We start from the raw sequence: 57535 nt of genomic DNA, 5'->3' as shown, positions 1-57535 counted from the left end.
CGGGTTCGACAGGGTCACGACCGCGAGCGGCGCCCCCAGACCCCCTCGGTACGCCGTCTGGGAGAGCAGCAGCCCGCCCACGGCGAACGTGGCGACCAGCAGGGCCACCCCGACGACCTCCACGTCGAGGAGGGACCCCGAGTGGTCCGTCGCGGCGACCGTGACGGTCTGGGTGAGTGCGGAGGCGACACCCGAGGCCATGCCGGAGGCACCGGCGTGGCGCAGTCCGGGCCTGGCACCGGGCCGGGAGAGCAGACCGACCAGGGCGACGGTCGCGCCTGCCACGGCGACCGCCTCCGGCAGACTCAGCACGTCGTCCGGGACGGGCCCGGACGCGACGATCAGGATCGCGGCGAGACCCGCCAGCGTGAGCGCGGTACCCCGCCACTCCGCCCCTGTTACCCGGCGTCCGGCCACCCGCGCGCCCAGCGGCACCGCGGCCACGAGCGTGAGCGCGCCCAGCGGCTGCACCACCGTGAGGGGGCCGTACTTGAGGGCGACGACGTGCAGCAGCGCGGCGCCCGCGTTCAGCGCGACCGAACTCCACCAGGCGCCGCTGGCGAGCATCCGCCGTACGCCGGAGTCGGTGCTGCGCGCGGCGAGCCGCTCCTGGGCCACGGCAGCGGCCGCGTACGCGACGGCGGAGACCAGGGAGAGGGCGACGGCGACGAGGGTGGCGTTCATCGTCCCGCTCCGGCCAGGACGGGCTCCTCGGCCGCGACGAGGGCCCCGGAGCGCTGCCCGGCGGTGGTGGCCGTGCGCTGCGGAAGCTGGATCACGGCGAGGACGGCGGCCAGCAGGACACCGGCGACGATCGCGTCGAGCCAGTAGTGGTTCGCGGTGCCGACGATCACCACCAGGGTCACCAGCGGGTGCAGCAGCCACAGGCGGCGCAGGCGGGAGCGGGTGGCGGCGATCAGGCCGACCGCGACCATCAGCGCCCAGCCGAAGTGCAGTGATGGCATCGCCGCGAACTGATTCGCCAGCGAGTCGGTCGCCGGCGTCGCCGAGTAGACCGTCGGCCCGTACACCTGTCCGGTGTCGATGAGGTGCGCGCCGTCCAGCATCCGCGGCGGGGCCAGCGGGAACGCGAGGTGCAGCAGCAGCGCGGCGGCGGTGAGCGCGGCGAGGACCCGGCGGGCCCAGACGTAGTGCCCGGGGCGCCGCAGGTACAGCCAGACCAGGAAGGCCGCGGTGGCGGGGAAGTGGACGGTCGCGTAGTAGACGTTCGCGACGTGGACGAGGTCGCCGTGCAGCAGCGCGGACTGCACGGAGCCCTCGCCCGGCAGTCCCAGGGCGCGCTCCCAGTCCCATACGTCGTGGGCGTTGCGGAAGGCCTCGGCGGTGTGCCCGTTGGCCAGCAGCCGACCGAACTTGTAGACGAGGAAGAGCCCTGCGACGAGCAGGAACTCACGGACGAGGGGCGGCCGTGGTATCGCGGCGGCCGGCTCTTCCGCAGGCGCGGTGCGGCATTCCATCCCCGGCCCTTTCACTGACGGCGCTGGTGGCGCTGATTCCCTTGGAGGCACAGACGATCGATACGACGTCGTACCGATACGAGCTGGTACCGATACGGGAGTGTACCGATACGCCGCTGTACCGAAACGAGTGGGTATCGATACGGCACTGTACCGATACGAAGGCGTTCCGGTACAGTGGCGTTTCGACAGGCCTTTCGGCATGGGGACGACCGAAGGAGACACGAGTCATGACGTCGCAGGCAGCGGACGGGCCGGAGACGGCCGTCGCCTCGCGCCGCTCCAAGCTCACGCCCGAGCGCGAGCAGGAGCTCTTCGACGCTGTGCTCGAACAGATCCGGGAGTGCGGTTACGACTCGGTGACCATGGAGGGCGTCGCCGCCAGCACCCGCTGCAGCAAGTCGACGCTCTACCGGCAGTGGCGGACGAAACCGCAGTTCGTGGCGGCCGCGCTGCGCGCGCGCCGCAGTGTCCGCTTCGCGGGCATCGACACCGGCACCCTCGCCGGGGACCTTCGTGAGGTGGCCCGGCACGCCGGGGAGGGCTACGTTCTGGAGGGACGGCTGTTGCAAGCCCTCGGCCATGCGGTCGTGCAGGACGAGGAGCTGAAGGCGGCTCTGCGCGACGCGCTGGTGGAGCCGGAGATCGACGCGCTCCGGGCGATGATCGCCCGCGGGGTGGCACGAGGCGAGGTCCCGGCCGACCACCCGGCGCTGGAGTTCGTCCCGGCGCAGATCTTCGGCGTCCTGCGGGCCCGGCCGGTGCTGGAGGGCCGGGACGCGGACGAGACGTACATCATCAAGTTCATGGAGGCGGCCGTGCTCCCGACGCTCGGCCTCGTGTAGGGCTCAGGCCGCCGTCCGTGAACCGACCGGACGACGACCTGATCGCGCCGCACCGTGGGGACGGGGGCGGCGCGTATCCCCGGCCGGGTGGGGTTCCTCTGGAGCGGAGAGGAATCCCACCCGGCCGACTGTTTTCCGCCGGGGCGGGGCTGAGGCCGGTGGCTCACACGTCCTGGCCGCTGCCCCCGCTGATCGACGCCTTCTTGATGCCGTTGGTGATCTCGTCGATGACCGACTGCTCGGGTGCCTTGTCGCTCACGTCGATGCCGAAGCGGACGACGACGAGCCGTGAGGAGTCGGCGGGGGAGGGGAAGACGAGCGACTCGACATAGCCGTCGTCACCCTTGCCCGTGATCACCTTCCAGCGGACGTAGTAGCCCTTCTCGCCGGCCACGGTCACCGCCTTCGAGGCCAGCTCCTCGTGCGAGGTGATCTTGCCGTAGCCCTCGGTGCCGTAGGCGTCCTCGGCGGCCTGGGCGATGTCCTCCTTGGCGGCCGCCTCGGCCGTCGTGGCCTTCAGCTTCAACAGCTCGGCGGGGGTCGAGTAGGCGCCGCCGCGCGTGCACGTCTTCGTCGGGTCGGCCGGGCAGTCGTACGACGCCTCGGTCGTCACCTGCGCGCCGACCTGCAACGGTGAGGTGACCCAGCCCTCGGGCACGGGGATGCTGATGCCGCTGGTCGTGTCGGTGGCGTACCCCTCCTCCTGCGGCGGCTGCCCCGACCCGCCCGGCGCCGGCGTCTGACCACCGGAACCGCCGGAGCCACCGGGCCCGCCTTGGCCGCCGTTGCCGCCTGGTCCTCCCTGGCCGCCGTCGTCGCCCCGCCCGCCGTTCTGTCCACCGCGTCCCTGGGACGTCGTACTGCCTTCGCTACCACCGTCGTTGCTGGTCAGCGCGTACACGCCCACGCCGATGCTGGCCAGCACCGCGGCGGCCACGGCCACGGCTATCCCGGTGCGCAGGCCGCGCCTGGGGGTGGGAGCCGGGGCCGGGTAGCCGGGGTACCCGGGGTGGCCCCCGGGCCCCTGCGGGTAGGGTCCGGTGCCTGGCGGGTAGGCCGGCGGACCGAACCCCGCGGCCGAGCCGACGGGGCGGATCTGGTCCGTCCACGCCTTGCCGTCCCACCAGCGCTCGGTGGCGGGCGCGTCACTTGTCTGGCCGGGGTCGGGGTACCAGCCGGGAGGAGTCACCTGCGTCATGGGGCAACCGTATGAGGCCGGAGTGAAAACCGGATGAGAGGGGCGGATATTCACGCGCGCCCGCCGCAGTTCCGGGGGCGTTCGGGGGTCGCCCGAAGGTGTTCGGAGGTCCGGACGCCCGGCTGTCCGGCCAACCGGTGGGCTGTCCAAGGGCTGTCGTCCGGCGGCCCGGCGGCCCGGCAGTCCGGTGGCCCGGTAGCCCCGGCTGTGCGGTCGTTCAGGCGGCTCAGTCTGTCTCGACGACGAGTCGCGTCGGCCGTCGAGGAGTGTGGGGCGGAGCAGAGCGTCCCCGCGCCCGCCCGTGGCCGGACATGGTGTCGCCGCCCGGGCGGGGGAAGCCGTGGCGGCCCGGTGTCACCGACCCCAGCACGCTCGGGTGGCGGGCCCCCGTGCTCGGCGGCGCGGTGCCCGGCACTCCGTGGACGGTCAGGAAGCCCAGCACGGCGAAGGCGTACGCCTCCTTCGCGTCCGCCGGGAGCCCCCACTCGTCCGACACCCGCAGCGGTACACCCGCCAGCTCGACGCCCAACATCCGCATCAGCGTCGGATTGCGTGTGCCTCCCCCCGACGCGATCACCTCCGTGGCCCCCACCGCGCGGGTCGCGTCGGCCACCGTCCGGGCGCTGAGCCGGGTGAGGGTGGCCGCGACGTCCGCCGGGGACAGCTCCGCGAACCCGGTCAGCGCGGCGCGCAGATAACCGGCGTGGAAGAGCTCCTTGCCCGTCGTCTTCGGCGCGGGCAGCGCGTAGTACGGCTCGCCGAGCAGGCGTCGCAGCAGCGGCTGGTGGACGGTGCCGCGAGCGGCCAGGGCACCGTCCACGTCGTACGGGAGCCGCCCGCCCGTGGAGTCCCGCACGGCCGCGTCGAGCAACGCGTTCGCGGGCCCGGTGTCGAAGGCGGTGCCGTCGGGCGCGGTCAGGTTGGCGATGCCGCCGAGGTTCAGGGCGACCGGGGTGCCGGGGCGGCCACGCAGCCACAGCTGGTCGACCATGCTCACCAGGGGCGCGCCCTGGCCGCCGGCGGCGATGTCCCGGGCCCGGAAGTCGGCGACCACGGGCAGCCCTGTCGCTTCGGCGATCCACGCGGGTTGCCCGAGCTGCAGCGTGCCGAGCACGGTGGTCCCGGGCACCGCCCCCGCCCCCGCCCTGCGCGCGAGAGTGCCCCTCTCGCGCGCGCCCTCCCCGCATCGCGCGACCCAGTGGTAGACCGTCTGCCCGTGGGAGGCGATCAACTCGGCCTTTGTGTCGCAGAGTTGCCGGTCGGCCTCGACCGCCACGGCCGCGAACGCCTGTCCGATGCGGGTGTCCAGCCGGCACACCTCGCCCACGGTGGTGGCGGCCGGCGGCAGCGCCCGCGCCAACGCGCCGTGGAGATCGTCGTCGTACGCCTGACTGATCCGCCCCAGCGGCCTGAGGGTGAGCGTGTCGCCGTCGAGGTCGAGGTCCGCCGCCGCGGCGTCGACGGCGTCGTACGACGTCCCGGACATCAGTCCGATCACCCGCATGGCCACTCAACTCCCTTGTCCGGCAGTCGGCTTACGGAACGTCAGCAGCGCGACCGCGCTCACCGCGCAGGTCGCCGCCGCGTAGTACGCCGGGATGTCCACGCTGCCCGTCCGTTTGATCGTCTCCGTGATGATGAGGCCCGCGCAGCCCGAGAACACCGCATTGGACAGGGCGTAGGCGAGTCCCAGTCCGGTGTAGCGCACGCTCGTCGGGAACATCTCGGAGAGCATGGCCGGACCGGGCCCCGCCATCAGCCCGACGACCGCGCCCGCCGCGCAGACGGCGAGCCCCTTCGCCACGGTCGAAGTACCGGGGGCCTGGAGGAGGTTGAGCAGCGGCAGCGCCAGCACGGTCACCGACAGGGCGCCCGTGAGCATGACGGGCCGCCGGCCCACCCGGTCGCTGAGCCGGCCGGCCGGGAGGATCGTGGCCGCGAAGCCGAGATTGGCGAGCACAGTGGCCAGCAGCGCCTGCCGGAAGGTGGCATCCAGACTGTTCTGGAGGTAGGAGGGCAGCACGACCAGGAAGGTGTAACCGGCCGCCGCCCAGCTCATGACGCGACCGGCACCGAGCGCGATGGCCCGGGCGGTCTCGCGGACCGGCGGCCGGACCGGCGCCGTTCCCTCCTCGTTCTCCCGCCGGAAGGCCGGCGTCTCGTCCAGCCGCAACCGCAGCCACAGCGCGCCGAGGCCGAGCGGCAGGGTGGCCAGGAACGGCAGCCGCCATCCCCACGACTCCAGTGCCGCGGGGGAGAGGACGGTGGCGAGGAACGCGGCGGCCCCCGCCCCGCCGAGCAGCCCCAGTGCCACCGTGAACGACTGCCACGCCCCGTACAGTCCCCTCCTGCCGGCCGGCGCGGACTCCGTCAGCACCGACACCGCGCCGCCGAACTCCCCGCCCGCCGACAGCCCTTGGAGCACCCGGAGCAGCGTCAGCAGCCAGGGCGCGGCCGCGCCGACGGTGTCGTACGTGGGGAGCGCGCCGATCAGCGTCGTCGCGACCGTCATCAGGACGATCACCAGCACCAGCACCGGACGGCGGCCGACACGGTCACCGAGCCTGCCGAACAGGGCGGCGCCCACCGGCCGGAAGAAGAACGCCAGCGCGAACGAGGCGTACGTCCGCACGAGCGCCTCGGCCTCGCCGCCGCCCTCCGGTGTGAAGAAGCGCGCGGCGATGATCGTCGCGAAGTACCCGTACACCCCGAACTCGTACCACTCGATGAAGTTCCCCACGGCCCCCGCGAACAGGGCCCTGCGAGACCCCCCGGCCCGCACGGAACGGGGCCCCGGGCCGGGGGCGGGCGCTGTCATGCCGTCTCCTTCGCGGAGTGGGAACGGCCCGCCACCGAAAACCGCAAAATCGGCCGTCGAGCACGGGAAGTTGACTGTCCATCACCTTCAACGCGCGAGGTGGGCGGCTGGATGCGTCGCCACCCGGCCGCCCGATGTCACCCGACATGGCCATAGGTACCCCGACCGGCCTCCACTTCGGCTGCCAGAGGGCTACGCTCAATGACCTGTGCATCGTTGCGGACGACACGGGGAGGTAACGGAATGACGGAGGCTCGGCCCGACGGGGCAGCCTCGGCTTCCCTGTGGGAGCGCGACGCGGAGATCACCGCCGTCACGGAGGCGATCGACGAACTGTGCGTCGACAAGGCGTCCCCCGGCAGTGTGCTGGTCTTCACCGGTGAGGCGGGCGTCGGCAAGACCGCTCTCCTCACCGAGGCCCGCCGGATCGCCGAGGAGCGCGGCTGCCACGTCTGGTACGCACGCGGCGGCGAGACCGTCACCTCCGTTCCCTTCCACGTCGTACGGCAGTTGCTGCAGCCCGGACTGATGGGCCTGATGGAGGAGGAGACGCGCGAGTATCTGGGCGACTGGTACGACATCGCCGGACCCGCCCTCGGGCTGGCCGAGCCGGGCGAGGGCCAGGCGGACCCGCAGGGCGTGTGCGCGGGCCTCGTCGCCGCCGTGAACCGCCTCGTGCGCCGCGCCTGGCCGCTCGTCCTGCTGATCGACGACGTCCACTGGGCCGATCAGGAGACGTTGCACTGGCTGTCCACCCTGGCCGACCGTCTGACCGAGATGTGCGTCCTGGTCGTGGTGGCCCGCCGGCCCGGCGAGGCCACCGGCGAGCGCGCTCGCCACCTCAGCCGGATCGCCGCCAAGGCACGCCCCGTCACCACACTCCAGGCGCTCACCCCGAAGGCCACCGCGGGGCTCACCCGCGCCACGCTCGGCCGGCACGCCGACGACCCCTTCTGCCGGGAGGTGTGGGCGGTCACCGGTGGCAACGCGTACAACACCGTCGAACTGCTCGCCAAGGTGAAGGACTGCGGACTGGATCCGGTCGAGGACTCAGCCGGCGAACTGCGCGCCCTGAACCGCTCGGCGCGCGGCACCGGCCTCGTCGCCCGCCTGGAGGAACTGGGGGTCGAGGCCACACGGTTCGCGTGGGCCGCGGCCATCCTCCACACCGGGATCACCGTCGACATCGTGGCCCGTCTCGCCAGCCTGTCCCGGGCCTCGGCCGCGCAGTGCGCCGAGTTGCTGACCGCGGCCCGCATCCTCACCGCGCCGGATCCGGCCAACCGTCAGGCGAACGCCGGGGAGTTGGAGTTCGTCCACCCGCTGATCGCCACCGCCGTCTACGACTCGATCCCCGCGGGCATCCGCACCGCGTTCCACGGAGTCGCCGCGACGGCCGTCACCGAGTCCGGGCGCGGCGCCGCCGCGGCCTCCCGCCACCTCATCGAGGTGCATCCGGACGGCGAGGCCGAGCTGGTCGAGCAGTTGCGTGCCGCGGCGGCGGAACATCTGGCCGTGGGAGCCCCCGAGGCCGCCCGCCGCTGTCTGGAGCGCGCCCTGAAGGAGCCGCCGCAGCCGGACGTCCGGGTCCGCGTGCTCTACGAACTGGGCTGCGCCACCCTCCTGACCTCGCCCTCCACCACGATCGAATACCTCCGCTCGGCACTTGCCGCGCCGGGCCTCGACAGCGCCGAGCGCGTGGACGCGGTCTTCCGCCTCTCCCAGGTGCTGCTCCACAACGACCAGTTGCACGAGGCCGTCCGTACGCTGGACGCGGAGATCGGCCGGCTGGACCCCGGACCCTCCCGGATGCGGCTGCAGGCCGCGCGCTACATGTGGGAAGGCGTCCACGCCGGCGAGGAACTCCCACCGACCCATTCCCAGGAACTCGCCGACCTCGCGGCGACCTGCACAGGCCGGGACAACTCCGAACGCGCGCTGCTCATCCTCCGGGGCTTCGACGCGATGACACGGGGCGAGAACGCCGAGGAGGTGGTCGAGTTCTGCGACCGAGCCCTCGTCAACGGCCGCCTCGCGCCCGGACTCGGCTGGACCGACACCGAGTGGGGCATCGAACTGCTCCTGATGCTGGCCACCGCGTACGCCTACGCGGACCGCCTCGACCGGGCCGAGAGCCTGTACACCGAAGCCCTGCGCACCTACGAGTCCGCCGGCTGGAGCGGAGGCCACCTCGCGCTGGCCCACGCCTACGTCGGGCTCGGCCACCGCATGCGGGGCCGGCTCAGGGACGCCGAGGCCGCGCTGCGCCAGTCGCTCGTGCTCGCCGAGGGAGTCGGCCGCGGACTGCCCCTGTACTGGACCACGACCGCCAACCTCGTCGACACGCTGCTCGTGCGCGGCCACGTCGAGGAGGCCTGGGCGGTCGCCGAGCAGTACAACTTCGCGCCGCCGTACCCGTCCACCATCGTGCTGCCCGAACCGCGCTCCGTACGAGGGCGGCTGCTGCTCGCCATGGGGCGCACCAAGGAGGGCATCAACGAACTGGAGGCCGCCGAGAAGGCGACGGCGGCCCGGGGCCACCGCAACCCCGTCTCCGCCACCTGGGGCAGTGCCCTCGCACGGGCCCTCGCCACCGAGGACCCGCGCCGTGCCGCCGAACTCGCCGCGAGCGTCCGCCGCCGTGCCGAACGCTTCGGTACGGCCACCGCCATCGGCGAGGCCCTGCGCGTCGAGGCGTCCCTCGCCACCGGCCGCACGGCCGTCTCGCTCTACGCCCAGGCGGTCACGTACCTGGCGGCCTCGCCCTCCGCGTACGAGCACGCCGCGGCCCGCGTCGAGTACGGCACCGCCGGCCGCTCGGTCTCCGAACTCAACCGGGGGCTGACGCTCGCCGAGTCCTGCGGTGCCGACGGACTGGCCAGGCAGGCACGGGAGGAACTCGCCCGGCTCGGGTAGGGAGTGGGGGCCGGGGCCACGCCGGGCGTCCGCGATCGGGCGCCGCGATACGAGGTCCCGTCCGCGGTCGGGCGTCTCGACGCGAAGTCCCGTCCGAGGCCCGGTCAGTCCTGCCCCTCCTCCTCCGCCAACACTCGCTGCGCCGCCGCGAACGCCGAGTTCGCCGCCGGGACGCCGCAGTAGACCGCCGACTGGAGGAGGACGGCGGCGATGTCCTCCGGGGTGAGGCCGTTTCGGCGGGCCGCGCGGATGTGCATGGACAGTTCGTCGTAGTGGCCGTGGGCGATCAGCGCGGTGAGTGTGATCATGCTGCGTTCGCGGCGCGACAGCGTCGGATCGGTCCAGATCTCGCCCCACGCGTAGCGGGAGATGAAGTCCTGGAACCGGGCCGTGAACGGGGTCTGCCGGGACTGGGCGCGGTCCACGTGCGCATCGCCGAGCACCTGGCGCCGCACCTCCATCCCGCGCCGCGCGTACCCGTCGAAGTGCCCGCGCAGCGCGGCCAGTACGGCCTCCGGCCGCTCCGCCGGGGCGAGATGCGACGCCCCCGCGATCTCGGTGAGCGTCGCCCCGGGCACCGCGTCCGCGATCTCCCGCAGATGCGCGGGCGGCGTCGCCGGATCCTGTCGGCCGGCGACGAGGAGTGTGGGCGCGGTGATCCCGGCCAGCTCCTCGCGGATGTCGAACGCGGCGAGCGCGTCGCAGCACGCGGCATAGGCCTCCGGATCGGCCCGGCGGTGGTCCTCCACCAGCTCCGGCACGGTGAACCCGGGCGTGAACCACCGCGAGTCGGCCGTCTCCGCGAGCCCGGCCAGCCCCTGCCGCCCCTCCCGGCGCACCAGCTCCGCCCGCTCCCGCCACGGCTTGGCACCGTTGAAGTGGGCCGAGGAACAGAGCACGGCCAGGGAGGAGACCCGCTCCGGGTGGTGCGCCGCCAGCCACAGACCGACCGCACCGCCCAGGGAGACCCCCGCGTACGCGAACCGTTCGACACCCAGCGCGTCCGCCAGGCCCAGCACCAGGGCACCCAGGTCGGCCACCGTCGCCCCCGGCCCGATCAGCCCGGCGGAGGAGTCGCCGTGCCCCGGCAGGTCCCAGCGGACCACCCGGTGCGTGATCGACAGCTCGGGCGCCACCTTGTCCCAGAGCCGGGTGGACGTGCCGAGGGAGGGGCCGAGCAGCAGGGGAGGGGCGGAAGTCGGGCCTTCCGCACGGTGGTCGAGCAGCTTGTCGGTCAACGTCGCTCCAGTGCACGGTCGGTGAGGGATCCGGCGGAGCCGGTGTAACGGGTGGGATCCGTGAGGTCCGTGAGGTCGAGGTCCTTCAACTCCGGCTCCTCGGCGAGGAGTTCACCCAGCGAGCGCCCCTCCGCGTAGACGCGCTCGGCGGTCCGGGTCAGCAGTTCCTTGGCGCGGGCCCTGCCCAGCACCGGGGCCAGCGCGGCGGCCAGCCGCTCCGAGACGATCAGCCCGTGGGTGAGGTCCAGGTGCCGGCGCATCGCGCCGGGGTCCACCCGGAGCCCCTGCGTGAGCTCCACCGCGTCCCGGGCGGCGCCTCCGACCAGCCGGAGCAGCTCGCGCAACGGCTCCCACTCCGCGTGCCACGCCCCGGCCGGCCGCTCGTCCTCGGCCGCCAGCGCCCCGTACAGCGTCGCCGCCAGGTGGGGCGCCCGCCGGGCCGCCGCCGCGATGAGCGTCGACCGTACCGGGTTCGCCTTGTGCGGCATCGCCGACGAACCGCCCCCGCTGCCCTCGGCGACCTCCGCGATCTCGGTACGGGCCAGGGTGAGCACGTCCACCGCGAGCTTGCCCAGGGCGCCGGCGGTGAACGCCAGAGCTCCGGCCAGGTCCGCGATCGGGGTGCGCAGGGTGTGCCAGGGCAACTCGGGTGCGTGGAGGCCGAGTTCACGGGCGTAGGCGGCGGTCAGGGCCTGGGTGTCGGCCGCCCCGAAGACCGTGAACGCCGCCAAGGTACCTGCCGCGCCCCCGAGTTGGGCCGGCAGTGTCGCCCGTACGACGGCGAGCCGGTCCCGGGCGTCCAGGAGCAGCGAGCGCCAGCCGGCCGCCTTCAGACCGAAGGTGGTGGGCACGGCGTGCTGGGTGAGGGTGCGGCCCGGCATCGCCGTGTCCCGGTGCGCGGCGGCGAGCGCGGCCAGCGCGGACTCCGTACGGCCGAGGTCGGCCAGGACCAGGTCGAGGGTGCGCGCGGCGACCAGCATCGTCGCCGTGTCCATGATGTCCTGGCTGGTGGCACCCCGGTGCACGTACGGACCGTACTCGGGGCCGACCGCCTCGGTGAGGTCCGCCACCAGTGGGATCACCGGGTTGCCGCCGCCGCGCGCGCGTTCCGCGAGGGAGCGGACGTCCGGGGTCGCGGCGTCCGCCGCCGAGGTCACCGCGGGCCCGGCCGCGGCGGGGACCAGCCCCAGCGTGGCCTGGGCGCGGGTCAGCGCGGCCTCGGCGTCGAGCAGCGCCCGCAGATGGGCGGTGTCGCTCGTCGCGGCCGCGGCCGGGGAACCGGCCCACCCGGGGGAGAGCAGACCGGTGTCGGCGTCAGCAGAAGTCACTGGAACTCCAGGAAGACCGTTTCGCCTTCGCCCTGAAGGCGGATGTCGAAACGGTAGGTGCCGTTGCCCCGGTCCTCGGCGATCAGCGTGCCCCGGCGCGCCTCGTCCACACGGGACAGCAGCGGGTCCGCGGCCAGTGCGGCGTCGTCGCCCGGCAGGTAGATCCGGGTGAACAGGTGGACCAGCAGGCCCCGGGCGAAGACGCACACGCTGAGGTAGGGCGCGTTCCGCCCGCGCGCGCCGGGCCGCAGCGTACGCGCGGTCCAGTGACCGCTCGCGTCGGCCTGGACGCGGCCCCAGCCGGTGAACTCCACACCGTTGCGGCCCAGGAAGCCACCGCTCGCGGCGTCGCGGCGCATGGACCCGTCGACGCGGGGGACGTTGCCGTCCGGGTCGGGACCCCACAGCTCCAGGAAGGCGTCCGGCAGCGGGTTGCCCTCGCCGTCCAGGATGTGGCCCTGGAGGGAGATGGTGTCGGGGTGGCCGAGGGGAGCGATGTCGTCGCCGCCGGGGAAGGGCAGGGCGTGGCCGTAGAAGGGCCCGACCGTGTGCGACGGGGTCGGGAGGACGGTCTCCGGACGACTGGTGTCGATCTTCGTCATGGCAGGTCAGCGCCCTTCTTCGATCCAGGTGGCCTTCGGGCCGTCGAGGACGATGTCCCAGACGTAGCCCATCGAGAACTCCGGTACGGACAGGCTGTGGTCGTACGTCGCGACCAGCCGCTGCCGGGCGGCGTCGTCGGTGACCGACTGGATGATGGGGTCGTAGGGGAAGAGCGGGTCGCTCGGGAAGTACATCTGTGTCACGAGCCGTTGGGTGAACGCCGTGCCGAACATCGAGAAGTGGATGTGGGCCGGCCGCCAGGCGTTGAGGTGGTTGCGCCACGGGTAGGGGCCCGGCTGGATCGTCGTGAAGTGGTAACGGCCGTCGTCGTCCGTCAGCGTGCGGCCCACGCCGGTGAAGTTCGGGTCCAGCGGCGCGTCGTGCTGCTCGCGCTGGTGGGCGTAGCGGCCCGCCGAGTTGGACTGCCAGATCTCCACCAGCTGGCCGCGCAGCGGGCGGCCGTCGCGGTCGAGGAGGCGGCCAGTGAGCGTGATCCGCTCACCGATCGGCTCGCCGCTGTGCTGCCGGGTCAGATCGTTGTCGATCTCGGTGATGTCCCGCTCCCCGAAGGCGGGGGAGAACAGCTCCACCAGCTCCGGGTCCTTGGTGACGTCGATGGAGATCGGCGGCTGCTTCGGGTGCCGCAGCACCGAGGACCGGTAGGGCGTGTAGTCGCGGCGCGGATGGTGCTCGACCGGCGCCCCGCCGGCGACCCGCTTCTCGTAGGCCGTGTGTTCGACGGCGATTTCCTGGTCGATGTCGTGCTGGGTGAGGGTCATGAGTGGTGTCCCTGGGGGTTCCTGACGTTCACGTCAAAAGGCGGGATGGGTGCGGCGCCCCTGAGGGGCGCGGGGAACTGCGTTACCGGTGATGAACGACCGGCAGTCGCGGACACGGCTCAGCGCCGCAGAACGCGGGCGAGCCCTTGCCCCACGCCGATGCACAGCGTGGCGGCACAGACGCCCGAGCCCTTGTGGGTCGGCTGATGCGCGACGGTTCCGGCCGGTCGCATGCGCGATGGTTCCGGCCGGTCGCGCCCCCGACGAACTCGCGGACCGCCTTGGGCGGCGAGGCCGGCGAGACGCCGTCGTGGCCGTCGTGGCCGTCGTTCGCCCTGATGCTCGAATGGCCCCACGGTTGTTCGAGACGACGCCGGGGGCGTCGCGCCGTCCGGCACATCGGCCACCGCCTCCAGGGCTGTGGCGACCACCTTGTCCATCCGTGAGGCCCCATCTCGTCCGCGCACCCGGTGACCGGTTAATCAGGGCACTGAGCATTTGGGTGAAGTTTCCTTCACGCTGCCACTCGTCGGCTCCCTCGTCAAGAGCTGCGAAAAAGGCCAGGTCGGATCCGTACGCCATATGGACAGACGTCGAGGCGTGGCGGGTATCGTTCAGTGCACGGATGAATTGCCGAGCCCGAGTCGAGGAGTGCACATGGCCGCGGTGGACCTCTCCACCCACCCCGGGCACCTGGCCCGACGGCTGCAGCAGGCCCACTATCTGCTGTGGAACGTGATGGTCTCCGAGGAGATCACCTCGCCGCAGTTCGCGGTCCTCAACACCCTCGTCGCCGAACCGGGGCTCGACCAGCGCACGGTGGGGGAGCGGGTGGGGCTCGACCGGTCCACGATGTCCGAGGTCATCAGCCGCCTCGGGCGCCGGGGGCTCCTCGACAAGGTGCGTGATCCGCAGGACGGGCGACGGTTCCTGCTGCGGCTCACGGACGACGGGCTGCGGATCCATCGTCGGCTCACGGTGCGGACGGCGCGGATGAACCAGGTGTTCCTGGCCCCGTTGTCGGCGGAGGAGCAGGGCGTGTTCTTCGAGCTGATCCGGCGGGTGGCCGACGCGGCGGAGGAACTGCGCAGCCCGACGGAGGCGCTCCGCTAGCCCCGTCGGCCCCGCCGAGCCCTCCGCCGGCTCCGCCAGGCGTTCGGCTACGAGCGGTCGGCGGTGTACACCACCCATACCTGGCCCTCGGCGAAATTCATCGGCTCGCCTTCCGTCGTCGTGAACCGTGTGCCGTCGTTCGCCGTCCTCCGCTCCCAGTCCGCGTCGAAGATCTTGCCGTCCCGCAGGACCTCCGCGCGGCCCGAGCCGACCGTCTCCGTGTACGGGGTGTTGTTGCCGAGGAAGTCGCGGAACTGCGACGGGCGGACGGTCACGTGCTGGACGACCACCGTGGCCGGGGCGACACGGACGTCGTCGGTGGTGACCGTCGGTCTGCCGTCCATCGAGACCTGCCAGCGGCGGCTGTCGTCGGACCAGGTGAAGGTGAAGCGGGCGGCCGGATAGCGGACGGTGCGGGAGTCCTCGGGGGTGCCGCCCGAGGGGGCGGGGCCGTAGCGGAAACCGGTGGTGAGGGCGTCGGCGCCGGGCGGGGCATCGAGGAGCTTCCCGGGGCGCAGGTACAGGTTGTGCGGCGCGGGCTTGTCGTCGCCCCGGAAGTAGGCGGCTCCGGCGTCCTCGGGGGTCTTCGCGTGCAGGGGCGCCCTGCCGATCAGCGGCAGGAGCTTGCTCTGCGCTCCCGAGAAGGCCAGGGTCGGCTCGTCGAACTGGCGCAGCAGCTCCAGGTCGGATTCGCGGGCGCTGCGCACCGGTCCGACCACCTCGGGGAACCGGGTGGCGTACACGGCCATCAGCCGGCTGAGGCCGCCCTCTACCTGCTCGGCGTAGACGATGTCCGCGGCGTCGAGGCCGGTCTGGGGGCGGGCGGCGGAGACGTTGTCGATCTTCACGGCGAGCGCGGACCCGGCCGGCGGGGCGCCGGTCCGGTCGTCCCTGCGATCGCTGCCCTGCCCCTGTCCGTCGTCGTCGCTCCCGGTCGTGGTGCAGCCTGCCAGCAGGGTGCCCGCGACCACCGCGGCGAGCAGTGCCCCCGCGGTCGCGCCGCGCCGGGCGCGCCGCGTCCAGGACCCCTTGCACACCGTGCCCCTTCCGCCCATCCCGACCATCCGGCTTGTCCCACTCATCTCACTCATCCCGCTCATGATGCATCCGATTGTGCACTTATCTGTTTATCAATGGCCATAGTGGATTGTTTCTGACTGGTTCGGGGGTGAGGGGTCGGGTACTCGGGCGGAAACCTGCTGACCGAGGTGCGGGAACGGAGTGTGGGCACGATGAAGGCAGTGACCTGGCAGGGCAAGCGGGACGTGCGGGTGGAGAACGTGCCCGATCCGGTGCTGAAGGAGCCGACCGACGCGATCATCCGGATCACCTCCACCGGGCTCTGCGGCTCCGACCTGCACCTGTACGAGGTGCTCACTCCGTTCATGACGCCGGGCGACATCCTCGGTCACGAACCCATGGGCATCGTCGAGGAGGTCGGTGCGGGGGTCCCCGATCTGGCGGCCGGTGACCGGGTGGTCGTACCGTTCCAGATCGCCTGCGGCAGCTGCTGGATGTGTCTCACCGGGCTCCCCACCCAGTGCGAGACCACCCAGTGCACCGGCGAGGGCATGGGCGCGGCCCTCTTCGGCTACACCCGGCTGTACGGCTCGGTCCCCGGGGCCCAGGCCGAGTACCTGCGCGTCCCGCAGGCCCAGTTCGGACCGATCAAGGTGCCGGAGGGGCCGCCCGACGACCGCTTCCTCTACCTCTCCGACGTGCTTCCCACCGCTTGGCAGGCGGTCGAGTACGCACACGTCCCGCCCGGCGGCAGCGTCGCGGTGCTCGGCCTCGGGCCCATCGGCGACATGGCCTGCCGGGTGGCTCTCCAGCGCGGAGCCGAGCAGGTGTTCGGGGTGGATCTGGTGCCCGAGCGGCTCAGCCGGGCGCGCGAGCGGGGCGTGGAGACCTTCGACCTCAGGGACTTCGACAACGAGAAGGAACTGGTCGGTGCCATCCAGGACCGGACCGCCGGCCGCGGCCCCGACTCCGTGATCGACGCCGTCGGCACCGAGGCCCATGGCAGCGCGGCCGCCCGGCTAGCCCAGAACGCGACCGGACTGCTGCCCCGGGCCATCGGCTCACGGCTCACGGAGCGCCTCGGCGTGGACCGGCTCGCCGCCGTCTACACCGCCATCGAACTCGTACGACGCGGCGGCACGATCTCCCTCTCCGGCGTCTACGGCGGCAAGGTCGACCCGCTGCCCCTGCTCACTCTGTTCGACAAGCAGATCCGGCTGCGCATGGGCCAGGCCAACGTCCGTACCTGGAGCGACGACATCCTGCCCCTGCTCACGGACGACGACCCCCTGGGCGTCGACGACTTCGCCACCCACCGGGTGCCGCTCACCGACGCCCCGCACGCCTACGAGATGTTCCAGCGCAAGCAGGACGGGGCGGTCAAGGTACTGATGGAGCCCTGAGCGTCACCGGTTCGTGCCGGGGCCGAGGATCCGCGCCAGGTCGTAGTTCACCGGCTCCTCCAGCTGCGCGTAGGTGCAGCTCTCCGCCGTGCGGTCCGGGCGCCAGCGCCGGAAGCGGGCCGTGTGGCGGAAACGGACACCGTTCTCCATGTGGTCGTACGCCACCTCGGCGACGTGGTCGGGGCGCAGCGGCACCCAGGAGAAGTCCTTCTTCGTGGACCACCGGCTCGGGGCGCCGGGCAGCCGCGCCGTCTCGTGCGCCGCCTCCTCGGCCCAGGCGGCCCAGGGGTGTTCCCGGACGTCCTCCAGCCGCAGCGGCTCCAGCTCCTGCACCAGCTCCGCGCGCCGCTTCATGGGAAAGGCCGCGCACACGCCGATGTGCTGGAGCGTGCCCCCGTCGTCGTAGAGGCCCAGCAGCAGCGAGCCGACCACCGGTCCGCTCTTGTGGAAGCGGTACCCGGCGACCACCACGTCCGCTGTCCGCTCGTGCTTGATCTTGAACATGGCCCGCTCGTCCTGCCGGTAGAGCAGGGTGAGCGGCTTGGCGATCACCCCGTCCAGGCCCGCCCCCTCGTACTGCTCGAACCACTGTTCGGCCAGCTTGCGGTCCGTGGTCGCCGGTGCGAGGTGCACCGGGGCGCTCACCCCGGCCAGGGCGAGCTCCAGCAGGGCGCGCCGGTCGGTGAGCCGGACGTCGAGCAGCGACTCGTCGTTCAGTGCGAGCAGGTCGAAGGCGATGAAGGAGGCCGGGGTCGTCCCCGCCAGCATCCGGACGCGGGAGTCCGCGGGGTGGATCCGCTCGGTGAGGGCGTCGAAGTCCAGCCGCCGCCCGTCGCGGACGATCACGATCTCGCCGTCCAGCACGCAGCGCGTCGGCAGCCGCTCCCGCAGGGCCGCCACCAGCTCGGGGAAGTACCTGGTCAGCGTCTTGCCGGTACGGCTGCCGATCTCGACTTCGTCCCCGTCGCGAAACACGATCGCCCGGAACCCGTCCCACTTCGCCTCGTAGTGCATGTCCGGCGGGATCTTCGCCACGGACTTGGCGAGCATCGGTTTCACGGGCGGCATCACCGGAAGATCCATGCCTTCGATTCTGCGACCGCCAGGGAGTCGCCGCGCGGCGAACTTCGCCGCATACCGGGACCTTCAGTGAGTCGAAGGTCCCGGTATGCGGCATTCGGTCCTTCCGCCTACCGTGGCTCGCATGGGTGAAGCGGTGGACCTGGAGGCGGCGGGGCGGACGGTACGGCTGTCCAGCCCGGGCAAGATCTTCTTCCCGGAGCGCGGCTTCACCAAGCTGGACCTCGCCCGGTACTACATCGCCGTCGGCCCCGGCATCCTGCGGGCCCTGCGCGACCGGCCCACCACCCTGGAGCGCTACCCCGAGGGCGTGACGGGCGAGAACTTCTTCCAGAAGCGCGCCCCCAAGAACATGCCCGACTGGATCCCCACCGCGCACATCACCTTCCCCAGCGGCCGCAGCGCGGACGAGATGTGTCCCACCGAGGTCGCCGCCGTCGTCTGGGCCGCCCAGTTCGGCACGCTCACCTTCCACCCCTGGCCCGTCCGCCGCGCTGACGTCGACCGCCCCGACGAACTCCGCATCGACCTCGACCCGCAGCCCGGCACCGACTACGCCGACGCGGTCCGCGCCGCGCACGAACTGCGGGAGGTCCTGCACGAATACGGCGGTCTGCGCGGCTGGCCCAAGACCTCCGGCGGCCGCGGCCTGCACGTCTTCGTACCGATCCGGCCCGACTGGACCTTCACCCAGGTACGCCGGTCGGCCATCGCCGTCGCCCGCGAACTGGAGCGCCGGATGCCGGAGCAGGTGACCACGGCCTGGTGGAAGGAGGAACGCGGCGCGAAGATCTTCGTCGACTACAACCAAACCGCCCGCGACCGGACCATCGCCTCCGCCTACTCCGTACGCCCCCGCCCGCACGCCCCCGTGTCCGCGCCCCTCACCTGGGACGAGGTGGGTGTCGCCGTACCGCGCGACTTCGACCTGGGGACGATGCCGGGGCGGTTCGCCGAGGTCGGTGACGTCCACGCCGACATGGACGAGCACGCGTTCTCCCTGGAGGCGCTGCTGGAACTGGCGGCGCGGGACGAACACGACCACGGGCTGGGGGACCTGCCGTATCCGCCGGAGTACCCGAAGATGCCGGGCGAGCCCAAGCGGGTGCAGCCGAGCAGGGCGAAGAAGGCGTGACGGTGGCCCGCACCCGGCGCGGGTACGGGCCACCGACGTTCCCGCACTTCCTTGATGTCGACGTTCCCTACAGTTCCTTGATCCGGATGTCCCGGTAGGAGACGACGTCCGTCGTGCCGTGCACCTGGAGTCCGAGGTAGCCGGAGGCGAACCGTCGTCCGTCCGTGCCCGGGTCGTCCGAGCGGGGCGGGGTGAAGTCCTGGCCGCCGGTGTTGTCGAACTCGTTGATCAGGACACCGTTGCGGTAGACCGAGTAGTGCTGGTCGACCACCCTGATCTCGTAGTCGTTCCAGGTGCCCTTCTGGGTGACGCCCGCACCGGCGAGCCCGACCCGGTCGAAGCCGTATACCGACCCCGTCTTGTACATGTCGCCGTCGGGCCGGTCCAGGACCTGCACCTCATGGCCGTACTTGATGGCCACCCACTCCGGCCGCGACTCCTCCGGATGGTCGAGGACCGACGGGAAGCGCACGAACACACCGGAGTTGGCGTTGCCGGTGCCGGGTGCGTCGTCCCGCCACTGGAGGCGCAGAGAGAAGTCGCCGTACTTCCGCTCCGGGAACCACAGCATGCCGAGCCCGGCCTTCGTGGTCCCCGAGGTGATCGAGCCGTCGCCGTTCAGGCCGAACGAACCGCCGCCCACCTGCTGCCACTTGGCGAACGACTCGGCCGTGCCGTCGAGGATCGTGCGGTAGCCCTCCGTCTGGCCGGGCCTGCCGATCCCGGACTCCTCCGCCGCCTCCTTCACGGCCGTGTGCTCACGCAGGTCGACGACCCCTTCCCGGAACAGTTTGTCGAGAACGGTGTCCACGTGCTTCAGGAACAGGGCGTGGGAGGTCCACTCCTTCTCGTCCTCGATCAACTCGTTGATCCGGCACCGGTTGTTCGTGACCCGGTTCGGCACCCCCGAGTCGACCGTGCCGACGAAGACCGTCAACCGCTCGTCGTACTCGGCGCAGTTGGGCGTGGGAACCCCGCCGCCTGCGACGACGGTGAAGCTGACCGAGCGCGCGGCGGCCGTGTTGCCCGCCTTGTCGCTCGCCCGGTACGCGACCGTGTGGGTGCCCGCCCGGTCGACCACCACGGGCGCGGAGTACGCGAGGTAGGGGCCGCCGTCCAGCGAGTACTCGACGGCCGCGACACCGGACCCGCCGTGGTCCGTGGCGCTGACGGTGACCTTGGCGCTCCTCAGGTACGCGCCGGCGGAGTTCCGGTCGCCCTCGACGGTCACGCCCGTCACCGGGGCAGTGGTGTCCTCGGTCGGTGGGGCGACGACGGTGAAGCCGACGCTCTTCTCCGCCGCCACGTTCCCCGCCTTGTCGGTGGCCCGGTAGCGCACCTTGTGCGTGCCGACGTCGTGCACCATCACGGGCGCGGTGTACGGCTGCCAGGCCCCCGAGTCGCCGAGCGCGTACTCGATGGTGTTGACTCCCGACCCGGTGTCCGAGGCGGAGACGGTGACCGTCGCCATCGAGACGTAGTCGCCCTGGGGGTTCCTCTCACCGGCCACCGTCGCCGAGGTCTCCGGCGCGGTCGTGTCGTCGGTCGGCGGCGCCACGACCGTGAACCCGACGCTCTTCTCGGCCGCCGTGTTGCCCGCCTTGTCGACCGCCCGGTAGCGGACCTTGTGCGTGCCGACCTGGTCGATCACCACGGGCGTGGTGTACGGCAGCCAGGCCCCGGCGTCACCGATCGCGTACTCGACCCGCTCGACCCCCGAACCGCCGGTGTCGGTCGCGCTCACCGCCACGGACGCCGAACCGACGTACGCGCCCTGGGAGTTCTGCGTTCCGGTGACCTTCGCCGAGGTCTCCGGCGCGGTGGTGTCCTCGCCGGTGCCCTCGGTCACCACCAGGATGCCCTGCATCTGTCCGTGGCCCGGGATCGTGCAGTAGTAGCGGTAGCGGCCGGGGGCGAGCGTGACCTCGGCGGTGTGGCGGCCGCCCTGGTCGTCCCCGGGGTTGGCGAGGATGTTGAGCGGCACGTCGTTGTTGTACTCCGGGTCGGAGACGTCGAACGTCAACGTGTGCGGCATCCCCATGGTGTTGCCGGTCGCCTTGCTGTTCTCGAACACGACGGTGGCCGGACCCGCCACCGCGGTCCGCGGCGCCGTCAGGTACTTGGTGATGTCGTCACCGGCGGTCCAGGTGAGCACCTGGGCGGCGGCCTTCTCCCGCACCCCGTCCGTGCGGCCGGACGCGGGCGTCGACGTGAGCCCCAGGACCATCAGCAGGGCCGCCAACAGAGCTGCCCACAAACGTCTTTCCCGCATCACTCCGCCTTCCTCGCCAGCTCGTCGGCCGCCGGTGTCGGACCGCCGCCCGTGTAGGTGACGCGCCACAACGCCGACTTGGCGTCCGAGGTGAAGAAGCCGCGCCCGTAGTCCAGGACGTACAGCGCGCCGTCCGGACCGAACTTCCAGTCCATGAGGTTCCTGATGCCGTCGGCACCGACCGGCACGATCTTCTTCAGGGACTCCGCGTGGACCGGGAGCCCGCCGCCGCCCTGGTTCTTCGGGTCCATGACCACCGCGTGGCGCGGCTGGTCGGCGTCGTAGAAGTCGCCGACGAACCACTTGCCGTCCCAGTAGGCGGGCCAACGGACGGAGTTGTCGCCCGACTCGGAGTACCGGTAGACCGGACCGTTCATGGTGGCCTGGCCGCCGCCCTTGAGCCACGGCAGCAGGTACGTGGCCTCCTCGTTCTTGTAGGAGGGGATGCCGCTGGCGTCCCGGGGGAAGTCCGGGGCGCCGCCCTGCGGTGCGTACCAGATGTTGTTGCCGGTCACCGGGGGCAGGTTGACCAGCCCGTCGTTGTTCGGGGACTCGTTCTTCGGGTGGTCGCAGTCGTACCAGCCGAGCGGCTGCGACGGGTCCGGCAGGTTGCGGTCCCGGTAGGGCTGCTTGTTGCCCATGCAGTACGGCCAGCCCCGGTTGCCCGCCTCGGTGATGGCGGCGAAGGTGTCGTACTTGGCGGGTCCCCAGGTCGTCGACGGCGCGCTCGCGTCCGGGCCGACCCAGCCGGCGTAGAGGACGTCGGTCTGCCGGTCGACGAAGATCCGGGCGGGGTTCCTGACGCCCATCACGTAGATCTCGCCGCGGGTCTTGCCGCCGCCCTCGGCGGTCTCCTTGCCGGTGAAGAGGTTCCCGGCGGGCAGGGTGTAGGTGCCGTCGGGCTCCGGATGGATGCGGAGGATCTTGCCGTTGAGGTTGTTGGTGTTGCCGGCGGTGCGGCGCGCGTCGGCGAAGGAGACGCCCTTGTAGTTGGGCTGGGGATTGTTGCCCGAGTAACCGGCGCTGAAGCCGCTGGAGTTGTTGTCTCCCGTCGCGATGTACAGGTTGCCCTTGGAGTCGAAGCTCATCCCGCCGCCCGCGTGACAGCAACTGTGGATCTGCACCGGCCACTTGAGCAGGACCTTCTCGCTGCCCAGGTCCAGCTTGTTGTTCGCGAGGTCGAGGGTGAAGCGGGAGACGCGGCGCTCGGCCATCCGGGTGTCACGATCGATCCGCGCGTGCGGTGTGTAGTGCAGGTACACCCAGCCGTTCTGTTGGAAGCCGGGGTCCAGCTCGATGCCCAGCAGGCCCTCCTCGACCTTGATCAGCTCGTCGCCGCCGCCCTTGTTGCCGAAGACGGTGAGGGCGCCCGCGAGGGTGACCTTCTTCGTCCGCGGGTCGTAGACGTGGACCTCGCCCTTGCCCTTGCCGATGTCGGGGTCGTTCCAGTCGGTGACCACGGGCTGGGAGGAGTCGGCGCCGCCCCGGCCGATGTACAGGACCCGCCCGTCGGGTGCGGTGACCAGGCCGTGCGGTTCACCGATCTGGTCGTTCTGCCCGGGCTGGTTGGGCCGGGTCAGCCGCTCCGCCTTGTAGTTGGCGGTGATGGTCGCCTTGCAGTCCGCCCGCGCGAGGCGGGAGGTCCACAGCAGGGCGCCGCGCAGATGTGTACGGAAGTCGGTCTCGTCGTACGCGGAGACGGTTCCGCCCATGCCCGTGTAGAAGGAACGGCCGCCGTCGTAGTCGCGGCACCAACTCACCGGGTGGTCCCAGCCGTTGGCGCCGGTGCCCGGCTGGTAGGTCGACTCGCGGACCCGGGCCACGGTGTGCACGGAACCCGAGGGGTTCTTCGTCCAGTTGAGCCACTTGTCGGGCCGTTTCCACTGTGCCGGCAGGTCCTTGGTGGCCGGGTGCCGCCGGTCACCGACCTCGACCGTCGCCCGCTGTACGGCCGTCGGGCTGGACGCCGCCGGACGGGCACCGATCAGCCCGGTGAACCAGTCCGAGTACGGTTCGGCGCGGGCCGCGTCATGGACGCCGACGAAACCGCCGCCCGCCTCCATATAGGTCTCGAGGCCCGCCTCCTGCTCGGGATCCAGGACGTCACCGCCGCCGGTCAGGAAGACGACGGCGTTGAAGCCGCTCAGCCGGGTCTCGTCGGTGAAGACGGAGGCGTCGTCGGTGGCGACGACCCCGAAGCGCTCCGCGGCCGGTCCGGACAGCCCGATCCGTTCGATCGCCTCGATCCCGGCGTTCACGACGGGCGACTCCTCCCCGGGGGCCGCGGAGCCGTGGAAGATCAGCACCCGAGGGCCGGAGCCGCCCGGCGGAGACTTGATCGACATCGTTGTCAGCGGTGGTTCCGGCGCCGGTCGCGCCTGGGCCGCGGGGCCCGACAGAAGTCCCGCGGTGACGACCGAGGCGGTCAGGGTGGCCGCCCAGGCCCGTCTCTTCGCGTCGCTCAACCCTCGTAAGTACATGGGCACCTCCTCGGTCACAGCAACAGCGCCAAGGAAGCTAGCCCGCTTCGACGCGACTCGCCAAGAGCTATGACCGGAATGGTCTGAACTTTGTCCTGGGTGTGGATAAACGGTCGCGCGGCCGCTACCGTCTCACAGGTTGATCACAGCTGCGTCTCCGCAAGATCCGTATCGGCGTGGGGAGTTCCGCATGGACGGAATGGACAGACGAGGGTTCAACCGGCGGATGCTGCTGGGTGGAGCGGCCGCCGCGACATCGTTGTCCGTGGCCGTCGAGACCGTCGGCACCTCCGGGTCCGCGAGCGCCGCCACGCAGGCGAGGACGGCCCCGGCGGGCGGCGTGGTCCGGCACATCAAGATGTACGCCGAGAAGCTGCCCGACGGACAGATGGGCTACGGCCTGGAGAAGGGCAAGGCCTCGATACCGGGTCCGCTGATCGAGCTCAACGAGGGTGACACCCTGCACATCGAGTTCGAGAACACGATGGATGTGGCGGCGAGCCTGCACGTCCACGGCCTGGACTACGAGATCTCCAGCGACGGCACCAGGCAGAACCGGAGCGACGTCGAACCCGGCGGCACCCGCACCTACACCTGGCGCACCCACGCCCCCGGCGCACGCAAGGACGGCACCTGGCGTGCGGGCAGCGCCGGTTACTGGCACTACCACGACCATGTCGTCGGCACCGAACACGGCACGGTCGGCGTCCGCAAGGGTCTCTACGGCCCTGTCATCGTCCGCCGCAAGGGCGATGTGCTGCCCGACAAGACCGTCACGGTCGTCTTCAACGACCTGCTCATCAACAACAAGCCCGCGCACTCCGGGCCCAACTTCGACGCGACCGTGGGCGACCGGGTCGAGTTCGTCGTCATCACGCACGGCGAGTACTACCACACCTTCCACCTGCACGGTCACCGCTGGGCCGACAACCGCACCGGCATGCTCACCGGCCCCGACGACCCCAGCCAGGTCATCGACAACAAGATCGTCGGCCCCGCCGACTCCTTCGGCTTCCAGGTCATCGCGGGCGAAGGGGTGGGAGCGGGCGCCTGGATGTACCACTGCCACGTCCAGAGCCACTCCGACATGGGCATGGTCGGCCTGTTCCTGGTGCGCAGGACGGACGGCACGATCCCGGGGTACGAGCCGCACACGCCGCACGGCGAGCAACAGGCGGGCGGGGCCGACGTCGCCGACGGGGCGGATGGGGCCGACGAGGCGGCGGGGTCCGGCGGGTCGCACCACCACTGAGCCCTCGGCGGACGGCCGCCGTCGGGAGCGCTCTCAGGGGACTCCTGCCCGGGGCTATCCTGGGCGGAGCCGCCCCGAGGAGTGTTCCGCAGTGACCGAGACAGCGTCGCGTCCCACGTTGGAGGCCGTGGCCGCGCGCGCCGGGGTGTCCAGGGCAACCGTCTCGCGGGTCGTCAACGGCGGCGAGGGCGTGCGGGAACCCCTGGTCGAGCGGGTGCGGAAGGCGGTCGAGGAGCTCGGATACGTGCCCAACCAGGCCGCCCGCAGCCTCGTCACCCGACGACACGACGCCGTGGCCGTGGTGATCGCCGAGCCGGAGACCCGGGTCTTCGCCGATCCCTTCTTCGCCCTGCAACTCCGGGGCATCAGCAAGGAACTGACCGCGCACGACTCACAGCTCGTGCTGCTGCTCACCGAGGGCCCCGAGGACTACGCCCGGGTGGGGCGGTATCTGGCGGGCGGACACGTCGACGGGGCGCTCGCGTTCTCGCTGCACCTCGACGATCCGCTGCCCGCGCTGATCCGGGGCGCCGGCGTCCCCACCGTGTTCGGCGGCCGTCCCGGCTGGGCGGACGGCGCACGCGGCGACACGACCACCGTGTACGTCGACAGCGACAACCGGGGCGGCGCGCGGGACGCCGTACGCCATCTCGTCGGCCTCGGCCGCACCCGGATCGCCCACATCACCGGGCCCCTGGACCAGACCTCCGCCGTGGACCGGCTCGACGGGTTCCGGGACGTCATGGTGGACGCCGACCCCCGGCTGATCGTGGAGGGCGACTTCACCCCGGCGGGCGGGGAGCGGGCGATGCGGGAACTCCTCGGCCGCTGCCCCGAGTTGGACGCGGTCTTCGCCGCCAACGACGTCTCCGCGTCCGGCGCGCTGCGGGTCCTGCGGGAACTCGGGCGCCGGGTTCCCGAGGACGTCGCCGTGGTGGGCTTCGACGACATGCTGCCGGTGGCCGAGCAGTCCGACCCACCGTTGACGACGGTCCGTCAGGACATAGAGGAGATGGGCCGGTTGATGGCCCGACTGCTGCTGCGGGGCCTCGAACGGCGAGCCCCCGACGAACAGGCCGGTCGGGGCCCGGCCGGCACGCCGACCAGCGTGGTCCTGCCGACCACCCTGGTACGGCGCGCCTCCGCGTAGGCCGCCCGGCTCAGGCGCCCACCGTCACCGTGAACCGGCGCGGATTGCCGTCGTGGGCCGCGCCCGACACGTCGGGCTGCCCGTCGGGCCGTACGTCGTCGTACGGAAAGGCGTACCCGATGGGCGAGTTGGCGTGCACCACGCGTGACCAGTGGTTCGTCACCGCCCCCTGGTAGTAGTCGGCGGCCGTCACCCCGTTCGGCTGGGTGGGGTGGGTGAGCATGATCGAGCGGTTGAAGCCTGCGGCGAGCCGGGCGAGCAGGGCCTTCCTGGTGTCGGGGTCGCCGGGGTTGTTGGCGAACGGGCCGTGGTTGCAGGTGAAGATGTCCTTCGAGGTCGGCTTGGTGAAGGAGTGGCCGCCGGCGAAGGTGAGGGTGTCGCCGGAGACCCGCCCGGTGAGGACGCCCCGGCCGCCCTGGAGGTCGATCCTCAGGTCCTGCGTCCGGTACTTCGCCCACACCTGGTCGATGTAGGAGTTCCAGTAGGAGCGGAACGGCATCTGGTCGGGCCGGTCGAAGTACGGGGCCATCAGGTTCTGCGGTGAGACGACCCGCAGCACCCTGCCGTCACCGCGCCGGATGACGAGCCGGTCCCAGGGCTGACCGTCCCGCGCCGCCTGCGCCACCAGATCGGCGGCGATCCGTTCCACCGCCCCGTCGGGCAGCGGGGCGACCGTGTGCGTGCCGTCGCCCTCCAGCGTCAGCCCGATCGGGAGGGCCGTCACCAGGTCGACGTAGCTGATGTTGGCGAACAGTTGCGTGGGGTTGAACGTGAACTCGCAGAACGACCAGGTCTTGCCGTAGTTGGCGTCGGCGGGCGTCGCGAAGGCGGGCTCGACCAGGGCGGGCCCCGGGTTGAGGAAGAACTCCAGGCTGCTGTCCCGCACGAAGTAGACCCGCGCGCCGAACATCTGAGGAAGCGTCAGCACCTTGGGTGCCGAGCCCGCCGCGCCGAGCGGGATCGCGCAGTCGACCGGAAGCGGCGTCTGGGGTGCCGACGGTGAGGTCGGCCGGTAGACGCTCCCGTCGGCCCGCAGCAGCACCCAGGCGCCCGTCGACTGCTCGTGCCCGGTGACGTATGCGCGGACCGTGCCTGGCAACGAGGCATTGCGCAGGACGAGTTGGCAGGTCGCGGGCGCGGCCTGGGCGGGTGAGCCGAGGGCACCACCGACGGCGGTGGCGCCGACGGCGCCGGCGGCCGTGGACAGGAACGTACGGCGGGAGATCACGATGGCCTCCTGGGACGTGGGGGAGTGGAGGCACAGCGGACGGGGCCCCTGCTGTGGTTCCCCCACTGTTCCCAGGGGAAGTTGAGTCGTCAAGACTTATGACTGAGAGCGCTCTCAAGAACATGGCTGAGTTCATGAACTGACGACAAGTCGAACGGCGTTCGGCCTCACGGTGAGGCGGAGTCCCGGCCTCGCGGCGGTCCTATCCCTGCGGCTGCTCGCTCTTGATGACCGCGAACCGCGCCCCGTACGGGTCGGTGAGCTTGGCGAAACGCCCCGCGCCCGGGAGGTCGTTGGCCGGCGGCCGGACGCCGCCGCCGTGCTCCAGCGCCCGGCTCACCGCGGCGTCCGCGTCCGCCACCTCGAAGTACGCCAGCCAGTACGGTCCGGACCCCGCCTGGCTCGGGTCCTCGTCGATCGGCACGATGCCGGCGAACATCGAACCCGGTTCGGCACCCGCCGGGTGCACACAGATGTAGCTGCCGCCGCCCACGTCGATCGCCGAGGTCTCCCAGCCGAAAACGGAGTTGAAGAACCCGGCCGCCGCGGGCAGATCCGGTGTGTACAGCTCCAGCCAGCACAGCGCGCCCGGGTCCGTGACGACGTCGAGCCCCTGGACGCGGCGGGGCTGCCACACGCCGAAGGGCACCCCCGCCCGGTCGGCGAGGATCGCCATACGGCCCTCGTCCGCCACGTCCATGGGCCGCATCCGCACGGAACCACGGGCCTGCTCGACCGCCTCGGCCGTGGCGTCCGCGTCGGGCGTGCGGAAGTAGATGTTCCAGGACGGCGGGCCCTGCTCCGGGGGATTCTGCATGCCCGCCGCGGCGGTACGGCCGTCGAGCCGCAAGAAGCCGAAGCCGCCCAGCTCGGGGCCGGCCGACTCGAACCGCCAGCCGAAGAGGTGGTGGAAGAAGGAGACGGCGCCCTCGATGCCGGGGGTCCCGAGGCCGACCCAGTTCGGGGCGCCGGTGACATGGCGGGTGGTGAGCATGACTGCGCTCCTCTGCAGAGGTCCGAGGGGCCGGTTGCCCGTGGTGCCGGGTCTGGCACCGCGTACGCGCGACCGCCCGCGCATCGGCCGGACGCGCCCCGGACGCGCAGTGGAAGCGGGCGCACGCCGCCTCCCGTACGCCGCCTCCAGCGCGCCGCCGTGTGTCCCCCTGGTCGGCGAGGGGACCATGGAGCCCCGGAGCCCCGGAGCCCCGGAGCGCCGCGTTGATGGCGCGTTGATCGAACGTTTTTCGGTGCCCGGCACGATGCTGGGCATGCACAACGACACGATCACCCCGATCGACCGTGCCTGGCAGGAGCGGGCGCTGTGTGCGCAGACGGGGGCAGACTTCTTCTTTCCCGAGCCCGGCAGCTCGGTGCGTGAGGCGAAGCGCATCTGCGGTATGTGCGAGATGCGCACCGCGTGTCTCGAGTACGCGCTGTCCAACGACGAACGGTTCGGTGTCTGGGGCGGGCTCTCCGAGAAGGAGAGACTGCGTCTGCGGCGCACCGAGAACGGCTGACCGGGCCGCCGGTGAACGCGGTGCCGGCTCGGCGCGGCCACCTGTCGGACCGGTCATAAAATCGGTGGGGCTCGCCCGGAGTGGCCGCATAGGATCCGGGGGCGCGGTCCGGACGTAGCGCAGAGGCAGGCGCACCGCCTTGTCAGGGCGGAAACGCCGGTTCGAATCCGGTCGTCCGGACCTCGCTTCACAGTGGCGCACCGCGCCCGACGCACGGCGCCGCGCCGCTTCGGGGACCGCGTGGGCCGGGGGACAGCCGCGACACGGCACGGGACACGCGGGGCGGGGCACGCATGAGCGACGACGACGGCACCAGCGCCGACGGCGGCATCACCGAGGAAGAACTGGCGGCCTTCCACCGTACGGTCGGCCGGCTGAAGGCGCTGCCCGTGGACGACCCGGTGCGGCTACGGACCGAGCGGGTCGCCGCGTCCTTCGCACGCGACGGGTGGAAGCGCCGCCGCAAGGCACTCGGCGCCGAGAAGTCCGCCGCGGACGCCGCCGTGATGGCCGCGACCGCCACCGGAGCCCTGGACCGGCGCGAGGACGCCCCGCTGTCGGAACAGGCGGCGGGCGACGGGGGAGTTCTGCGCAAGTCGCGCCACTGCTATGTCTGCAAGGCGTCCTATCGACAGGTCGACTCCTTCTACCACCGGCTGTGCCCGGACTGCGCCGCCGACAACACCGCCCGCCGCGCCCTCGGCACCGACCTGAGCGGGCGCCGCGCGCTGCTCACCGGCGGCCGGGTGAAGATCGGCTTCCAGCTGGCGCTGATGATGCTGCGCGACGGCGCCGAACTGCTCGTCACCAGCCGCTTCCCGCACGACACCGTGCGCCGCTTCCGCGCCGAGCCCGGCAGTGAGAAGTGGCTCGACCGGCTGACCGTCGTCGCCGTCGACCTGCGGGACCCGCGCCAAGTACTGGGCCTGTGCGAGCAGTTGCGGCAGGAGGGTGAACCCCTCGACATCCTGGTCAACAACGCGGCCCAGACCGTACGGCGGCCGCCGGAGTCGTATGCGCTACTGGCCGCCGGGGAGTACGACGCGCTGCCCGAAGGGGCGCGGCAGGCACCGGGGTTCACCCCGATGCGGATGCTGGGGGCCGGCGCCGCCACCCTGCCCGTCGTGTTGCGCGAGGCCGACGAGGCCGGGTTGCTGCCCGACCCCGCCCCGGAGAACTCCTGGTCGGCGCGGCTGGGTGAACTGGACCCGGCGGAGGTCCTGGAGACCCAGCTGGTCAACTCCCTGGCCCCGGCGCTCCTCTGCGACCGCCTGCTGCCGCTGCTGCTCGCGGCCCCCCGCCCCCGCCGTTACGTGGTCAACGTGACCGCCGTCGAGGGCCGTTTCGCCGTGCGGAACAAGACGGCCGGGCATCCGCACACCAACATGGCCAAGGCCGCCCTCAACATGCTCACCCGCACCAGCGCCGCCGAACTCGCGGAGCGGGGCGTCCACATGTGCGCCGTCGACACCGGTTGGATCACCGACGAGAACCCCGCGCCCAAGAAGGGCCGCATGGCAGGCGCCGGGTTCCGCACCCCGCTCGACATCATCGACGGCGCGGCGCGCGTCTACGACCCGATCGTGCGCGGCGAGACCGGCGACCCGGTGTCGGGAGTGTTCCTCAAGGATTATCGGGAGGCGGAGTGGTGAGGGGAGCGACTAGGCTCCCCGCAAGGGCGGGGCCGTAGCGCAGAGGCAGACGCGCCGGTCTCCAAAACCGGAACACGCTGGTTCGAATCCAGCCGCCCCGCCCCCCTGCGCCGCACGGGGGCACCCCGCCTCAGGCACCCCGCGCCTCACTTAGAGTCCGCGCCGCGCCTCACGAGCGTCCGCGGTGCGCGGCTGTCAGGCCCCGGCCCGCGCCGCCATCCGTGCCTTGCGCGCCGCCAGCTTCTCGTCGAACTTGCGGGCCTCCGCGTCGAGTCCGCCCATGTAGAGGCCGAGTTCCTCCTGCGCCTTCATGCCGTCGGGGCCGAGACCGTCGATCTCCATGATCTTCAGGAAGCGGATGACGGGCGCGAGGACGTCGTCGTGGTGGATGCGCATGTTGTAGACCTCGCCGATGGCCATCTGCGCGGCGGCCCGCTCGAAGCCGGGCATCCCGTGGCCGGGCATCCGGAAGTTCACGACGACGTCGCGGACGGCCTGCATGGTGAGGTCGGGCGCGAACTCGAACGCGGCCTTCAGCAGGTTCCGGTAGAAGATCATGTGCAGGTTCTCGTCGGTCGCGATGCGCGCCAGCATGCGGTCGCAGACGGGGTCACCGGAGTGGTGGCCGGTGTTGCGGTGCGACACGCGCGTGGCGAGTTCCTGGAAGGCGACGTAGGCGACCGTGTGCAGCATCGAGTGCCGGTTGTCCGACTCGAAGCCCTCGCTCATGTGGGACATCCGGAACTCTTCGAGCTTGTCCGGGTCCACCGCGCGCGAGGCGAGCAGGTAGTCGCGCATCACGATGCCGTGCCGGCCCTCCTCCGCGGTCCAGCGGTGCACCCAGGTGCCCCAGGCGCCGTCCCGGCCGAAGAGGGTGGCGATCTCGTGGTGGTAGCTGGGCAGGTTGTCCTCGGTCAGCAGGTTCACCACGAGGGCGATCCGGCCCACCTCGGAGACCTTCGACTGCCCCTTCTCCCAGGCCTCGCCGTCCTCGAAGAAGCCGGGGAAGTTGCGGCCGTCGCTCCAAGGCACGTACTCGTGCGGCATCCAGTCCTTGGTGACCTTCAGGTGCCGGTTGAGTTCCTTCTCGACGACTTCCTCCAGTGCGTACAGCAGCCGCGCGTCGGTCCATTCGCCGGACGGGCTGCCGAGGTGGGGAGAAGTGATCGACACAGATGCTCCAGGGGGACGTACAGGGAACGGGACGTTCGGGGCTGCCTCAGGCGGGCGACCTGAACCTACGGCATCGTAGGCTACGAAGCCGTAGGTTACGATGCCGTAGGTTAAGTGCGCTGTAAAGACCGCTGATCAGCGGCGTCCCCCGAGGGCTCGGCGGGCATGCCGAAGGCCCCGTGGACCCGCAGGTCCCGGGGTCGAAGAGGGGAAGCGATCACCCGTCAGGCGTACAGTCCACGCAGCCGCACCGAGAGGCATGTCACACAGCCCTCGAGCTTCTCGAACTCGCTGATGTCGACCACGACGGGCTCATAGCCGAGGTCGGAGTACAGCTCGGCGGTCTTCGGCGCGCTCGCCGCCATCAGCAGCTTGTCGCCGCCGAGGAGCACCACGTGCGCCCCGGCCTCCTCCGGCACCGGCAGGAAGCGCCCGAACAGCGACGGGGTGTCCATCTTCGGGATGTACCCGACGACCGTGCCGTCGGGCAGCGCCGTGACCGCCGACTTCAGATGCAGCACCTTGCTCACCGGGGCGGAGACCACTCGCGCCCCGAGCGGCTCGAACGCGGCCCGCAGCTGCTGGACGCCGGCCGCGTTGGTGCGCCCGCCCCGGCCCACGAACACGGTGTCGCCGACCTTCAGGACGTCGCCGCCCTCCAGCGTGCCCGGCTCCCAGACCCAGTTCACCGAGCAGCCGAGCGCGGCCACGGCCTCCTCGATCCCCTCGGTCTCGGCCCGCCGGGACTCGGCGCCGGGGCGCGCGATCAGCGCCACGTTCTTGTACATGACGACGGTGTCCTCGACGAACACCGAGTCCGGGCAGTCGTCGGCCGGGTCCACCTCGATCGTCTCCCAGCCGTGGTCGCGCAGGGCCTCGCCGTACGCCTCCCACTGCTCGACCGCCAGGTCGACATCCACCTCCGTGCGTTCGACGTGCGTGACGAGGCCCTCGGCCAGGCGGGGGCTGGGGCGGCGGACTAGAGCCTTCTTGCTGGGCACGTGGGTGACTCCGAATCGAACGACGGTTTTCCGGCGCCCGTGAAGCGACGCCGGTCCGCCATCATGCAGTCCCGGCCCACCAGGACAAAACCGTTCCTGAGGACTGGGCAGGTGTGAGTCTGACTCAGCCGTGCGCCCCGAACGGTCCTGGGCGTGCCGGTCCCCGACGTACTCAACCCCGAGGCAGCGACACGCATCCTGTGCGTGGTCCGAGCCCGGGAGGCCGGTTCCCTGTGCGATCTGGGCAGGCGGGTAGGGCCAGAGGCGACGGGGAGGGCCCGAACCATCACTCCGGTGGAGCGGGGGCCCCGCACCCGCCGGCTACCGCCGGGGGTGCCCCAGGCGCCGTATCCGCGTCCTGGATCGCGCGATCACGTCAGCCCGGATGGCCCAGTGCACGGCATGGCAGGAAGCCGACCATCACACGATCGAGCCAAAGCGGTCTTGTGCGCGCTCCTGGGTGAGCAGTTGCCAACCCCGGGGCAGGCTGTGGTCCTCCTGAGTTACTCGGCGGTAGTCGGCCGGTCGGCGAGAGCCCAGGTCGGCCGGCCTCCGGCGCCGCCCAGATCAGTCGGCCCAGAGTTCCTCCGGGGTGGTCGCCCGCAGCTCTCCCTCCTCCATCAGCAGCCACCGTGTGATCCCGATCGACTCCAGGAACGGCAGGTCGTGGCTGGCCACGATCAGTGCGCCCTCGTACCCCTCCAACGCGGTCGTCAGCTGTCGCACGCTCGCCATGTCGAGATTGTTCGTCGGCTCGTCCAGCATCAGCAGCTGCGGGGCGGGCTCGGCGAGCATCAGGGCGGCCAGGGCGGCGCGGAAGCGCTCCCCGCCGGAGAGCGTGGCTGCCTGCTGGTCGGCCCGGGCGCCCCGGAACAGGAAGCGGGCGAGGCGCGCCCGGATCCGGTTGTTGGTCGCGTCCGGCGCGAACCGGGCCACGTTCTCGGCGACCGTCAGCCTGTCGTCGAGAACGTCGAGCCGCTGCGGCAGGAACCGCGTCGGGACGTGCGCCCTCGACTCGCCGCTCACCGGCTCCAGCTCGCCCGCGATGGTCCGCAGCAGCGTGGTCTTGCCCGAGCCGTTGCGGCCGACCAACGCGATCCGCTCCGGGCCGCGCAGATCGAGGCCGCCCGTCACCCGGGCTCCGTACCTCAGTTCCAGGTCCAGCAGGGTGAGCACGGTACGGCCCGGAGGTACGGCCGTGTACGGCAGCTCGACGCGGATCTCGTCCTCGTCCCGTACGGCCTCCACCGCCTCGTCGAGGCGTTCCCTCGCCCCGGCGAGCCGCTCCTCGTGCAGGATGCGGTGCTTGCCGGCGGACTCCTGGGCCGCCCGCTTGCGCGCGTGCGCGACGATCTTCGGCACCCGCTTCTGGTCCTGCATCTTCTGCCCGAACCGCTTGCGCCGGGCCAACTTGACCTGTGCGTCGACCAGTTCGCGCTTCTGCTTCTTCAGATCCGTCTCGGCGACCCGCACCATCCTTTCGGCCGCCTCCTGTTCGACGGCGAGTGCCTCCTCGTACGCGGAGAAGTTGCCGCCGTACCAGGTGACCTCGCCGGAGTGCAGATCGGCGATCTGGTCGACCAGGTCCAGGAGTTCACGGTCGTGGCTGACCACGACCAGCACCCCGGACCACGCCTCGACCGCGTCGTACAGCCTGCGCCGCGCGTACAGGTCCAGGTTGTTGGTCGGCTCGTCCAGCAGGAGGACGTCGGGGCGGCGCAGCAGCAGCGCGGCCAGCCGCAGCAGCACCGACTCGCCGCCCGAGACCTCGCCGATGGTGCGGTCCAGATCGACGTGGCCCAGCCCGAGCCCGCCGAGGGTCGCCAGTGCGCGTTCCTCGACGTCCCAGTCGTCGCCGATCGCCGCGAAGTGCTCCTCGGCCACGTCACCGGCCTCGATGGCGTGCAGCGCGGCGCGGGCGGTGGCGATGCCGAGCGCCTCGTCGACTCTCAGGCCGGTGTCGAGCGTGACGTTCTGCGGCAGGTAGCCGACCTCGCCGGCCACCCGCACGGTGCCGTCGGACGGGGTGAGTTCACCGGCGATCAGCTTCAACAGGGTTGATTTACCCGACCCGTTGACGCCGACGAGTCCGGTCCGGCCGGGGCCGAACGCCATCTGCAGATCCTCGAAGACCAGGGTGCCGTCGGGCCAGGCGAAGGACAGGGAGGCGCAGGTGAGGGAAAGGGGAGTAGACATGAGGAACCTCGCGGGTGAGGGAAGCGGCCAGGGGCGACGCGTTCGAAACACCGCGAGGGCGACATACGACGGGGGCGAGAGAAGGCCCGCTGCCGAAGGGACGGCTGTACGCCGAGGTCGCACGCTACGCACACAGGGGCGCCGGCATACGGCGGGCTGTGTGACGCGGTGTCTCAGGACCTCAGACGAGCAACGTCCTTCTCCAATCGACGGCAACAGGACCGTGGAACAAAGTACGGAGGGGCCGTGGGGGTGTCAACGCAATTAAGCGGCACCCGGATCGGCCGCCCCCGGCGGAGCGGGGCGGCGTCTGGGGGTGGGCCCTCAGCGGGGCGGGCCCTCAGCGGGTCGGGGCCTCAGAGGTCCGGGGCCTCAGAGGTCCGGGGCCTCAGCAGGCGTCGCGCATCAGCTCGGCCAGATCGTGGTCCAGGTCCACCTGGTGGTGTTCCAGGCCGAGCGGCACCAGATCCATCGACCGCTCCAGGAAGCGCCGTACCTCGTCGGCGTGCACGTGCACCACGGCCGTGCCCTCCGGGGCGTGGAACTCCAGGACCAGCCGGTCGTAGCCGTACGGGCGGACGCGTACGTCGCCGTAGCCGACCGGGTCCTCCATACCGGTGACGAGCAGTTCGCGGGCGAAGGTCCAGCAGACCTCGACCCCCTCCAGCGTGGCCGGGGCGGGGAAGGTCATACGGACGGCGAACGGGTCGCTGCGGTCGTAGTGGAGCGTGGCGGGAATGCTCGGCATCCGCGGCGCGGCGGCGACGAGACGGGCCTCTACGGGCTGCTCGATGACGGTGGACAACGCCTTGCTCCCTTGTGACGGGTGGACGGATTCCGGATACTGCGGCCGGGCATATGCAAAGACGCCGGATCGGGCCGATCCGTGCACATGAGGTTCGAGTGACCTCTGTCACCGGGCCCAATCACTGGGGTGATCCATTTCTCATCCCGTGTCCCGGGATATGGGAGAGGACACCGGACGCCGCCCGGTGGTTCCCGGCCGAGGCCATCTGGACGGCACCTCGTCGCTGCACTAGCTTCGCCCGCCATGAGGGGCATGGGGCAGTCGAGAAGGACGAGTCGGACGAGTCGGACGATGACGACGGGACTGGCCGCGGCGGCACTCGCCGCCGCCCTGGCGGTGCCCGCGCAGGCACACGGGGACGGCCGTCCCCCGCACTGGGAACTGAAGGAGACCGGCACCGACGTGCGCTTTCGCGGGCTGGCCGCGGTCAGCCGGAACAGCGCGTGGCTGGCGGGTTCCGCCGGCACCGTGCTCCGCACCGGCGACGGGGGCAGGACCTGGCGCAATGTCTCACCGCCCGGCGCACAGGAACTGCAGTTCCGGGACGTCGAGGCATTCGACGCACGCCGGGCGGTCGTCCTGGCCATCGGCGAGGGCGAGGCCTCCCGTGTGTACCGCACGGACGACGGCGGCGAGACCTGGACCGAGTCCTTCCGCAACACCGACCCGCGCGCCTTCTACGACTGCCTCACCTTCTTCGACCCCCGCCACGGGCTGGCCATGAGCGACCCGGTCGACGGCAGGTTCCGCATCCTGTCCACCGAGGACGGCGGCCGCTCCTGGGAGGTCCTGCCGAACGAGGGCATGCCCCCGGCCCTGGAGGGGGAGGCGGGCTTCGCGGCGAGCGGGCAGTGCCTGGTCAGCTCGGGGCCGCGCGATGTGTGGCTGGCGACCGGAGGGGCGGCCCGCGCGCGCGTGCTGCACTCCGCCGACCGGGGGCGCACCTGGACGGTCGCCGACACCCCCGTACCGGCCGGCGACCCGGCCCGGGGCGTCTTCGCGCTGGCCTTCCGCGACCGGGCGCACGGCATCGCCGTCGGCGGCGACTACCGCGCGGACCAGCCGTCACCGCAGGCCGCGGCCACCACCGGCGACGCGGGCCGCACCTGGACGCCCGCCGCGCAGCCCCCGCCCGCCTACCGCTCCGGCGTCGCCTGGCTCCCGTACAGCCGTACGACCGCTTTCGCCGTCGGCCCCACGGGGACCGACCTCACCACCGACGGCGGCCGCACCTGGCGCACGGTCGACACCGGGTCGTACGACACGGTCGACTGCACGCCGGACCGGGGCTGCTGGGCGGCGGGGGAGCGGGGACGGGTGGCCCGGCTGGAGAACTGACGCGCGCGGCGGCGTTCCGCCAGGTGGGCGGGTACGGGGTTGTTCCCGCCGAGAGGGGTACTTGTGGCGTGTTCGAATCACGGAAGGAGTGATCGGTCATGCCACGCGGTTCGAGCCCGAAGAGGGAACGCCAGTACGAGCACATCAAGGAGAGCGCCGAGGACCGCGGTGAGAGCGAGTCGCGCGCCAAGGAGATCGCCGCCCGGACCGTCAACAAGGAACGCGCCCGCTCCGGGGAGTCCAAGACCGCGAGCCGCACCTCCACCCAGGACATGTCGTCGAGCAAGCGTGGCGGGCAACGTTCGCACAAGGGATCCGAGGGACCCACGTACGACCAGCTCTACGCCGAGGCGAAGCGGCGCAACATCCAGGGCCGTTCGGACATGAACAAGAGCCAGCTCAAGCGCGCCCTGGGCGACAAGTAGCCCGGGGCGGCGCGCCCGTGACGGGATGCGTACGCTCGTCGGCACCATGACGACCGTACGCATCCCGGCGGGCTGGCCCGCCACCGAAGAGCAAGCCCTCGCCGTGCAGGACGAGTTGCGGGGGAGGGTGGTGCTCGACGAGACCGGACCACCGCCGGGCAGCGGCCGGGTCACCGGCGTCGACGTGGCGTACGACGACGAGCGGAACGTGGTCGCGGCGGCGGCCGTGGTGCTGGACGCGGCCACGCTCGACGTGGTCGCCGAGGCCACGGCGACCGGGCAGGTCTCCTTCCCCTACGTCCCCGGCCTGCTGGCCTTCCGCGAGATCCCGACGGTGCTGGCCGCGCTCGACGCGCTGCCGTGCGACCCCGGCCTCGTCGTCTGCGACGGCTACGGCCTCGCGCATCCGCGCCGCTTCGGCCTCGCCGCGCACCTCGGCGTCCTGACCGGCCTCCCCACGATCGGCGTCGCCAAGAACCCCTTCACCTTCACCTACGACGACCCGGGCGCCGCGCGCGGCAGCGCGTCCCCGCTCCTCGCGGGCACCGAGGAGGTGGGCCGCGCGCTGCGCACCCGCGACGCCGTCAAGCCGGTCTTCGTCTCCGTCGGCCACCGCGTCGACCTGGACAACGCCTGCGCCCACACCCTCGCCCTCACCCCGTCCTACCGCCTCCCGGAGACCACCCGCAGGGCCGACTCCCTGTGCCGCGAAGCCCTCCGGACGACGACGTCCTGACGCGAAGCCGGGGGTCGCGCAAGAGGCTTGAGTACGAACTGAGTACCTGTACGGATGCCGGTGCGTCGTCATGATCGGCAGGCTGTGCCGTATGACGACGCACCGAGCCCCGAAGCCCGCCGCCGGCCCCACCCAGTCGGTCGAGCGTGCCGTGACGACCGGCCTGCTCCTCGCCGTGTTCGCCGGACTGGCCTGGATCGCCGGGATGGTCTACACGCTGACCGGGTGGGCGCAGTAGACCGGTCGGCGCCTCACCCTGTCACCGGGTCGCCGCCACCCGGAACGTGATCCCCGCCGCGCGGAGCCGCTCGATCAGCGCGTCGCCCATCGCGACCGCCGTCGTGACCTGACCCGCCGTGGCCGGGAGGTCGTCGAGGGCCAGGCACAGGGCGGACTCGGCGAACATCTTCGCCGTCTCGCCGTAGCCGGGATCGCCGCCCGCGACCTCCGTGAAGACCCGGCGTCCGCCGCCCTCGCCGACGAACCGCACCGAGAACCAGCTCCTCGCCCGCTTGTCCGCGCTCGGGCCCTCGCCCGGCTTGAGCCGGTCGCCCAGCCAGCGCCGCACGGGGGGCACCTGGGCGGCGGCGACGACCGCGCCGACGAACGCGACGCCGCCCACCGCGAAGGGCAGCGTTTTGACGGCCGCGTAGTGGCGGTAGCGGAAGTCCGGCCCGTAGCGCCGCAGGGCGCGCGCCGAGCGCTGCACCACCTGCGCGTCGATGGTCGGCAGCGGCAACGCCCACGCCCCGACCTCCTTGGCGAACCGGGGGGCGCTCACCGGCGCGTACGCCCGGCGTCCCACCAGCCGCGGTTCGTGCCGCTTGCGGTCCCGTGCGGCGGCCATCGTCTCCCGGCCGCGGGAGAACCCGGTGAGCGCGGAGTTGAACGTGCCGCCCGAGAACATGCCCTCGGCGCGCACGAATCCGTCCACGGTGATCGGCACGTCGTCCGGGAGCTGACACACCGTGAAGTACGCGCCCAGGTCGTGCGGTATCGAGTCGAAGCCGGCGGCGTGCACGATGCGGGCGCCGGTCTCCCGCGCGCGGGCGTCGTGCCGGACGAACGTCAGATCGACGAACTCGGGTTCGCCGGTGAGATCCAGATAGTCGGTTCCCTCGTCCGCGCAGGCGGCCACCAACTCCTCGCCGTGGGTGATGTACGGACCGACGGTCGTGGCCACCACCCGTGCCTGACGGGCGAGTTCGCGCACGGCGTCCGGATCGGACCCGTCCGCCCGGAGCACACCGATCCCCGCGCCGCCGGGCAGCCGCTCGCGCAGCGCGGCGAGCTTCTCCGCGTTGCGCCCGGCGATCGCCCAGCGCAGCCCTTCGGGCGCGTTGGCGGCGAGATACTCCGCGGTGAGCTCCCCGACGAACCCCGTGGCCCCGTAGAGCACGATGTCGTACGCCCGCTCCGCCCTGTCCTGCCCGTTGCTCATGGAACCCCTCAGCACTCGCCCACGGCCCGTCCACGCGCCGTTGTCGGTCGCTGAGGCTAGCGTGAGGGACGAGCAGCCGCGTGCGCGGGATCCGGAGGTGGCCGTGACCGTACCGAAGAGCGCCCTGAAAAAATGGGAGAAGGTGCGCGAGTTCGCCCTCGGGATGCCCGGCGCGGTCGAGGAGTTCCCGTGGGGCGAGAGCGTCGCGAAGGTCAACAGGAAGGTGTTCGTGTTCCTCGGGACGGATGACGGCGGCTATCCGCTGGGCGTCACCGTGAAGCTCAAGGACGAGGAGACCCACGCCCACGCCCTGACCTGCCCCGGCGCCGAACCGGCGGGGTACGGCCTGGGCAGGTCCGGCTGGGTGCGCGTGCCGCTGGAGGAGAAGGGCGCTCCGGGCGCGGAGCTGCTGTGCGACTGGGTCGAGGAGAGCTACCGCGTGATCGCCCCGAAGCGGCTCATAGCGGAGCTGGAGGCCCGCTGAGGGCGGTGCCGGGGACCTGGTGGCCGCCGGGCTGACACCCGCCACGACTGGGGGCACAATGACTAAGCGTTTGCTCATTCGGGGCTTGTGCGGAGTGGAACACGTTTTAACATCACTGGTGTTACATCATTTGTGTCACAGAGCTGGGGGCTCGATGTCAGTGGCGAAGACGCCTGGGCACGGTCCGCTCGCCGGTGTGCGCGTGGTCGAACTCGCGGGCATCGGCCCGGGACCGTTCGCCGCGATGCTCCTCGGTGATCTCGGCGCCGACGTCGTCCGCGTCGACCGACCGGGCGGCGCGGGCCTCGCGGTGAACCCGCTGTACGACGTCACCAACCGCAACAAGCGTTCGGTGATCGTCGACCTGAAGTCCCCTGGCGGCCCGGACACCGTCCTCGACCTCGCCGAACGCGCCGACATCCTGATCGAGGGCTACCGGCCGGGCGTCGCCGAACGCCTCGGCGTCGGCCCCGAGACCTGCCACACCCGCAACCCGAGGCTGGTCTACGGCCGGATGACCGGCTGGGGCCAGCAGGGCCCGCTCGCCCAGCGCGCCGGCCACGACATCGCCTACCTCGCCCTGACCGGCACCCTCGGCATGACCGGGGCCCCCGGCACGCCGCCCGTCGCCCCCGCCAACCTCCTCGGCGACTACGCAGGTGGCTCCCTCTATCTCGTCGTCGGCGTCCTCGCCGCCCTCCACCACGCCCGCGCGACCGGCGCCGGGCAGGTCGTGGACGCGGCCATCGTCGACGGCGCCTCGCACCTGTCCGCGATGCTCCACGGCATGCTCGCCGCGGGCGGCTGGCAGGACCGCCGCGCCGCCAACCTCCTGGACGGCGGCTGCCCCTTCTACGGCACCTACGAGACCGCCGACGGCCAGTACGTCGCCGTGGGCGCCCTGGAGCAGCAGTTCTACGAAGAGTTCGTCGAGCTCCTGGGCATCGGGGACCGGGCCCCGGCCCGCAAGGACACGGCCGCCTGGGGCGATCTGCGCGAGACGATCGCGGCCCGCTTCAAGACCCGTACGAGGGACGAGTGGACGGCCGTGTTCGAGGGCTCCGACGCCTGTGTGGCCCCCGTCCTGTCCCTGCGCGAGGCGCCGCACCACGCGCATCTCGCGGCCCGGGGCACCTTCACCGACTTCGGCGGCATCACCCAGCCCGCCCCGGCGCCCCGCTTCTCCGCCACCCACACCTCGGTGCGCACCGGACCCGCCCAGCCGGGCGCCGACACGGCGGACGTCGCCCACGACTGGGGCATAGCGGGCCTCCTGCCCGACGCGTCCGCCGAGACCGCCGCCGACACGGCCGTCGCCACCGCAGACGCGTCCGCCGAGGCCGTCGCCGCGAAGGACACCGACTGACACCGGCCCCCGGGCCGCACCCTCCCGCCACCGAAAGGCCAGACTCGTGAGCACCGAAGCGTACGTGTACGACGCGATCCGCACCCCGCGCGGCCGCGGCAAGGCGAACGGCTCCCTGCACGGCACCAAGCCGATCGACCTCGTCGTCGGACTGATCCACGAGGTCCAGCACCGCTTCCCCGGTCTCGACCCGGCAGCCGTCGACGACGTCGTGCTCGGCGTTGTCGGCCCGGTCGGCGACCAGGGCTCCGACATCGCCCGGACCGCCGCGATCGCTGCCGGCCTGCCCGACACCGTGGCCGGCGTCCAGGAGAACCGCTTCTGTGCCTCGGGCCTGGAGGCCGTCAACCTGGCCGCCGCGAAAATCCGTTCGGGCTGGGAGGACCTGGTGCTCGCGGGCGGCGTCGAGTCGATGTCCCGGGTGCCGATGGCCTCCGACGGCGGCGCCTGGTTCAACGACCCGATGACCAACCTGGCGGTCAACTTCGTGCCGCAGGGCATCGGCGCCGACCTCATCGCCACGATCGAGGGATTCTCCCGGCGCGACGTGGACGAGTACGCGGCACTCTCCCAGGAGCGGGCGGCGGCCGCCTGGAAGGACGGCCGGTTCGACCGGTCCGTGGTCCCCGTCAAGGACCGCTCCGGACTGGTCGTCCTCGACCACGACGAGCACCTGCGGCCCGGCACCACGGCCGACTCGCTCGCCAAGCTGAAGCCCTCCTTCGCGGACATCGGCGAGTTGGGTGGCTTCGACGCGGTGGCCCTGCAGGAGTACCACTGGGTCGAGGAGATCGACCACGTCCATCACGCGGGCAACTCCTCCGGCATCGTGGACGGCGCTGCCCTCGTCGCCATCGGCACCAAGGAGATCGGCGAGCGCTACGGCCTGCGCCCGCGCGCCCGGATCGTCTCCGCGGCCGTCTCCGGCTCCGAGCCCACCATCATGCTCACCGGCCCCGCGCCCGCGACCCGCAAGGCCCTCGCCCGGGCCGGGCTGACCATCGACGACATCGACCTCGTCGAGATCAACGAGGCGTTCGCCGCCGTCGTGCTCCGCTTCGTCAAGGACATGGGCCTCTCCCTCGACAAGGTCAATGTCAACGGCGGCGCGATCGCGCTCGGCCACCCGCTCGGCGCGACCGGGGCGATGATCCTCGGCACGCTCGTCGACGAACTGGAGCGCCAGGACAAGCGGTACGGGCTGGCCACGCTCTGCGTGGGCGGCGGCATGGGCATCGCGACGATCGTCGAACGCGTCTGAAACCCCGGCGGAACCAAGAGACTTCTACGGAGACCCCCGCTATGACCGAGAGCACCACCATCCGCTGGGAACAGGACCGCACGGGCCTCGTCACCCTCGTCATCGACGACCCCGACCAGTCCGCGAACACCATGAACCAGGCATTCCGCGACTCCCTCGCGGTGACCACCGACCGGCTGGAGGCCGAGAAGGACACCATCCGCGGTGTCATCATCACCTCCGCCAAGAAGACCTTCTTCGCCGGCGGCGACCTCCGCGACCTCATCAAGGTCACCCCCGACACCGCACAGCAGCTGTTCGACGGCGGCCTGGAGATCAAGCGCAACCTCCGCCGCATCGAGACCCTCGGCAAGCCGGTCGTCGCGGCGATCAACGGCGCCGCCCTCGGCGGCGGTTACGAGCTGGCGCTCGCCTGCCACCACCGCGTCGCCCTCGACGCCCCCGGCTCCAAGATCGGCTGCCCCGAGGTCACCCTCGGCCTCCTCCCCGGAGGCGGCGGCGTGGTCCGCACCGTCCGGCTGCTGGGCATCACCGACGCCCTGCTGAAGGTGCTGCTCCAGGGCACCCAGTACTCCCCGCGGCGCGCCCTGGACAACGGCCTGATCCATGAAGTGGCCGCCACCCGGGAGGAGTTGATGGACAAGGCCCGCGCCTTCATCGACGCCAACCCCGAGTCGCAGCAGCCCTGGGACAAGCCCGGCTACCGCATCCCCGGCGGCACCCCCGCCCACCCGAAGTTCGCGGCGAACCTGCCCGCCTTCCCCGCCACCCTGCGCAAGCAGACGGGCGGCGCGCCCTACCCGGCGCCGCGCAGGATCCTCGCCGCCGCCGTCGAGGGCGCCCAGGTCGACTTCGAGACCGCCCAGGTCATCGAGGCCCGCTACTTCGTGGAGCTGGCCGCCGGCCAGACCTCGAAGAACATGATCCAGGCGTTCTTCTTCGACCTCCAGGCCGTGAACTCCGGCGCGAACCGCCCCCGGGGCATCGAGCCCCGCAAGGTCCACAGGGTCGCCGTCCTCGGCGCCGGGATGATGGGCGCCGGCATCGCGTACTCCTGTGCCCGCGCGGGCATCGAGGTCGTCCTGAAGGACGTGACGCCCGAAGCGGCCGCGAAGGGCAAGGGGTACTCGGAGAAGCTCTGCGCCAAGGCGGTCGCCAAGGGCCGCACCACCCAGGAGAAGGCCGACGCCCTCCTCGCCCTGATCACCCCCACCGCCGACCCGGCCGACCTCGCGGGCTGCGACGCCGTCATCGAAGCCGTGTTCGAGAACACCGAGCTCAAGCACAAGGTGTTCCAGGAGATCGAGGGGATCGTGGCACCGGACGCCCTGCTCTGTTCCAACACCTCCACCCTCCCCATCACCGAGTTGGCCGAGGGCGTCGTCCGCCGGTCCGACTTCATCGGCCTGCACTTCTTCTCACCCGTCGACAAGATGCCGCTCGTCGAGATCATCAAGGGTGAGCAGACCGGCGACGAGGCCCTGGCCCGCGCCTTCGACCTGGTCCGGCAGATCAAGAAGACCCCGATCGTCGTCAACGACTCGCGCGGCTTCTTCACCTCCCGGGTCATCGGCCACTTCATCGACGAGGGTGTCGCGATGGTCGGTGAGGGCATCGAGCCCGCGTCCGTCGAACAGGCGGCGGCCCAGGCGGGCTACCCCGCCAAGGTCCTCTCCCTCATGGACGAGCTGACCCTCACCCTGCCCCGCAAGATCCGCGCCGAGTCCCGGCGGGCCGTGGAGGAGGCGGGCGGCACCTGGACCGTGCATCCTGCCGAGGCCGTGATCGACCGCATGGTCGACGAGTTCGGCCGCCCCGGCCGCAGCGGTGGCGCCGGGTTCTACGACTACGGGCCCGACGGCCGCCGCGCCAAGCTCTGGCCCGGACTGCGCGAGCACTTCACGAAGCCGGGGCACCGGATTCCCTTCCGGGACATGCAGGAGCGGATGCTCTTCTCGGAGGCGCTGGACACCGTGCGGCTGCTGGAGGAGGGCGTGCTGACGTCCGTCGCCGACGCCAACATCGGGTCGATCTTCGGGATCGGGTTCCCCGGGTGGACCGGTGGGGTGCTGCAGTACATCAACGGTTACGAGGGCGGGCTCCCCGGGTTCGTCGCGCGAGCGCGTGAGCTGGCCGGGCGTTACGGGGAGCGGTTCGAGCCGCCGGCGCTGTTGGTGGAGAAGGCGGAGAAGGGGGAGCGGTTCGGGGACGAGTGAGGTTGGGGGGTGGCTGGGGCGTTCCTTTCGCCCCCGCCGCCCCTACCCTTCCCGTCCCCAGGGGCTGCGCCCCTTCGACCCCCTCGGTGCGTTCTACGTCCGCGGCTGGGTGGGGCTTCTCGCGCAGTTCCCCGCGCCCCTGACGGGGCGCGGTCCTTTCATGGGAGTGCTGGTCGAACTGTGCGGCTGTGGGGAGGAGTTGGGCATGGTGGTGGCCGGGAACATCGACGAGGTCGTGGACGGGCTCGCCCAGGTGGTGCGGGAGGCGCGCCGGGACGGTGGCCGGGTGGGGGTACTTCGCGGCGCTGTACCGACAGGTGACCGTCGAGGTCCGCACGGCCATTCACCAGGGGCTGTTCGACGACGGCGCCCGGATGGACCGCTTCGACACCCTCTTCGGCAACCGTTACTTCGAGGCGTACGACGCCTGGGGCCGTGACCGGAGCGGGCCGCGCTGCTGGCGCGAGACGTTCGGGCTGCTCGACGACGCCGACACCGTCATCGTCCAGCATCTGCTCCTCGGCGTGAACGCGCACATCAACCTGGACCTGGCCGTCGCCGCCGCCCGGACCAGCCCGGGGGGGGAGAGATCCACGCGCTACGACGCGACTTCCTGCTCATCAACGACATCCTCGGGCGGGTGGTGCTGGCTGTGCAGGACTCGCAGAGGCGCCCTCTCGCCCCTGATGTCGCTGCTGGACCAGGTCGGAGCCCGCACCGACGAGCGGATCCTCGACTTCAGCGTCCGGAGGTCGAGAGAGGAGGCCTGGTTCAACGCGGTGCTGCTGGCCGGTCAGGACGAGGAGGAGCGCGCGGCGACCGTCGAGCGGCTCGACATCCGGGCCGCCGTCCTCGCCCGGCTGATCGCCCGTCCCGGCGGCCTCGTCCGTCCCGCCCTGCAACTGATCCGGAACACCGAGAGCGACGACGTGCCCGCCGTCATCGCCCACCTGGACCGGGCCGTGCGGTGAACGCCGCGGCTCAGGACCCGGACGCCCACTGGCTCAGCTCGTCCTTCAACGATCGCTGAAACGTCGTCAACAGGGCCTGCACGACCAGCGGTTGCATATGGGCCGACAGGGACTTCACGGCCTGCGGATCGCGTTCCGCCACCGCGTCGCGGAAGAGCCGCGACAACTCCTGGGCCGCCGCGCGCGAATGCTCGATCAGCACGGTCCGCGCGGCGCGGATCGACTCCTCCGACAGGGGTACGCCGAGCAGTTCCACGCCCAGCCGGAGCAGCCCCGGGTCCACCCGGAGTTCGTCGCCGTCCCGCTCGACCACGCCCATCGCCACGAGCCGTTCGACGTCCGCCTCGCCCAGGACCCGCCCCGCCCGCCGGTCGAGCTCCTCCCGGGTGACCGTAGCCACCGCGTCCGGCGCCCAGGAGGCCACCACCGCGCGCTGGAGCGCGAGGTCGCGCGGGGTGAGGTCCGGCGGCAGCCTGCGCAGATACCCCTCGATGGCCGCCAGTGTCATGCCCTGCCGCTGCAGCTCCTCGATCAGCGCGAGCCGGGCCAGGTGCTCCCGACCGTAGTGGCCGACACGGCGGGGCCCGATCTCCGGCGGCGGCAGCAGGCCCCGGGTGCCGTAGAAGCGGACCGTACGCACCGTGACCCCCGCCCGCGCGGCCAGCTCGTCGACGGTGAGAACGATCTCCTCGGAGCCGGAGCCGGAGCCGGAGCCGGAGCCGGAGCCGGAGCCGGAGCCGGAGCCGGAGCCGGAGCCCTCCCCGATGTCGGTCGTCATGCACAGCAGTATCGCTGTCCCACCAGTGCCGTGACACCTCGGCCGGCACGGACTGTCAGTGCCGCCCCGTACGGTGGCGTCATGTCGGGGATCACATACGTCCGGGGCGACGCGACCGTGCCGCTGGGCAAGGGCGTCAAGGTCATCGCCCATGTCTGCAACGACCTGGGCGGCTGGGGCAAGGGCTTCGTCCTCGCCCTGTCCCGCCGCTGGCCGGAGCCGGAGGCCGCCTACCGTGCCTGGCACCGCGACCGCGCGAGCAACGACTTCGGGCTCGGCTCCGGCCAGTTCGTCCAGGTCGGCCGCCACACCTGGGTGGCGAACCTGATAGGCCAGCACGGCACCCGCACCGGCAGCAAGGGGGCGCCCGTTCGCTACGAGGCCATCGACACGGCCCTCGGTCTGCTCGCCGACAAGGCCCTCGAACTCGACGCGTCGGTCCACATGCCCCGCATCGGCTGCGGACTCGCCGGTGGCAAGTGGTCCCGGGTCGAGCCCCTGATCCTCGACCGGCTGGTCCGGCGCGGAACAGCGGTGACGGTGTACGACCACGGGGACTGATCCGGGGCCGGCGCGCGGTACCGCACGCCGGGGAACGGGTAGGGCACCCGTATGGATCTGCTCCCGATGGACATCGGCCCGTTGAACCCCGTCGTGGGGGAACTCGTCGTCGCGGCCGTGCTGTTCGCGCTCGTGTTCCTCTTCTTCGTCCGGCTCGTGCCCCGGATCCAGCGCGTCCTGGACGAACGCGAGGCCGTTACGAAGGGGACCGAGGCCGAGGCCGAAGTCCTGCGGGAGCAGGCCCGGATCAAGCGGGCGGAGGTGGCGCAGACCCTGGCCGAAGCCCGGCACGAGGCCGCCCGCATCCGTCAGCGCGCCGTCGAGAAGGGCACCGCCCTGATCGCCGAGGCCCGCACCGACGGCCGACGCGAGTACACCACCCTCCTCACCGAGGGCCACGCCCGCCTGGCCGCGGACCGAGCAAGAGCCGAGGCCGAACTCCACGACCACGTAACCGAACTGGCCGCGAACCTGGCGACCAGAATCCTCGGAGAGCACGTCGAGGCGAAGGTCCAGCCGCGCCCCTGAGAGAGGGCGAAGCCCACCTTTCAGGGGCGCGGGGAACTGCGCGACAAGCCACGACGAACCCGCGGTCGAGCGCCGTCCGGGTGCCCATGGCCGTCCCTGTCACACGATCGCCATTCGGCCGTCACGAGTGACCGGCCCCACGCTCCTTTCCGGCCACACCCTGGCCGAAGTCCCACGAGTATCCAAAAGTCCCTCTGTCGCACGGGAGTTGACCGCAGTACCGTCCGCGCATGCCGATATCTGTGCGACGTGCACGCTTCACGACCTGGAGATCGTTCGCGACGGCCGCCACGGCCGCCGCCCTCACCGCCACGATCCTCACCCCGGCGGCCGCCGGCACCCCGGAGCCCCGCAAGAGTGAGCCGGTCTACTCGTACGAGAACGCCGTCCGTGAATCCGTCTGGGTGGACACCGGGCTCGACGGCGACCGCGACGGGAAGCCGGACCGGGTCGCCGTCGACATCGTCCGCCCGAGTGAACCCGCCCTGCGAGGCCGGAAGATCCCGGTGATCATGGACGCCAGCCCGTACTACTCCTGCTGTGGGCGCGGCAACGAGAGTCAGCGCAAGACGTACGACGCGAACGGGAACGTCGTTCAGATGCCGCTGTTCTACGACAACTACTTCGTGCCCCGCGGCTACGCGTTCGTCGCCGTCGACCTCGCGGGAACCAACCGCTCCGACGGCTGTGTGGACGTCGGCGGCCGCTCCGACATCCAGTCGGCCAAGGCGGTGGTCGACTGGCTCAATGGCCGAGGCCGGGCGTACACCACCCGTACGGGAAGCACCAAGACCAGGGCCGGCTGGACCAACGGCAGGACCGGCATGATCGGCAAGAGCTACGACGGTACGATCGCGGGCGGCGTGGCCGCCACCGGCGTCGAGGGCCTGGAGACCATCGTGCCGATCGGCGCGATCTCCTCCTGGTACGACTACTACTTCGCCAAGGGCGCCCCCCTCTACAACTCCGGCCCCGAGTGGCTCTCCGACTACGTCGAGAGCCCCGTCGCCCGCGCCAAGTGCGGCCATGTCCAGCAGCGACTCGTCGACGGCGCCCCGCGCACCGGCGACTGGACCCCGCTGTGGACCGAGCGGGACTACGTCAAGGACGTGCGGAAGATCGACGCCAGCGTCTTCGTCGTCCACGGTCAGCAGGACCTCAACGTCCGCCCCAAGCACTTCGGCCAGTGGTGGGACGCGCTCGCGAAGCACGGCGTCGAGCGGAAGATCTGGCTCTCCGAGGTCGGCCACGTCGACCCCTTCGACTTCCGCCGCGCCGCCTGGGTCGACACCCTGCACCGCTGGTTCGACCACGAACTCCTCGGCTACGACAACGGCATCGACGACGAGCCGATGGCCGACATCGAACGCCACCCGGACCAGTGGGAGACGTCCAGGGTCTGGCCGCCGCGCGCCACCAAGGCCACGACCCTGCGCCCCGCCGAGGGCACCGCGCCCGGTGTCGGCACCCTCGGCCTGCGCAAGCGGTCCGGCACCGAGACCTTCACCGACGACCCCACGCTGAACGAGACCGACTGGGCCGCCCACGTCGACAGGTCCACCCCGGAGAAGGCGGGCTTCGTCACCGCGCCCCTCACACAGGACCTGCGGCTCTCCGGCTCCTCCAAGGTGACCGTCACCGCCACGCCCACCACCTCAAGCGCCCACCTCTCGGCGGTCCTCGTGGACCTCGGCCCGGACACCATCCGCGACTACTCCACCGCCGGCGAGGGCATCACCACCCTCACCGAACGCACCTGCTGGGGCCCCAGCACCACCGGTGACAGCTCCTGCTTCCGGGAGACGAAGGCCAAGACCGCGGACGTCGACTACACGATCTTCAGCCGCGGCTGGGCCGACCTCGGCAACCACTCCTCCGCCACGGGCGCCCCGCTCACCCCCGGCACCCCGTACACGATCACCCTCGACCTGCACGCGAGCGATCACGTCGTCCCGGCCGGACACCGTCTCGCACTGATCATCGCGGGCACCGACGAGGACCTCATCGACCCGCCGTCCAGCACGCCCACCCTGACCATCGACCTCAAGCGCACCTCCGCGCAGGTCCCGTTGGTCGGCGGCGGCGCGGCCTTCGCGAAGGCCACCTCGGGCACCATCGCCCGCCCGGAGGCCTCGGTCCTCGACGGCGTACGCGACCCGAGCCGGGCCGCCCGCGTCCCGGGCGGTGGCGTGTGAGGGCCCGCATCGCGGCACTGCTCGCCACGGCCCTCGCAGTGCCCCTGCTGTCGACTCCGGCGCACGCGACGGACACCGCTCTGCCACGCACCGGATTCGAGCGGTCGGGCGGTGCACGCTGGACCGGCCAGCCCGAGGAGCAGGCCTTCCTGGCCGCCGTCGACCGGGCGAGCGACCGGGTGTCGACGACCCGGATCGGCACCACCGAGCAGGGCCGTCCGCTCCAGCTCGTCCGGATCGGCACCCGCCCCACCTCGCGCACGGTCCTGCTCATCTGCAGCCAGCACGGCGACGAGCCCTCCGGCCGCGAGGCCTGCCTCACCACCCTGCGCGACCTCGCCTTCGCCAGGGACGAGCGGACCGAACGGCTGCTGAGATCCACCACGGTGCTCGTCGTCCCCACCGCCAACCCCGACGGCCGGGCCGCCGGCACCCGGGGCAACGGCGACGGCGTCGACATCAACCGCGACCACCTCGCCCTGCGGACCGCCGAGGCGCGGGCCCTCGCCGCCGTCGTGCGCGACCGCCGGCCCGACATCGTCTACGACCTGCACGAATACGGCGCCACCCCGCAGTACTACGACAAGGATCTCTTCGACCTCTGGCCGCGCAACCTCAACACCGACCCGGCCGTCCACGCTGAGGCGCGCACGCTCTCCCTCGGCCACGTACGCCCGGCCGCCGGGGCCGCGGGCCACTCGACCGGCACCTACGGCATCTGGACCGACCCGGTGACCGGCGACCCGATCCGCCAGGTCGCCGGCGACGGCCAGGAGCGCATTCTGCGCAACATGTCGGGAATCAAGCACTCGGTCGGGCTGCTGATCGAGAGCAGGGTGGAACCCCTGACGGCCGACACCCCGGAGCCGGTCAACAACCTGCGCCGGGTGTACTCCCAACTCGCCGCCCTGAAGGGCCTGTTCGGCTTCGCCGTCGAACGCGGCCGACAGGTGGACCGGGTGACCGGCGCGGCCCGTCTGGCCGGCCTCCGCGACACCGGCCCGGTCTATGTCGGCGGCGCCGACAACGACCCCGCCGAACCCGCCGAGGTGATCGAGGACCCGCCCTGCGGCTACCGGCTCACCCCACAGCAGTACGAGGAGGTCGCCGACGAGCTGGCGCTGCACGGCGTCCGCGTACGGCCGGAAACCGACGGCGACGGGGGCGGCGTCCTGGTACCGCTGCGCCAGCCGTTCCGCGCGCTGGTCCCGCTGCTGTTCGACGCGCAGGCCCCGTACCGCCTGACGGAAGGGGTGCCCGACGCCGACTGTTGAAAGAGAAAGGATCGAAGTCACATGTGGTAGGGGTTCCTGGGCAGGAGAAGGTCAGTTCCAGCCACTCGCTGAAAGGTTCCACCTGTGACGCACGATCATCGCACCACCCACCACGGGGGAGGCGCGCTTCCAGGCTCGGAGGCGGGTCTCCCCGGCGGCGGGCGGCCCCGGACGGACCCCGTAGTGTTCGGTGTGACGGCGGCCCTCACCCTGGCCTTCGTGCTCTGGGGCGCCATCTGGACCGACGCGCTCGAAACCGTCTCCGGCAAGATGCTGAACGGCCTCATCCACAACGGTGGCTGGGCGTTCATGCTGGCCGCCTCCTGCTTCGTCGTCTTCGCCCTGTGGCTCGCGGTCAGCCGCTACGGCCGCATCCACCTCGGCGTCGAGGGCGAGAAACCCGAGTTCCGCACGGTCTCCTGGGTCGCCATGATGTTCAGCGCCGGCATGGGCATCGGCCTGATGTTCTACGGCGTGAGTGAGCCCCTCGCCCACTACACCTCGCCCCCGCCGGGCACCGGCCCCCAGGGCTCCGGCGAGCGCATGGAAACGGCGATGGCGACCACCCTGTTCCACTGGACGCTGCACCCCTGGGCGATCTACGCGGTGGTCGGCCTCGGCATCGCCTACAGCACCTTCCGCAAGCAGCGCCGTCAGACCATCAGTGCCGTCTTCACCCCGCTGATCGGCGAGAAGCGCGCAGGCGGCACCGTCGGCCGGGCCATCGACATCCTGGCGATCATCGCCACGATCTTCGGTTCGGCGGCCTCCCTGGGCCTCGGTGCCCTCCAGATCGGCTCGGGCTTTCGCGAACTGAACTGGATGGACAAGGTCGGCACCGGCCTGCTCGTCGCGATCATCGCCGTCCTGACCCTGGCCTTCGTGGCCTCCGCCGTCTCCGGGGTGGAGAAGGGCATCCAGTGGCTGTCCAACACCAACATGGTGCTGGCCCTGTTGCTGGCCGTCTTCGTCTTCGTCGCCGGACCCACCATCCTGGTCCTCGACCTTCTGCCGACCTCGGTCTTCTCCTACCTCGGCGACCTGCCCCAACTCGCGGGCCGCACCGAGGCTTCTGGTGGCGAGGGTGTGGCCGACTGGCTCGGCAGCTGGACCGTCTTCTACTGGGCGTGGTGGATCTCCTGGACGCCCTTCGTCGGCATGTTCATCGCCCGCATCAGCCGCGGCCGCACCATCCGCCAGTTCGTCGGCGGCGTCATCCTCGTCCCCAGCACGGTCAGCCTCGTCTGGTTCGCGGTCTTCGGCGGCACGGCGATGCGGCTCCAGGGACAGGGCCGGCTCGGTGAGGAGGCCACACCTGAAGGTCAGCTCTTCGCGGTCCTGCACGAGTTCCCCCTGGCCACGGTCTCCAGCCTGCTCGTGATGATCCTCGTCGGCATCTTCTTCGTCTCCGGCGCCGACGCCGCATCCATCGTCATGGGCACGCTCTCGCAGCGTGGCGCGCTCGAACCCGGCCGCTTCGTCGTCGTCTTCTGGGGCATCGTCACCGGGGCCGTCGCCGCGATCATGCTCCTCGTCGGCAGTGGCCAGGGAGACGCCCTGACCGGCCTGCAGAACCTCACGATCCTGGCCGCCGCGCCGTTCGTCCTGGTGATGATCGGCATGTGCGTCGCGATGATGCGCGACCTGCGGCGGGACCCCGTGATGGTCCGCGAGGAGATGGCCTCCGAAGCGGTCGAACTGGCCGTCATCGAGGGCCACAAGCGCTATGACGGCGAATTCGAGATCAGGGTCGGTCCGGGCCAGGGCACGGAGATCGAGGGGGACCCGATCGGGCATCGCGCGGAGTAGACACGCGCCGGGGCAGGGCGCCCCGCGCCCCACCAGGGGCGCGGGGAACTGCGCGACCAGCCCCCACGACCCGCACCCGACCGACGACCCCCTCCTTCCCGACGCCCGCTCAACCCGTGGCCAGCCGCGCAGCGACCCGCGCGCACCCCCAGGCCACCGTCACCCCTGCCCCACCGTGCCCGTAGTTGTGCACCAACACCCTCCCGCCCGGCAGGAGTTCCCGCTCCAGGCGGACCGCCGGGCGCGAGGGTCGCAGCCCGACCCGGTGCTCGACGATCCGCGCCCCGGCGATCTCGGGCCGAACTGCCGCACACCGCCTCACGATCGCCTCCGCGATCACCGGGTCCGGCGTCAGGGACCAGGCGTCCTCCTCCGCCGTACCACCGAGGATCAGCCCGCCCGGCTGCGGGATGAAGTACGTGCTCTCGGAACCGGAATGGTCCACCGAGGTGAGCCAGGTGGTGATCCCCGGGTTCTCCACGACGACCAGCTGCCCCCGCACCGGCCGTACGGACGGGTCCGGCACCAGCTCCCGCGCGCCGATCCCCGTGCAGTTGACGACCACGGGGGCGTCGACCGCCGCGAGGTCGGTCACCGTGCGCTCCTCCACGACGCCGCCCGCCGCGACGAACCGCTCGCGCAGCCACCGCAGATGGACCGGCATGTCGAGCAGCGGCAGCGGCGCCCACAGCCCGACACCCCGGTACTCCCCGGCCGTCGCCAACCGCAGCCCGGCCACCCGCGAGGCCCACGCGCCGAGCCCGTCCAACGTGGTCCCACCGTGTACGCCTTCGACCATGCGTACGCCCGTCTCGTCCGGCCGGGCCGCCAGCCCCTCGTACACGTCGAGGGTGTCGAGCGCCCACGCGCCGACCAGTTCCTCCGGCTCGATCCGGTACGGCCACCACAGTCCACCCGCGACGCCGGACGTCGCGCGCTCCCCGGGCTCCCGCGCCCACACCCGGACCCGGCTGCCGCTCTCCGCCAGCACGACGGCCGTCGTGAGACCGACGACGCCGCCACCGACCACGATCACGTCACTGTTCGATTCACTGGTCACCCGGGGACGTTAACGGAATATGTCATGCCGTGCTCACAAGTCTTCCTTTGTGGGGATACTCACACCATGTCTGCCGAGTACGCGACCTTCGGCCTGGCACCGGCGATGCGAGCCGGTGGCGTCCTCGCCAACGGTGATTACCAAGTGCACCGGGACTTCGTGGACTTCATCGTCGACGGACGCCCGCTGCTGTTCCAGCTCTCCGACCTCGACGCCGTCTCCCCCCTGGCCTCCGACGTCCCGCCCTCGATCTTCACCGCCCAGGTGCGCAGTCTGCTCCTGGAGGCCGAGGCACCCCTGAGAAGCGGCCGTCACGTCATCTACGGCTGCCCCGAATGCGCCGACCTCGCCTGCGGAGCGGTGACCGCGGTCATAGAGCGGGACGGCGACGACTTCGTGTGGCGGGACTTCGCCTGGCAGACGGAGGAGGAGGCCGACCTCAGGCTCAACGGCTACACCGGCATCGGCCCCTTCCGCTTCCAGGGCGCCGAGTACCGCGGCGCCCTGCGGTCCCTGCTGTGCGAGTCGGGCCCCGAGCCGTCGGCCCGGCGGGTCCTCCTCATCGGCGCCCGCGTCGCCGTGCTCGCCAGACTCGCCGCCGCCCTGCGCGCCATCGGCATCGGTGCCGACATAGCGCAGGACGCCACCGGCGTGCCCCCGGAAGAGCTGCGCGCCTACGGTGCCGTGGCCTTCGGCCGGGCCGTCGGCAAGGCGGACCGCGACGCCGTGCGGGCGGCCTTCGACCGCGCGGGGGTCCAGGTCGCGTACGTCGACGGACTCGCCCCGATCATCCCGCTCCTCGTCGCCCAGATCGAACACGCCCTCGACCGCAGCCCGGCCGAACAGCGCCGCCTCACCCGTCTGGTCGCCGCCGACGGGCAGGCCGGCATCGAGATCACCTCCACCTGCCGGGTGGAGCTCACCGCCTACCGCCTCGACCGTCTCTACCGACCCCACACCTACCGCTTCTTCGACGGCATCCTCCCGGCGGGCCGGCACCGCATCGGTCTGGACCCGAAGGCGGCGAAGGGAGAATCGTTCATCGTGGCCCGCACCTCCGGGACGGTGCTGGTGGAACCGATGGCGCTGTAGGGGCGCGGGGAACTGCGCGAAGGGGGTCCGGGGCAGCGCCCCGAGTCTGTGACAGGGGCCGTAAAATCACCCCCTGTGACCGCCACCCTCGTCGTCAAGAACCTCGCAGCCGGACACGGCGACCGCTCGCTCTTCTCCGGGCTGGACCTCGTCGTCGCCCCCGGTGATGTGATCGGTCTGGTCGGAGCCAACGGCGCCGGCAAGTCCACGCTGCTGCGTCTGCTCGCCGGCCTGCTCCCGCCGGAGGAGGGCGAGCTGCGGCTGTCCCCGCCCACGGCGACCGTGGGACACCTGCCGCAGGAGCCCGAGCGGCGGGAGGGCGAGACCGTACGGGAGTTCCTGGCCCGGCGCACGGGGGTGGCCGAGGCCCAGCGGGTGATGGACGAGGCCACGCAGGCGCTGGTGGAGGGCGCGCCGGGCGCCGACGACGCGTACTCGGTGAGCCTGGAGCGCTGGCTCGACCTGGGCGGCGCCGACCTCGACGAGCGGGCGGAGGAGGTCGCCGACACCCTGGGGCTCGGCGTGGACCTGGACCAACCCATGACCGGCCTCTCCGGCGGCCAGGCCGCCCGCGCCGGACTCGCCTCCCTCCTCCTCTCCCGCTACGACGTCTTCCTCCTCGACGAGCCCACCAACGACCTCGACCTGGACGGCCTGGAGCGACTCGAACGCTTCGTCTCCGGCCTGCGCGCGGGCACGGTCGTCGTCAGCCACGACCGCGAGTTCCTCACCCGCACGGTCACCAAGGTCCTCGAACTCGACCTCGCCCAGAACCAGATCAACCTCTACGGCGGCGGCTACGAGGCCTACCTGGAGGAGCGCGAGACGGCCCGCCGGCACGCCCGCGACGACTACGAGGAGTACGCCGACAAGAAGGCCGCGCTGCAGGACCGTGCCCAGATGCAGCGCTCGTGGATGGACAAGGGCGTCAAGAACGCGCGGCGCAAGGCGAGCAACGACAACGACAAGATCGGCCGCAAGTTCCGAAGCGAGGCGAGCGAGAAGCAGGCCGCGAAGGCCCGGCAGACCCAGCGCATGATCGAACGGCTCGATGTGGTGGAGGAGCCGCGCAAGGAGTGGGAGCTGCGCATGGAGATCGCGGCGGGCCCGCGCTCCGGCGCCGTGGTCGCCACGATGCGCGACGCGGAGGTGCGGCGCGGCGACTTCGCCTTCGGACCGGTCTCCCTGCAGATCGACTGGGCGGACCGCGTCGCCATCACCGGCGCGAACGGCGCGGGCAAGTCGACACTCCTCGGTGCACTCCTCGGCCGGGTCCCCCTGGACTCGGGCCACGCCGCCCTGGGCTCCGGGGTCCTGGTCGGTGAGGTCGACCAGGCCCGCGCCCTCTTCCACGGCCCCGAGTCCCTCCTCGACGCCTTCTGTGGGGCGGTCCCCGACACCGAGCCGGCCGAAGTGCGCACCCTCCTGGCCAAGTTCGGCCTGAAGTCCCACCATGTCCTACGTGCGGCGATCACCCTGTCCCCAGGCGAACGCACCCGCGCGGCCCTGGCCCTCCTCCAGGGCCGAGGAGTCAACCTCCTCATCCTCGACGAGCCCACGAACCACCTGGACCTCCCGGCCATCGAACAACTGGAGTCAGCGCTGGACTCCTACGAGGGCACGCTGCTCCTGGTGACCCACGACCGCCGCATGCTGGACGCGGTAAGAGTGACCCGCCGTCTGGTCGTGGAGGCGGGCAAGGTGACGGAGCAGTGAGCACCACCGCCGGCCGCGGCTGAGTGGGGCTTCTCGCGCAGCTCCCCGCGCCCCTGAAGGGCCTCCGGCCCTCAGGGGTAAAAAGCACGGGGCGCAGCCCCTGCTTTTTGAGGGGCGCGGGGAACTGCGCGACCACCCCCCACCGGACGGACGCCTGGGGGGCAGAGGGGCGCAGCCCCTTCTGGATGGGACGGGTAGGGGCGGCGGGGGCGAGAAAACCCCCGCCGACACCTCAGCCGCGCTTCTTGTCCACCAACCCCGCTCGCCGCAACGCATCCGCCATCGCACTGTTGGCCGGCGCAGCAGCCGCACTCCCCTGCCGGCCCCCACCCCCACGCCCCTGCTGCCGAGGCGCAGGCCCCCCACGGCCACCCCGCTGCTGCCGAGCACCCCCACCGGACTGCCCGGCCGCCCCCTTCGGCGCAGCCTCGTCGTCCAACCGCAACGTCAACGAGATCCGCTTGCGCGGCACGTCGACGTCGAGCACCTTCACCTTCACGATGTCCCCGGGCTTGACCACATCACGCGGGTCCTTCACGAACGTCCGGGACAGCGCGGAGACATGCGCCAGCCCGTCCTGGTGGACACCGACGTCGATGAA

48 protein-coding genes and 2 tRNA genes (2 of these 50 only partly in view) are annotated in these 57535 nt (G+C 71.7%); 27 read left to right on the top strand and 23 right to left on the bottom strand.

Annotated features, from left to right (window positions below):
- Both P8T65_RS06905 and P8T65_RS06900 read right to left on the bottom strand, forming a co-directional pair.
- On the bottom strand, positions 1-684 hold the 5' portion of the coding sequence (locus tag P8T65_RS06905; protein WP_316724477.1) for a hypothetical protein. It extends 264 nt beyond the left edge of the window; 684 of the gene's 948 nt are visible here — the first part of the coding sequence; the start codon lies at positions 682-684; its stop codon lies beyond the left edge, outside the window.
- Positions 681-1478, bottom strand: a complete 798-nt coding sequence (locus P8T65_RS06900) for a phosphatase PAP2 family protein (RefSeq protein WP_316724476.1) — start codon at positions 1476-1478, stop codon at positions 681-683. The genes P8T65_RS06905 and P8T65_RS06900 overlap by 4 nt, the downstream gene beginning before the upstream one ends.
- A gap of 230 nt (positions 1479-1708) precedes the next feature.
- Between P8T65_RS06900 and P8T65_RS06895 the strand changes: the two genes are divergently transcribed.
- Positions 1709-2323, top strand: coding sequence for a TetR/AcrR family transcriptional regulator (locus P8T65_RS06895; protein WP_316724475.1), 615 nt, complete (start codon positions 1709-1711; stop codon positions 2321-2323).
- A gap of 163 nt (positions 2324-2486) precedes the next feature.
- On the opposite strand, the gene P8T65_RS06890 is transcribed toward P8T65_RS06895, so the two are convergent.
- The 3 genes from P8T65_RS06890 to P8T65_RS06880 form a co-directional block, all read right to left on the bottom strand.
- Positions 2487-3521: a DUF2510 domain-containing protein gene (locus P8T65_RS06890; protein WP_316724474.1), complete on the bottom strand. Its 1035-nt coding sequence runs from the start codon at positions 3519-3521 to the stop codon at positions 2487-2489.
- Positions 3522-3747: 226 nt separating this feature from the next.
- On the bottom strand, positions 3748-5025 hold the full coding sequence (locus tag P8T65_RS06885) for an anhydro-N-acetylmuramic acid kinase (protein WP_316724473.1): 1278 nt from the start codon (positions 5023-5025) through the stop codon (positions 3748-3750).
- A 6-nt stretch (positions 5026-5031) separates the two neighbouring features.
- Positions 5032-6339, bottom strand: coding sequence for an MFS transporter (locus P8T65_RS06880; protein WP_316724472.1), 1308 nt, complete (start codon positions 6337-6339; stop codon positions 5032-5034).
- Between the two features lie 243 nt (positions 6340-6582).
- On the opposite strand from P8T65_RS06880, the gene P8T65_RS06875 reads away from it, so the two are divergent.
- The gene (locus P8T65_RS06875; RefSeq protein ID WP_316724471.1) at positions 6583-9255 is read left to right on the top strand and encodes an AAA family ATPase; all 2673 of its coding nucleotides are present in this window, start codon (positions 6583-6585) and stop codon (positions 9253-9255) included.
- A gap of 104 nt (positions 9256-9359) precedes the next feature.
- Here P8T65_RS06875 and pcaD read toward each other — a convergent pair whose 3' ends face one another.
- The 4 genes from pcaD to pcaH are packed head-to-tail and all read right to left on the bottom strand — an operon-like array spanning position 9360 to position 13203.
- Positions 9360-10493, bottom strand: coding sequence for a 3-oxoadipate enol-lactonase (pcaD, locus tag P8T65_RS06870; RefSeq protein WP_316724470.1), 1134 nt, complete (start codon positions 10491-10493; stop codon positions 9360-9362).
- A complete protein-coding gene (gene pcaB, locus P8T65_RS06865) occupies positions 10490-11821 on the bottom strand; it encodes a 3-carboxy-cis,cis-muconate cycloisomerase (RefSeq protein ID WP_316724469.1) in 1332 nt (443 codons plus the stop codon). The genes pcaD and pcaB overlap by 4 nt, the downstream gene beginning before the upstream one ends.
- On the bottom strand, positions 11818-12423 hold the full coding sequence (pcaG, locus tag P8T65_RS06860) for a protocatechuate 3,4-dioxygenase subunit alpha (protein ID WP_215454179.1): 606 nt from the start codon (positions 12421-12423) through the stop codon (positions 11818-11820). Before pcaG ends, pcaB begins: the two co-directional genes overlap by 4 nt.
- Before the next feature lie 6 nt (positions 12424-12429).
- On the bottom strand, positions 12430-13203 hold the full coding sequence (gene pcaH / locus P8T65_RS06855; protein WP_316724468.1) for a protocatechuate 3,4-dioxygenase subunit beta: 774 nt from the start codon (positions 13201-13203) through the stop codon (positions 12430-12432).
- A 657-nt stretch (positions 13204-13860) separates the two neighbouring features.
- Between pcaH and P8T65_RS06850 the strand changes: the two genes are divergently transcribed.
- A complete protein-coding gene (locus P8T65_RS06850) occupies positions 13861-14316 on the top strand; it encodes a MarR family transcriptional regulator (RefSeq protein WP_316724467.1) in 456 nt (151 codons plus the stop codon).
- 47 nt (positions 14317-14363) lie between these two features.
- Here P8T65_RS06850 and P8T65_RS06845 read toward each other — a convergent pair whose 3' ends face one another.
- Complete coding sequence (locus tag P8T65_RS06845; protein WP_316731508.1) at positions 14364-15371, bottom strand: DUF3048 domain-containing protein; 1008 nt, start codon at positions 15369-15371, stop codon at positions 14364-14366.
- A gap of 177 nt (positions 15372-15548) precedes the next feature.
- Between P8T65_RS06845 and P8T65_RS06840 the strand changes: the two genes are divergently transcribed.
- Positions 15549-16739, top strand: coding sequence for a zinc-dependent alcohol dehydrogenase (locus P8T65_RS06840; protein WP_316724466.1), 1191 nt, complete (start codon positions 15549-15551; stop codon positions 16737-16739).
- Positions 16740-16742: 3 nt separating this feature from the next.
- Here P8T65_RS06840 and P8T65_RS06835 read toward each other — a convergent pair whose 3' ends face one another.
- Positions 16743-17822, bottom strand: coding sequence for an ATP-dependent DNA ligase (locus tag P8T65_RS06835; RefSeq protein WP_316724465.1), 1080 nt, complete (start codon positions 17820-17822; stop codon positions 16743-16745).
- Between the two features lie 121 nt (positions 17823-17943).
- Here P8T65_RS06835 and ligD point away from each other — a divergent pair, with 121 nt between their 5' ends.
- Positions 17944-18954: a non-homologous end-joining DNA ligase gene (gene ligD / locus P8T65_RS06830; protein ID WP_316724464.1), complete on the top strand. Its 1011-nt coding sequence runs from the start codon at positions 17944-17946 to the stop codon at positions 18952-18954.
- Between the two features lie 67 nt (positions 18955-19021).
- Here the strand turns inward: ligD and P8T65_RS06825 are convergent, their stop codons facing one another.
- Positions 19022-21226, bottom strand: coding sequence for an OmpL47-type beta-barrel domain-containing protein (locus tag P8T65_RS06825; RefSeq protein ID WP_316724463.1), 2205 nt, complete (start codon positions 21224-21226; stop codon positions 19022-19024).
- The gene (locus P8T65_RS06820; RefSeq protein WP_316724462.1) at positions 21226-23706 is read right to left on the bottom strand and encodes a ThuA domain-containing protein; all 2481 of its coding nucleotides are present in this window, start codon (positions 23704-23706) and stop codon (positions 21226-21228) included. The genes P8T65_RS06825 and P8T65_RS06820 overlap by 1 nt, the downstream gene beginning before the upstream one ends.
- Positions 23707-23905: 199 nt before the next feature.
- Here P8T65_RS06820 and P8T65_RS06815 point away from each other — a divergent pair, with 199 nt between their 5' ends.
- Together P8T65_RS06815 and P8T65_RS06810 are read left to right on the top strand one after the other, a co-directional pair.
- On the top strand, positions 23906-24958 hold the full coding sequence (locus P8T65_RS06815) for a multicopper oxidase domain-containing protein (RefSeq protein WP_316731507.1): 1053 nt from the start codon (positions 23906-23908) through the stop codon (positions 24956-24958).
- Positions 24959-25049: 91 nt separating this feature from the next.
- Positions 25050-26108: a LacI family DNA-binding transcriptional regulator gene (locus P8T65_RS06810; RefSeq protein ID WP_316724461.1), complete on the top strand. Its 1059-nt coding sequence runs from the start codon at positions 25050-25052 to the stop codon at positions 26106-26108.
- Positions 26109-26118: 10 nt separating this feature from the next.
- Here the strand turns inward: P8T65_RS06810 and P8T65_RS06805 are convergent, their stop codons facing one another.
- Both P8T65_RS06805 and P8T65_RS06800 read right to left on the bottom strand, forming a co-directional pair.
- On the bottom strand, positions 26119-27336 hold the full coding sequence (locus P8T65_RS06805; protein ID WP_316724460.1) for a glycoside hydrolase family 64 protein: 1218 nt from the start codon (positions 27334-27336) through the stop codon (positions 26119-26121).
- Positions 27337-27538: 202 nt separating this feature from the next.
- Positions 27539-28330: a VOC family protein gene (locus P8T65_RS06800; protein WP_316724459.1), complete on the bottom strand. Its 792-nt coding sequence runs from the start codon at positions 28328-28330 to the stop codon at positions 27539-27541.
- A 265-nt stretch (positions 28331-28595) separates the two neighbouring features.
- Between P8T65_RS06800 and P8T65_RS06795 the strand changes: the two genes are divergently transcribed.
- The 4 genes from P8T65_RS06795 (at position 28596) to P8T65_RS06780 (ending at position 30607) form a co-directional block, all read left to right on the top strand.
- A complete protein-coding gene (locus tag P8T65_RS06795) occupies positions 28596-28853 on the top strand; it encodes a WhiB family transcriptional regulator (protein WP_184903970.1) in 258 nt (85 codons plus the stop codon).
- A 108-nt stretch (positions 28854-28961) separates the two neighbouring features.
- Positions 28962-29033, top strand: a tRNA-Asp gene (locus tag P8T65_RS06790).
- Between the two features lie 113 nt (positions 29034-29146).
- The gene (locus P8T65_RS06785; protein ID WP_316724458.1) at positions 29147-30505 is read left to right on the top strand and encodes an SDR family NAD(P)-dependent oxidoreductase; all 1359 of its coding nucleotides are present in this window, start codon (positions 29147-29149) and stop codon (positions 30503-30505) included.
- A 26-nt stretch (positions 30506-30531) separates the two neighbouring features.
- Positions 30532-30607 (top strand) — tRNA-Trp (locus tag P8T65_RS06780).
- Positions 30608-30700: 93 nt separating this feature from the next.
- Here P8T65_RS06780 and P8T65_RS06775 read toward each other — a convergent pair.
- The 4 genes from P8T65_RS06775 to P8T65_RS06760 all read right to left on the bottom strand — a co-directional run bounded on the left by P8T65_RS06775 (position 30701) and on the right by P8T65_RS06760 (position 35680).
- Positions 30701-31678: an acyl-ACP desaturase gene (locus P8T65_RS06775; RefSeq protein ID WP_316724457.1), complete on the bottom strand. Its 978-nt coding sequence runs from the start codon at positions 31676-31678 to the stop codon at positions 30701-30703.
- 224 nt (positions 31679-31902) lie between these two features.
- Complete coding sequence (gene ddaH, locus P8T65_RS06770) at positions 31903-32679, bottom strand: dimethylargininase (RefSeq protein WP_316724456.1); 777 nt, start codon at positions 32677-32679, stop codon at positions 31903-31905.
- A 567-nt stretch (positions 32680-33246) separates the two neighbouring features.
- Positions 33247-34875, bottom strand: a complete 1629-nt coding sequence (locus P8T65_RS06765; RefSeq protein ID WP_316724455.1) for an ABC-F family ATP-binding cassette domain-containing protein — start codon at positions 34873-34875, stop codon at positions 33247-33249.
- 388 nt (positions 34876-35263) lie between these two features.
- The gene (locus tag P8T65_RS06760; RefSeq protein ID WP_215454158.1) at positions 35264-35680 is read right to left on the bottom strand and encodes an SsgA family sporulation/cell division regulator; all 417 of its coding nucleotides are present in this window, start codon (positions 35678-35680) and stop codon (positions 35264-35266) included.
- Positions 35681-35974: 294 nt separating this feature from the next.
- Here P8T65_RS06760 and P8T65_RS06755 point away from each other — a divergent pair, with 294 nt between their 5' ends.
- The 4 genes from P8T65_RS06755 to mmpA all read left to right on the top strand — a co-directional run bounded on the left by P8T65_RS06755 (position 35975) and on the right by mmpA (position 38420).
- A complete protein-coding gene (locus P8T65_RS06755; protein WP_316724454.1) occupies positions 35975-37021 on the top strand; it encodes an oxidoreductase in 1047 nt (348 codons plus the stop codon).
- Positions 37022-37119: 98 nt separating this feature from the next.
- The gene (locus P8T65_RS06750; RefSeq protein ID WP_316724453.1) at positions 37120-37446 is read left to right on the top strand and encodes a plasmid stabilization protein; all 327 of its coding nucleotides are present in this window, start codon (positions 37120-37122) and stop codon (positions 37444-37446) included.
- Between the two features lie 46 nt (positions 37447-37492).
- Entirely contained in the window at positions 37493-38182 is a 690-nt protein-coding gene (locus P8T65_RS06745) for an endonuclease V (RefSeq protein WP_316724452.1), read from the top strand.
- Positions 38183-38273: 91 nt separating this feature from the next.
- Positions 38274-38420 carry a morphogenic membrane protein MmpA gene (gene mmpA / locus P8T65_RS06740; protein WP_184904173.1) on the top strand — a complete coding sequence of 49 codons (147 nt, stop codon included), beginning with the start codon at positions 38274-38276 and terminating at the stop codon, positions 38418-38420.
- A gap of 21 nt (positions 38421-38441) precedes the next feature.
- Here mmpA and P8T65_RS06735 read toward each other — a convergent pair whose 3' ends face one another.
- Positions 38442-39623 carry a saccharopine dehydrogenase NADP-binding domain-containing protein gene (locus tag P8T65_RS06735; protein ID WP_316724451.1) on the bottom strand — a complete coding sequence of 394 codons (1182 nt, stop codon included), beginning with the start codon at positions 39621-39623 and terminating at the stop codon, positions 38442-38444.
- A gap of 103 nt (positions 39624-39726) precedes the next feature.
- On the opposite strand from P8T65_RS06735, the gene P8T65_RS06730 reads away from it, so the two are divergent.
- The 5 genes from P8T65_RS06730 to P8T65_RS06710 all read left to right on the top strand — a co-directional run bounded on the left by P8T65_RS06730 (position 39727) and on the right by P8T65_RS06710 (position 45921).
- Positions 39727-40107: an MmcQ/YjbR family DNA-binding protein gene (locus tag P8T65_RS06730; protein WP_316724450.1), complete on the top strand. Its 381-nt coding sequence runs from the start codon at positions 39727-39729 to the stop codon at positions 40105-40107.
- Positions 40108-40261: 154 nt separating this feature from the next.
- Complete coding sequence (locus P8T65_RS06725; protein WP_316724449.1) at positions 40262-41473, top strand: CaiB/BaiF CoA-transferase family protein; 1212 nt, start codon at positions 40262-40264, stop codon at positions 41471-41473.
- Between the two features lie 46 nt (positions 41474-41519).
- Positions 41520-42734 carry an acetyl-CoA C-acetyltransferase gene (locus P8T65_RS06720; RefSeq protein WP_230213800.1) on the top strand — a complete coding sequence of 405 codons (1215 nt, stop codon included), beginning with the start codon at positions 41520-41522 and terminating at the stop codon, positions 42732-42734.
- A 41-nt stretch (positions 42735-42775) separates the two neighbouring features.
- Complete coding sequence (locus P8T65_RS06715) at positions 42776-44950, top strand: 3-hydroxyacyl-CoA dehydrogenase NAD-binding domain-containing protein (RefSeq protein ID WP_316724448.1); 2175 nt, start codon at positions 42776-42778, stop codon at positions 44948-44950.
- 278 nt (positions 44951-45228) lie between these two features.
- Positions 45229-45921 (top strand): DUF5995 family protein, encoded by a 693-nt coding sequence (locus P8T65_RS06710; RefSeq protein ID WP_316724447.1) that lies wholly within the window; start codon positions 45229-45231, stop codon positions 45919-45921.
- A gap of 10 nt (positions 45922-45931) precedes the next feature.
- On the opposite strand, the gene P8T65_RS06705 is transcribed toward P8T65_RS06710, so the two are convergent.
- Positions 45932-46699, bottom strand: a complete 768-nt coding sequence (locus tag P8T65_RS06705; protein ID WP_316724446.1) for a MerR family transcriptional regulator — start codon at positions 46697-46699, stop codon at positions 45932-45934.
- Positions 46700-46780: 81 nt separating this feature from the next.
- On the opposite strand from P8T65_RS06705, the gene P8T65_RS06700 reads away from it, so the two are divergent.
- From P8T65_RS06700 to P8T65_RS06680, 5 genes are all read left to right on the top strand, one after another.
- Complete coding sequence (locus P8T65_RS06700; RefSeq protein ID WP_316724445.1) at positions 46781-47260, top strand: macro domain-containing protein; 480 nt, start codon at positions 46781-46783, stop codon at positions 47258-47260.
- A 51-nt stretch (positions 47261-47311) separates the two neighbouring features.
- Positions 47312-47788, top strand: a complete 477-nt coding sequence (locus P8T65_RS06695) for a hypothetical protein (RefSeq protein WP_316724444.1) — start codon at positions 47312-47314, stop codon at positions 47786-47788.
- Between the two features lie 230 nt (positions 47789-48018).
- Entirely contained in the window at positions 48019-49983 is a 1965-nt protein-coding gene (locus P8T65_RS06690; RefSeq protein ID WP_316724443.1) for a Xaa-Pro dipeptidyl-peptidase, read from the top strand.
- Positions 49980-51257, top strand: a complete 1278-nt coding sequence (locus P8T65_RS06685; RefSeq protein ID WP_316724442.1) for a M14 family metallocarboxypeptidase — start codon at positions 49980-49982, stop codon at positions 51255-51257. The genes P8T65_RS06690 and P8T65_RS06685 overlap by 4 nt, the downstream gene beginning before the upstream one ends.
- A gap of 84 nt (positions 51258-51341) precedes the next feature.
- Complete coding sequence (locus P8T65_RS06680; protein ID WP_316724441.1) at positions 51342-53066, top strand: BCCT family transporter; 1725 nt, start codon at positions 51342-51344, stop codon at positions 53064-53066.
- 109 nt (positions 53067-53175) lie between these two features.
- Here P8T65_RS06680 and P8T65_RS06675 read toward each other — a convergent pair whose 3' ends face one another.
- On the bottom strand, positions 53176-54126 hold the full coding sequence (locus tag P8T65_RS06675; protein ID WP_316724440.1) for an FAD-dependent oxidoreductase: 951 nt from the start codon (positions 54124-54126) through the stop codon (positions 53176-53178).
- Between the two features lie 66 nt (positions 54127-54192).
- Here P8T65_RS06675 and P8T65_RS06670 point away from each other — a divergent pair, with 66 nt between their 5' ends.
- Together P8T65_RS06670 and P8T65_RS06665 are read left to right on the top strand one after the other, a co-directional pair.
- Positions 54193-55218 (top strand): oxidoreductase, encoded by a 1026-nt coding sequence (locus tag P8T65_RS06670; RefSeq protein ID WP_316724439.1) that lies wholly within the window; start codon positions 54193-54195, stop codon positions 55216-55218.
- A gap of 75 nt (positions 55219-55293) precedes the next feature.
- Positions 55294-56934, top strand: a complete 1641-nt coding sequence (locus P8T65_RS06665) for an ABC-F family ATP-binding cassette domain-containing protein (RefSeq protein ID WP_316724438.1) — start codon at positions 55294-55296, stop codon at positions 56932-56934.
- A 232-nt stretch (positions 56935-57166) separates the two neighbouring features.
- Here P8T65_RS06665 and P8T65_RS06660 read toward each other — a convergent pair whose 3' ends face one another.
- Positions 57167-57535, bottom strand: partial view of a Tex family protein gene (locus tag P8T65_RS06660; protein ID WP_316724437.1) — the 3' end only. Its footprint extends 2019 nt past the window's final position; the window shows 369 of its 2388 coding nt (coding positions 2020-2388); its start codon lies beyond the right edge, outside the window; its stop codon occupies positions 57167-57169.

It is taken from the genome of Streptomyces sp. 11x1 (assembly GCF_032598905.1).
Lineage (GTDB): Bacteria > Actinomycetota > Actinomycetes > Streptomycetales > Streptomycetaceae > Streptomyces.
Note: the sequence above shows the minus strand (reverse complement) of the source record. Positions and strands in the feature narration are given on the sequence as shown.

Coding starts and splice junctions, on each gene's coding strand:
- ligD (WP_316724464.1), top strand. CDS start 17,944: ATGGGTGAAGCGGTGGACCTGGAGGCGGCGGGGCGGACGGTACGGCTG.
- P8T65_RS06725 (WP_316724449.1), top strand. CDS start 40,262: ATGTCAGTGGCGAAGACGCCTGGGCACGGTCCGCTCGCCGGTGTGCGC.
- P8T65_RS06745 (WP_316724452.1), top strand. CDS start 37,493: ATGACGACCGTACGCATCCCGGCGGGCTGGCCCGCCACCGAAGAGCAA.
- P8T65_RS06750 (WP_316724453.1), top strand. CDS start 37,120: ATGCCACGCGGTTCGAGCCCGAAGAGGGAACGCCAGTACGAGCACATC.
- P8T65_RS06715 (WP_316724448.1), top strand. CDS start 42,776: ATGACCGAGAGCACCACCATCCGCTGGGAACAGGACCGCACGGGCCTC.
- P8T65_RS06815 (WP_316731507.1), top strand. CDS start 23,906: ATGGACAGACGAGGGTTCAACCGGCGGATGCTGCTGGGTGGAGCGGCC.
- P8T65_RS06850 (WP_316724467.1), top strand. CDS start 13,861: ATGGCCGCGGTGGACCTCTCCACCCACCCCGGGCACCTGGCCCGACGG.
- P8T65_RS06755 (WP_316724454.1), top strand. CDS start 35,975: ATGACGACGGGACTGGCCGCGGCGGCACTCGCCGCCGCCCTGGCGGTG.
- P8T65_RS06795 (WP_184903970.1), top strand. CDS start 28,596: ATGCTGGGCATGCACAACGACACGATCACCCCGATCGACCGTGCCTGG.
- P8T65_RS06695 (WP_316724444.1), top strand. CDS start 47,312: ATGGATCTGCTCCCGATGGACATCGGCCCGTTGAACCCCGTCGTGGGG.
- P8T65_RS06890 (WP_316724474.1), bottom strand. CDS start 3,521: ATGACGCAGGTGACTCCTCCCGGCTGGTACCCCGACCCCGGCCAGACA.
- P8T65_RS06885 (WP_316724473.1), bottom strand. CDS start 5,025: ATGCGGGTGATCGGACTGATGTCCGGGACGTCGTACGACGCCGTCGAC.
- mmpA (WP_184904173.1), top strand. CDS start 38,274: ATGACGACGCACCGAGCCCCGAAGCCCGCCGCCGGCCCCACCCAGTCG.
- P8T65_RS06825 (WP_316724463.1), bottom strand. CDS start 21,226: ATGCGGGAAAGACGTTTGTGGGCAGCTCTGTTGGCGGCCCTGCTGATG.
- P8T65_RS06880 (WP_316724472.1), bottom strand. CDS start 6,339: ATGACAGCGCCCGCCCCCGGCCCGGGGCCCCGTTCCGTGCGGGCCGGG.
- pcaG (WP_215454179.1), bottom strand. CDS start 12,423: ATGACGAAGATCGACACCAGTCGTCCGGAGACCGTCCTCCCGACCCCG.
- P8T65_RS06895 (WP_316724475.1), top strand. CDS start 1,709: ATGACGTCGCAGGCAGCGGACGGGCCGGAGACGGCCGTCGCCTCGCGC.
- P8T65_RS06690 (WP_316724443.1), top strand. CDS start 48,019: ATGCCGATATCTGTGCGACGTGCACGCTTCACGACCTGGAGATCGTTC.
- P8T65_RS06840 (WP_316724466.1), top strand. CDS start 15,549: ATGAAGGCAGTGACCTGGCAGGGCAAGCGGGACGTGCGGGTGGAGAAC.
- P8T65_RS06835 (WP_316724465.1), bottom strand. CDS start 17,822: ATGGATCTTCCGGTGATGCCGCCCGTGAAACCGATGCTCGCCAAGTCC.
- P8T65_RS06705 (WP_316724446.1), bottom strand. CDS start 46,699: ATGACGACCGACATCGGGGAGGGCTCCGGCTCCGGCTCCGGCTCCGGC.
- P8T65_RS06765 (WP_316724455.1), bottom strand. CDS start 34,875: ATGTCTACTCCCCTTTCCCTCACCTGCGCCTCCCTGTCCTTCGCCTGG.
- P8T65_RS06785 (WP_316724458.1), top strand. CDS start 29,147: ATGAGCGACGACGACGGCACCAGCGCCGACGGCGGCATCACCGAGGAA.
- P8T65_RS06820 (WP_316724462.1), bottom strand. CDS start 23,706: ATGTACTTACGAGGGTTGAGCGACGCGAAGAGACGGGCCTGGGCGGCC.
- P8T65_RS06875 (WP_316724471.1), top strand. CDS start 6,583: ATGACGGAGGCTCGGCCCGACGGGGCAGCCTCGGCTTCCCTGTGGGAG.
- P8T65_RS06845 (WP_316731508.1), bottom strand. CDS start 15,371: ATGGGCGGAAGGGGCACGGTGTGCAAGGGGTCCTGGACGCGGCGCGCC.
- P8T65_RS06800 (WP_316724459.1), bottom strand. CDS start 28,330: ATGCTCACCACCCGCCATGTCACCGGCGCCCCGAACTGGGTCGGCCTC.
- pcaH (WP_316724468.1), bottom strand. CDS start 13,203: ATGACCCTCACCCAGCACGACATCGACCAGGAAATCGCCGTCGAACAC.
- P8T65_RS06735 (WP_316724451.1), bottom strand. CDS start 39,623: ATGAGCAACGGGCAGGACAGGGCGGAGCGGGCGTACGACATCGTGCTC.
- P8T65_RS06900 (WP_316724476.1), bottom strand. CDS start 1,478: ATGGAATGCCGCACCGCGCCTGCGGAAGAGCCGGCCGCCGCGATACCA.
- P8T65_RS06670 (WP_316724439.1), top strand. CDS start 54,193: ATGTCTGCCGAGTACGCGACCTTCGGCCTGGCACCGGCGATGCGAGCC.
- P8T65_RS06700 (WP_316724445.1), top strand. CDS start 46,781: ATGTCGGGGATCACATACGTCCGGGGCGACGCGACCGTGCCGCTGGGC.